Origin of the sequence: Nodosilinea sp. AN01ver1 (assembly GCF_050565655.1) — a bacterium.
Lineage (GTDB): Bacteria > Cyanobacteriota > Cyanobacteriia > Phormidesmidales > Phormidesmidaceae > Nodosilinea.
The window spans coordinates 1-54,032 of the sequence record NZ_JBNXVS010000040.1; the positions used below are offsets into that span (position 1 = coordinate 1).

General features: G+C 53.5%; 62 protein-coding genes and 1 tRNA gene (1 of these 63 running past the window's edge). 29 read left to right on the forward strand and 34 right to left on the reverse strand.

The window, feature by feature from the left end:
* Positions 1-146: 146 nt before the first annotated feature.
* Positions 147-374 carry a hypothetical protein gene (locus tag ACQ4N7_RS23125; RefSeq protein WP_430713803.1) on the reverse strand — a complete coding sequence of 76 codons (228 nt, stop codon included), beginning with the start codon at positions 372-374 and terminating at the stop codon, positions 147-149.
* A gap of 328 nt (positions 375-702) precedes the next feature.
* On the opposite strand from ACQ4N7_RS23125, the gene ACQ4N7_RS23130 reads away from it, so the two are divergent.
* The 3 genes from ACQ4N7_RS23130 (at position 703) to ACQ4N7_RS23140 (ending at position 4,695) form a co-directional block, all read left to right on the forward strand.
* Entirely contained in the window at positions 703-2,064 is a 1,362-nt protein-coding gene (locus tag ACQ4N7_RS23130; RefSeq protein ID WP_430713804.1) for a ribulose bisphosphate carboxylase small subunit, read from the forward strand.
* Positions 2,065-2,210: 146 nt separating this feature from the next.
* Positions 2,211-3,668, forward strand: a complete 1,458-nt coding sequence (locus tag ACQ4N7_RS23135; protein WP_430713805.1) for an ATPase domain-containing protein — start codon at positions 2,211-2,213, stop codon at positions 3,666-3,668.
* Positions 3,658-4,695 carry a diguanylate cyclase domain-containing protein gene (locus ACQ4N7_RS23140; RefSeq protein WP_430713806.1) on the forward strand — a complete coding sequence of 346 codons (1,038 nt, stop codon included), beginning with the start codon at positions 3,658-3,660 and terminating at the stop codon, positions 4,693-4,695. The genes ACQ4N7_RS23135 and ACQ4N7_RS23140 overlap by 11 nt, the downstream gene beginning before the upstream one ends.
* On the opposite strand, the gene uraH is transcribed toward ACQ4N7_RS23140, so the two are convergent.
* A complete protein-coding gene (uraH, locus tag ACQ4N7_RS23145) occupies positions 4,692-5,051 on the reverse strand; it encodes a hydroxyisourate hydrolase (RefSeq protein ID WP_430713807.1) in 360 nt (119 codons plus the stop codon). The genes ACQ4N7_RS23140 and uraH overlap by 4 nt on opposite strands.
* Before the next feature lie 183 nt (positions 5,052-5,234).
* Here uraH and metH point away from each other — a divergent pair, with 183 nt between their 5' ends.
* Both metH and ACQ4N7_RS23155 read left to right on the forward strand, forming a co-directional pair.
* On the forward strand, positions 5,235-8,936 hold the full coding sequence (gene metH, locus ACQ4N7_RS23150; protein WP_430713808.1) for a methionine synthase: 3,702 nt from the start codon (positions 5,235-5,237) through the stop codon (positions 8,934-8,936).
* A 115-nt stretch (positions 8,937-9,051) separates the two neighbouring features.
* Positions 9,052-9,495 carry a DUF29 domain-containing protein gene (locus ACQ4N7_RS23155; protein ID WP_430713809.1) on the forward strand — a complete coding sequence of 148 codons (444 nt, stop codon included), beginning with the start codon at positions 9,052-9,054 and terminating at the stop codon, positions 9,493-9,495.
* Between the two features lie 12 nt (positions 9,496-9,507).
* On the opposite strand, the gene ttcA is transcribed toward ACQ4N7_RS23155, so the two are convergent.
* Together ttcA and ACQ4N7_RS23165 are read right to left on the reverse strand one after the other, a co-directional pair.
* On the reverse strand, positions 9,508-10,425 hold the full coding sequence (gene ttcA / locus ACQ4N7_RS23160) for a tRNA 2-thiocytidine(32) synthetase TtcA (protein ID WP_430713810.1): 918 nt from the start codon (positions 10,423-10,425) through the stop codon (positions 9,508-9,510).
* A gap of 113 nt (positions 10,426-10,538) precedes the next feature.
* Positions 10,539-10,775 carry a hypothetical protein gene (locus ACQ4N7_RS23165; protein ID WP_430713811.1) on the reverse strand — a complete coding sequence of 79 codons (237 nt, stop codon included), beginning with the start codon at positions 10,773-10,775 and terminating at the stop codon, positions 10,539-10,541.
* Between the two features lie 276 nt (positions 10,776-11,051).
* Here ACQ4N7_RS23165 and ACQ4N7_RS23170 point away from each other — a divergent pair, with 276 nt between their 5' ends.
* The 4 genes from ACQ4N7_RS23170 (at position 11,052) to ACQ4N7_RS23185 (ending at position 12,893) form a co-directional block, all read left to right on the forward strand.
* Entirely contained in the window at positions 11,052-11,276 is a 225-nt protein-coding gene (locus tag ACQ4N7_RS23170) for a DUF433 domain-containing protein (RefSeq protein ID WP_430713812.1), read from the forward strand.
* Positions 11,273-11,614 carry a DUF5615 family PIN-like protein gene (locus ACQ4N7_RS23175; RefSeq protein WP_430713813.1) on the forward strand — a complete coding sequence of 114 codons (342 nt, stop codon included), beginning with the start codon at positions 11,273-11,275 and terminating at the stop codon, positions 11,612-11,614. The genes ACQ4N7_RS23170 and ACQ4N7_RS23175 overlap by 4 nt, the downstream gene beginning before the upstream one ends.
* A gap of 46 nt (positions 11,615-11,660) precedes the next feature.
* Entirely contained in the window at positions 11,661-11,846 is a 186-nt protein-coding gene (locus ACQ4N7_RS23180; protein ID WP_430713871.1) for a type II toxin-antitoxin system HicB family antitoxin, read from the forward strand.
* A gap of 213 nt (positions 11,847-12,059) precedes the next feature.
* Positions 12,060-12,893, forward strand: coding sequence for a DUF4241 domain-containing protein (locus ACQ4N7_RS23185; protein WP_430713814.1), 834 nt, complete (start codon positions 12,060-12,062; stop codon positions 12,891-12,893).
* Between the two features lie 81 nt (positions 12,894-12,974).
* On the opposite strand, the gene ACQ4N7_RS23190 is transcribed toward ACQ4N7_RS23185, so the two are convergent.
* Entirely contained in the window at positions 12,975-13,529 is a 555-nt protein-coding gene (locus ACQ4N7_RS23190) for an REP-associated tyrosine transposase (RefSeq protein ID WP_430713815.1), read from the reverse strand.
* A 559-nt stretch (positions 13,530-14,088) separates the two neighbouring features.
* Here ACQ4N7_RS23190 and ACQ4N7_RS23195 point away from each other — a divergent pair.
* Positions 14,089-16,695, forward strand: coding sequence for an endonuclease/exonuclease/phosphatase family protein (locus ACQ4N7_RS23195; protein ID WP_430713816.1), 2,607 nt, complete (start codon positions 14,089-14,091; stop codon positions 16,693-16,695).
* Between the two features lie 77 nt (positions 16,696-16,772).
* Here ACQ4N7_RS23195 and ACQ4N7_RS23200 read toward each other — a convergent pair whose 3' ends face one another.
* Positions 16,773-17,885, reverse strand: a complete 1,113-nt coding sequence (locus ACQ4N7_RS23200; RefSeq protein WP_430713817.1) for a metallophosphoesterase family protein — start codon at positions 17,883-17,885, stop codon at positions 16,773-16,775.
* Between the two features lie 112 nt (positions 17,886-17,997).
* Between ACQ4N7_RS23200 and trmB the strand changes: the two genes are divergently transcribed.
* From trmB to ACQ4N7_RS23215, 3 genes are all read left to right on the forward strand, one after another.
* Positions 17,998-18,633, forward strand: coding sequence for a tRNA (guanosine(46)-N7)-methyltransferase TrmB (gene trmB, locus ACQ4N7_RS23205; protein WP_430713818.1), 636 nt, complete (start codon positions 17,998-18,000; stop codon positions 18,631-18,633).
* Between the two features lie 54 nt (positions 18,634-18,687).
* A tRNA-Arg gene (locus tag ACQ4N7_RS23210) sits at positions 18,688-18,761 on the forward strand.
* Positions 18,762-19,038: 277 nt separating this feature from the next.
* Entirely contained in the window at positions 19,039-19,977 is a 939-nt protein-coding gene (locus ACQ4N7_RS23215; RefSeq protein WP_430713819.1) for a hypothetical protein, read from the forward strand.
* Positions 19,978-19,997: 20 nt separating this feature from the next.
* Here the strand turns inward: ACQ4N7_RS23215 and ACQ4N7_RS23220 are convergent, their stop codons facing one another.
* Genes ACQ4N7_RS23220 through ACQ4N7_RS23235 form a run of 4 tightly spaced genes read right to left on the reverse strand, consistent with a single transcriptional unit; the run spans position 19,998 to position 21,786 of the window.
* Complete coding sequence (locus ACQ4N7_RS23220) at positions 19,998-20,360, reverse strand: hypothetical protein (RefSeq protein WP_430713820.1); 363 nt, start codon at positions 20,358-20,360, stop codon at positions 19,998-20,000.
* Between the two features lie 55 nt (positions 20,361-20,415).
* Positions 20,416-20,736, reverse strand: a complete 321-nt coding sequence (locus ACQ4N7_RS23225; protein ID WP_430713821.1) for a hypothetical protein — start codon at positions 20,734-20,736, stop codon at positions 20,416-20,418.
* Positions 20,729-21,442, reverse strand: coding sequence for a hypothetical protein (locus ACQ4N7_RS23230; RefSeq protein ID WP_430713822.1), 714 nt, complete (start codon positions 21,440-21,442; stop codon positions 20,729-20,731). The genes ACQ4N7_RS23225 and ACQ4N7_RS23230 overlap by 8 nt, the downstream gene beginning before the upstream one ends.
* A complete protein-coding gene (locus ACQ4N7_RS23235) occupies positions 21,439-21,786 on the reverse strand; it encodes an HNH endonuclease (RefSeq protein WP_430713823.1) in 348 nt (115 codons plus the stop codon). The genes ACQ4N7_RS23230 and ACQ4N7_RS23235 overlap by 4 nt, the downstream gene beginning before the upstream one ends.
* 2,013 nt (positions 21,787-23,799) lie before the next feature.
* Between ACQ4N7_RS23235 and ACQ4N7_RS23240 the strand changes: the two genes are divergently transcribed.
* Positions 23,800-24,039 carry a helix-turn-helix domain-containing protein gene (locus ACQ4N7_RS23240; RefSeq protein WP_430713824.1) on the forward strand — a complete coding sequence of 80 codons (240 nt, stop codon included), beginning with the start codon at positions 23,800-23,802 and terminating at the stop codon, positions 24,037-24,039.
* Positions 24,040-24,043: 4 nt separating this feature from the next.
* Here the strand turns inward: ACQ4N7_RS23240 and ACQ4N7_RS23245 are convergent, their stop codons facing one another.
* From ACQ4N7_RS23245 to ACQ4N7_RS23295, 11 genes are all read right to left on the reverse strand, one after another.
* Positions 24,044-24,331, reverse strand: a complete 288-nt coding sequence (locus ACQ4N7_RS23245; RefSeq protein ID WP_430713825.1) for a hypothetical protein — start codon at positions 24,329-24,331, stop codon at positions 24,044-24,046.
* 43 nt (positions 24,332-24,374) lie between these two features.
* On the reverse strand, positions 24,375-25,844 hold the full coding sequence (locus ACQ4N7_RS23250; RefSeq protein WP_430713826.1) for a UvrD-helicase domain-containing protein: 1,470 nt from the start codon (positions 25,842-25,844) through the stop codon (positions 24,375-24,377).
* A gap of 32 nt (positions 25,845-25,876) precedes the next feature.
* On the reverse strand, positions 25,877-26,059 hold the full coding sequence (locus ACQ4N7_RS23255) for a hypothetical protein (protein ID WP_430713827.1): 183 nt from the start codon (positions 26,057-26,059) through the stop codon (positions 25,877-25,879).
* Complete coding sequence (locus ACQ4N7_RS23260; protein ID WP_430713828.1) at positions 26,056-26,292, reverse strand: hypothetical protein; 237 nt, start codon at positions 26,290-26,292, stop codon at positions 26,056-26,058. Before ACQ4N7_RS23260 ends, ACQ4N7_RS23255 begins: the two co-directional genes overlap by 4 nt.
* 57 nt (positions 26,293-26,349) lie before the next feature.
* Positions 26,350-27,246 carry an ATP-binding protein gene (locus ACQ4N7_RS23265; RefSeq protein WP_430713829.1) on the reverse strand — a complete coding sequence of 299 codons (897 nt, stop codon included), beginning with the start codon at positions 27,244-27,246 and terminating at the stop codon, positions 26,350-26,352.
* A gap of 36 nt (positions 27,247-27,282) precedes the next feature.
* Positions 27,283-27,558, reverse strand: coding sequence for a hypothetical protein (locus tag ACQ4N7_RS23270; RefSeq protein ID WP_430713830.1), 276 nt, complete (start codon positions 27,556-27,558; stop codon positions 27,283-27,285).
* 86 nt (positions 27,559-27,644) lie between these two features.
* Positions 27,645-28,574, reverse strand: coding sequence for a DUF932 domain-containing protein (locus tag ACQ4N7_RS23275; RefSeq protein ID WP_430713831.1), 930 nt, complete (start codon positions 28,572-28,574; stop codon positions 27,645-27,647).
* A 134-nt stretch (positions 28,575-28,708) separates the two neighbouring features.
* On the reverse strand, positions 28,709-29,182 hold the full coding sequence (locus tag ACQ4N7_RS23280; RefSeq protein WP_430713832.1) for a hypothetical protein: 474 nt from the start codon (positions 29,180-29,182) through the stop codon (positions 28,709-28,711).
* 348 nt (positions 29,183-29,530) lie between these two features.
* Positions 29,531-29,695, reverse strand: coding sequence for a hypothetical protein (locus ACQ4N7_RS23285; protein WP_430713833.1), 165 nt, complete (start codon positions 29,693-29,695; stop codon positions 29,531-29,533).
* 1,295 nt (positions 29,696-30,990) lie between these two features.
* Positions 30,991-31,380: an AbrB family transcriptional regulator gene (locus ACQ4N7_RS23290; RefSeq protein WP_430713834.1), complete on the reverse strand. Its 390-nt coding sequence runs from the start codon at positions 31,378-31,380 to the stop codon at positions 30,991-30,993.
* Positions 31,381-31,775: 395 nt separating this feature from the next.
* On the reverse strand, positions 31,776-32,531 hold the full coding sequence (locus tag ACQ4N7_RS23295; protein ID WP_430713835.1) for a DNA alkylation repair protein: 756 nt from the start codon (positions 32,529-32,531) through the stop codon (positions 31,776-31,778).
* A gap of 43 nt (positions 32,532-32,574) precedes the next feature.
* Here ACQ4N7_RS23295 and ACQ4N7_RS23300 point away from each other — a divergent pair, with 43 nt between their 5' ends.
* Positions 32,575-33,369 (forward strand): SDR family oxidoreductase, encoded by a 795-nt coding sequence (locus ACQ4N7_RS23300; protein WP_430713836.1) that lies wholly within the window; start codon positions 32,575-32,577, stop codon positions 33,367-33,369.
* Positions 33,370-34,124: 755 nt separating this feature from the next.
* Positions 34,125-35,597: a hypothetical protein gene (locus ACQ4N7_RS23305; protein ID WP_430713837.1), complete on the forward strand. Its 1,473-nt coding sequence runs from the start codon at positions 34,125-34,127 to the stop codon at positions 35,595-35,597.
* A gap of 101 nt (positions 35,598-35,698) precedes the next feature.
* Here ACQ4N7_RS23305 and ACQ4N7_RS23310 read toward each other — a convergent pair whose 3' ends face one another.
* The 5 genes from ACQ4N7_RS23310 to ACQ4N7_RS23330 all read right to left on the reverse strand — a co-directional run bounded on the left by ACQ4N7_RS23310 (position 35,699) and on the right by ACQ4N7_RS23330 (position 40,115).
* Entirely contained in the window at positions 35,699-36,781 is a 1,083-nt protein-coding gene (locus tag ACQ4N7_RS23310; protein WP_430713838.1) for a hypothetical protein, read from the reverse strand.
* A gap of 342 nt (positions 36,782-37,123) precedes the next feature.
* Positions 37,124-37,420: a hypothetical protein gene (locus tag ACQ4N7_RS23315; protein WP_430713839.1), complete on the reverse strand. Its 297-nt coding sequence runs from the start codon at positions 37,418-37,420 to the stop codon at positions 37,124-37,126.
* Positions 37,421-37,931: 511 nt separating this feature from the next.
* A complete protein-coding gene (locus ACQ4N7_RS23320) occupies positions 37,932-38,690 on the reverse strand; it encodes a DUF4760 domain-containing protein (RefSeq protein ID WP_430713840.1) in 759 nt (252 codons plus the stop codon).
* Positions 38,691-39,132: 442 nt separating this feature from the next.
* Entirely contained in the window at positions 39,133-39,504 is a 372-nt protein-coding gene (locus ACQ4N7_RS23325) for a hypothetical protein (protein ID WP_430713841.1), read from the reverse strand.
* A gap of 281 nt (positions 39,505-39,785) precedes the next feature.
* On the reverse strand, positions 39,786-40,115 hold the full coding sequence (locus ACQ4N7_RS23330) for a hypothetical protein (RefSeq protein WP_430713842.1): 330 nt from the start codon (positions 40,113-40,115) through the stop codon (positions 39,786-39,788).
* Positions 40,116-40,483: 368 nt separating this feature from the next.
* Here ACQ4N7_RS23330 and ACQ4N7_RS23335 point away from each other — a divergent pair, with 368 nt between their 5' ends.
* Positions 40,484-41,488 carry a type IV pilin-like G/H family protein gene (locus tag ACQ4N7_RS23335; protein ID WP_430713843.1) on the forward strand — a complete coding sequence of 335 codons (1,005 nt, stop codon included), beginning with the start codon at positions 40,484-40,486 and terminating at the stop codon, positions 41,486-41,488.
* Between the two features lie 65 nt (positions 41,489-41,553).
* Here ACQ4N7_RS23335 and ACQ4N7_RS23340 read toward each other — a convergent pair whose 3' ends face one another.
* The 6 genes from ACQ4N7_RS23340 to ACQ4N7_RS23365 all read right to left on the reverse strand — a co-directional run bounded on the left by ACQ4N7_RS23340 (position 41,554) and on the right by ACQ4N7_RS23365 (position 45,027).
* Entirely contained in the window at positions 41,554-42,096 is a 543-nt protein-coding gene (locus ACQ4N7_RS23340) for a hypothetical protein (RefSeq protein WP_430713844.1), read from the reverse strand.
* Between the two features lie 8 nt (positions 42,097-42,104).
* Entirely contained in the window at positions 42,105-42,512 is a 408-nt protein-coding gene (locus ACQ4N7_RS23345) for a hypothetical protein (RefSeq protein WP_430713845.1), read from the reverse strand.
* 408 nt (positions 42,513-42,920) lie between these two features.
* The gene (locus tag ACQ4N7_RS23350) at positions 42,921-43,235 is read right to left on the reverse strand and encodes a hypothetical protein (protein WP_430713846.1); all 315 of its coding nucleotides are present in this window, start codon (positions 43,233-43,235) and stop codon (positions 42,921-42,923) included.
* A gap of 55 nt (positions 43,236-43,290) precedes the next feature.
* Positions 43,291-43,614, reverse strand: a complete 324-nt coding sequence (locus ACQ4N7_RS23355) for a hypothetical protein (RefSeq protein ID WP_430713847.1) — start codon at positions 43,612-43,614, stop codon at positions 43,291-43,293.
* Positions 43,611-44,273 (reverse strand): hypothetical protein, encoded by a 663-nt coding sequence (locus ACQ4N7_RS23360; RefSeq protein ID WP_430713848.1) that lies wholly within the window; start codon positions 44,271-44,273, stop codon positions 43,611-43,613. The genes ACQ4N7_RS23355 and ACQ4N7_RS23360 overlap by 4 nt, the downstream gene beginning before the upstream one ends.
* Before the next feature lie 352 nt (positions 44,274-44,625).
* The gene (locus ACQ4N7_RS23365; RefSeq protein ID WP_430713849.1) at positions 44,626-45,027 is read right to left on the reverse strand and encodes a RidA family protein; all 402 of its coding nucleotides are present in this window, start codon (positions 45,025-45,027) and stop codon (positions 44,626-44,628) included.
* Positions 45,028-45,344: 317 nt separating this feature from the next.
* Here ACQ4N7_RS23365 and ACQ4N7_RS23370 point away from each other — a divergent pair, with 317 nt between their 5' ends.
* The 7 genes from ACQ4N7_RS23370 (at position 45,345) to ACQ4N7_RS23400 (ending at position 48,138) form a co-directional block, all read left to right on the forward strand.
* Positions 45,345-45,773 (forward strand): hypothetical protein, encoded by a 429-nt coding sequence (locus ACQ4N7_RS23370; protein WP_430713850.1) that lies wholly within the window; start codon positions 45,345-45,347, stop codon positions 45,771-45,773.
* Between the two features lie 4 nt (positions 45,774-45,777).
* Positions 45,778-46,272, forward strand: coding sequence for a hypothetical protein (locus ACQ4N7_RS23375; RefSeq protein WP_430713851.1), 495 nt, complete (start codon positions 45,778-45,780; stop codon positions 46,270-46,272).
* 95 nt (positions 46,273-46,367) lie between these two features.
* Positions 46,368-46,937 carry a hypothetical protein gene (locus ACQ4N7_RS23380; protein WP_430713852.1) on the forward strand — a complete coding sequence of 190 codons (570 nt, stop codon included), beginning with the start codon at positions 46,368-46,370 and terminating at the stop codon, positions 46,935-46,937.
* Positions 46,938-46,939: 2 nt separating this feature from the next.
* A complete protein-coding gene (locus ACQ4N7_RS23385; protein ID WP_430713853.1) occupies positions 46,940-47,191 on the forward strand; it encodes a DUF4258 domain-containing protein in 252 nt (83 codons plus the stop codon).
* A gap of 2 nt (positions 47,192-47,193) precedes the next feature.
* Positions 47,194-47,397 (forward strand): DUF2283 domain-containing protein, encoded by a 204-nt coding sequence (locus ACQ4N7_RS23390; protein WP_430713854.1) that lies wholly within the window; start codon positions 47,194-47,196, stop codon positions 47,395-47,397.
* A gap of 28 nt (positions 47,398-47,425) precedes the next feature.
* On the forward strand, positions 47,426-47,746 hold the full coding sequence (locus tag ACQ4N7_RS23395) for a hypothetical protein (protein ID WP_430713855.1): 321 nt from the start codon (positions 47,426-47,428) through the stop codon (positions 47,744-47,746).
* A 62-nt stretch (positions 47,747-47,808) separates the two neighbouring features.
* Positions 47,809-48,138 carry a hypothetical protein gene (locus ACQ4N7_RS23400; RefSeq protein ID WP_430713856.1) on the forward strand — a complete coding sequence of 110 codons (330 nt, stop codon included), beginning with the start codon at positions 47,809-47,811 and terminating at the stop codon, positions 48,136-48,138.
* A 23-nt stretch (positions 48,139-48,161) separates the two neighbouring features.
* On the opposite strand, the gene ACQ4N7_RS23405 is transcribed toward ACQ4N7_RS23400, so the two are convergent.
* On the reverse strand, positions 48,162-48,398 hold the full coding sequence (locus ACQ4N7_RS23405; protein ID WP_430713857.1) for a hypothetical protein: 237 nt from the start codon (positions 48,396-48,398) through the stop codon (positions 48,162-48,164).
* Between the two features lie 110 nt (positions 48,399-48,508).
* On the opposite strand from ACQ4N7_RS23405, the gene ACQ4N7_RS23410 reads away from it, so the two are divergent.
* On the forward strand, positions 48,509-48,838 hold the full coding sequence (locus tag ACQ4N7_RS23410) for a S24 family peptidase (protein ID WP_430713858.1): 330 nt from the start codon (positions 48,509-48,511) through the stop codon (positions 48,836-48,838).
* Positions 48,839-48,909: 71 nt separating this feature from the next.
* On the opposite strand, the gene ACQ4N7_RS23415 is transcribed toward ACQ4N7_RS23410, so the two are convergent.
* Positions 48,910-49,086 (reverse strand): DUF4278 domain-containing protein, encoded by a 177-nt coding sequence (locus tag ACQ4N7_RS23415; RefSeq protein ID WP_430713859.1) that lies wholly within the window; start codon positions 49,084-49,086, stop codon positions 48,910-48,912.
* Between the two features lie 332 nt (positions 49,087-49,418).
* Here ACQ4N7_RS23415 and ACQ4N7_RS23420 point away from each other — a divergent pair, with 332 nt between their 5' ends.
* The 4 genes from ACQ4N7_RS23420 to ACQ4N7_RS23435 all read left to right on the forward strand — a co-directional run.
* Entirely contained in the window at positions 49,419-50,678 is a 1,260-nt protein-coding gene (locus tag ACQ4N7_RS23420) for a Y-family DNA polymerase (protein ID WP_430713860.1), read from the forward strand.
* A 115-nt stretch (positions 50,679-50,793) separates the two neighbouring features.
* Positions 50,794-52,203, forward strand: a complete 1,410-nt coding sequence (locus ACQ4N7_RS23425; RefSeq protein ID WP_430713861.1) for a transglutaminase domain-containing protein — start codon at positions 50,794-50,796, stop codon at positions 52,201-52,203.
* A gap of 58 nt (positions 52,204-52,261) precedes the next feature.
* Positions 52,262-53,146 carry an SAM-dependent methyltransferase gene (locus ACQ4N7_RS23430; RefSeq protein WP_430713862.1) on the forward strand — a complete coding sequence of 295 codons (885 nt, stop codon included), beginning with the start codon at positions 52,262-52,264 and terminating at the stop codon, positions 53,144-53,146.
* A protein-coding gene (locus ACQ4N7_RS23435) for an HNH endonuclease domain-containing protein (RefSeq protein ID WP_430713863.1) crosses the window boundary here: on the forward strand, positions 53,143-54,032 show its 5' portion. 259 nt of this gene lie beyond the right edge of the window; the window shows 890 of its 1,149 coding nt (coding positions 1-890); the start codon lies at positions 53,143-53,145; its stop codon lies beyond the right edge, outside the window. Before ACQ4N7_RS23430 ends, ACQ4N7_RS23435 begins: the two co-directional genes overlap by 4 nt.

A 54,032-nucleotide genomic window follows, 5' to 3' on the forward strand; every position in this document is an offset into this window, starting at 1 on the left:
ACCGGGTCACCGCTTGCGCGATACCGCGCTTTAAGCTCGTCGGCTGAAAAATGAGGTTCGAGATGGAGGGGTCTAGGCATTCCCTAATCCTACACCATTTCAGGGGTAGCCAAGTCGGATTTAGTATTAGAAAGCGGTCGGCTGATTTACTGAGTTTGACTTTCATCGCCAAACCAGTCGGTTACGTCAACAAAGTCCTCATCGTTGTAGTCTTCGGGGGAAAAACTCGCTTCGATATCGGACTGTTCGTCGTCATCCACGTAGGGCATTAACATTTGAAAGAACTTGAACCACTCTTCGCGCATCACTTCCCGAACGCTCTCTTTGATTAGCGCTTTAAGGGCCTGGGCGTCGAGGGAGGTGGTTGGTTCCATGAGCCTTACTCTAAGTTAGCGTTGCGCTTGATGACATTGGGAGGCTGCCTTTCGTCTATTATCGCACCAGGACAGCGGACATTTGGTGCTGAGCCTCCTTCCACCTGAGGATTTTGGTCAAGGCCATGACGGGGGCTTGAGCGGGCGCTGAGGCTAGCTACGATGGATAACTATCACCCATAGCGATCGCTTATGTCTCCCTTCAGCCTTTTGAACCATTGACGAAGCCCCGCTGCGAGATAATGTAAAAGCTGATACTTTTTTGCTGGGGGTGGCAAATTGCTAGCCCCTGCTCTTGCCGTCGTTCCGCTATTGCATCGCCCTCCCCATGGCCTACTACCTCTCCCCCCGGTTTCTCGAAAAGATGGCGGTGCACATCACCAAAAACTACCTGAAGCTGCCGCAGGTCAAAATTCCGCTGATTTTGGGCGTCCACGGTCGCAAGGGTGAGGGCAAAACCTTTCAGTGCGAGCTGGTGTACGAGCGCATGGGCATCGAGGTGGTTCACATCTCCGGTGGCGAGCTGGAGAGCCCCGACGCGGGCGACCCGGCCCGGCTGATTCGCCTGCGCTACCGCGAGGCCGCCGAGCTGGTGCGGGTGCGGGGCAAAATGGCGGTGCTGATGATCAACGACATCGACGCCGGGGCGGGCCGCTTTGACGCGCTGACGCAGTACACCGTCAACACGCAGCTCGTCAACAACACCCTGATGAACATTGCCGACAACCCCACCAATGTTCAGCTGCCCGGCAGCTACGACGAAAATGAGATTCAGCGGGTGCCGATTATTCTCACCGGCAACGACCTCTCGACCCTCTACGCGCCGCTGATTCGCGATGGCCGCATGGAGAAGTTTTACTGGGAGCCGGACAGGAGCGATCGCATCGGCATTGTGGGCGGCATTTTTGAGCCCGATGGCCTTTCGCAGTCTGACATTAATACTCTGGTCGATACCTTTCCCAACCAGGCGATCGACTTTTTTGGGGCCGTGCGCGCCCAGATCTACAACGAGCAAATCCGCGACTTTATCTACTCCGTTGGGCTAGAGAACGTCTCCCGCAGCGTGGTCAACACCACCACGCCCCCCAGCTTCCGCAAGCCCGACTTTAGCCTGTCGCACTTGCTTGAGGTGGGCGATCGCCTGGTGCGCGAGCAGCGCCGCGTCAGCGACATGCGCCTCGCCAACGAGTACAACCGCGTTCTATCGGCTGGCGCATCCTCAGCGCCCTCCTCAGACAGCTTTTACCGCGCCTACAACCCCAACGACAACCCCGCCGCTGCTGAGGGCGCTACCAGTGGCGATGCCGCCAGAGCATCTGGTAACGGCAACGGCGGCTCGTGCCCCATGCCCGATTCCTCCCAGTCCACCTACTCCCCCACCCCACCCGTTTACGCTCCCACCCCTTCACCCTCCCACTCCTCCACCCTCCCCCCCGACCTGCGCCAGCAGATCAACGCCATCCTCTCCCAGGGCTATCGCCTGGGCATCGAGCATGTGGATAAGCGGCGGTTTCAGACCAACGCCTGGCAGAGCGGCCCCGCCATCTCCGGGCAGGATGCGGCTACCGCCAGCGCGGCGGTAGAACGCTGTCTGGGCGACTACGCCCAGGACTACGTGCGGCTGATCGGCATCGATCCCAAAACCAAGCAGCGGGTGATGGAGCAGATCATTCAGCGGCCTGGACGGTAGCCCCCTATTATTACAATCGCTATTATTTACAATCATCAATCGTTTGGCAGGAGCATTTGGTGGCACGATGAAGAGCTAGCGGCTCTCCTGGCTCGATAGGGCTAAAGAGCGGCCGCTACTGTGAGCTATAGGTAGACTCGACCAAAATGCATGAGAATGATCGCCTTTCGTCAGGTATTGAGGGACTCGATGAAGTCTTAGACGGAGGGCTACCATCGGGGCAGACGTATTTGGTTAGAGGTGGGCCGGGCTGCGGCAAAACAACCCTAGGGTGGCATTTTCTCACCACCGCCCTAGACGATGGCACTCCCCGACTGTTTATCAGCCTGGGCGAATCCTTTGAGCAGCTGCGGCGCAACGGCGCAGCCTCGGGCTTTCCGGTCGAGGCGGTGGAGGTCTTGGATCTAAGCCCCGATGCCGAATTTTTTGTCAACAACCAGGGCTACGACATTTTTGCGGCGGCTCAGGTCGAGCAGGCCCCGCTGACAGAGCGCATTGTTGAGCGGGTCAACGCGATCCAGCCCAAGCGCGTGTTTATCGATTCGATGACTCAGCTGCGCTACCTGTCGACCGATGCCTACCAGTTTCGCCAGCAGGCCGTGGGGTTTCTGCGCTTTTTAGTCGCCGCCGGGGCGACGGTGCTGTTTACCTCCGAAGGCAGTCAGGAGGCCCCTGATGAAGATCTGCAGTTCATCAGCGACGGCATTTTGACCCTGCAAATGCAGGACAATGGGCGGGTTCTGGAAGTGACCAAACTGCGGGGCAGCTCGTTTCGCAAGGGCCGCCACGCCATGCGCATCTGCGATCGCGGCCTGGTCGTGTTTCCGCAGCTGATGGCGAGTGAAAACCCTATTTCGGTGGTAGCCCCTCACCTCTGTCCGGCGGGCATTCCCGAGATCGATGAGCTACTCAACGGCGGCATCGAAAGCGGCACCGTGACAATTATTTCTGGCCCCAGCGGCGTGGGCAAAACCACCCTGGGCCTGCAGTTTATTAAAGAGGCGGCGGGTCGGGGCGATCGCTCAGTCGTCTACCTGTTTGAGGAGGCGGTCGATACCCTGCTCAACCGCTGCGAGGGCATCAACATTCCGGTGCGGGCCATGGTAGAACGGGGCACGTTGTCGGTGCTTAAGGTTGACCCCCTGCTGTACTCCCCCGATGAGTTTGCCAACCAGGTGCGGCTGGAGGTCGAAAAAGCCAACACCCAAATCATCATGATCGACAGCGTGCTGGGCTACAAGCTGTCCTTTCAGGAGGATGACCTGATTCGCAATATTCACAGTCTCTGCCAGTACCTCAAGGGCCGAGGCATTACCACCCTGCTGACCAACGAGGTTGAGTCGATCACGGGCGATTTTAAGGCGACAGAGCTGGGTGTATCCTACCTGGCCGACAACATCATTTTTCTGCGATATCTCGAAATTCGCGGCCAAATGCGGCGGGCGATCGGCGTTTTGAAGAAGCGGCTCAGCGACTTTGAAAAGACCTTACGGGAGTTTGAAATTTCGCGCTACGGCATCAAGGTGGGTCGCCCCCTGACGCAGCTACGGGGCATTTTAAGCGGAGTTCCTGAATTTATTAAGTCTCGCGACGATGAACCCTAATTTGTTTCCTCACCCGCCCGCTCAGCCTCCGGATCTCGACCAGCAGTGGCAGCACCGAATTTTGCTGGGCATCGATCATCAGCAAAATCGTCATCTATTGGCCCAGCTGCTAGGGCGTTTCTATAATCTGCAAGACTCCCCATCTGAGGGGTTGAACTGGGGGAATGCGTTTGATCTGTGTATTTTTGACAGTCTCTTTTTGGGCCGCTTAAACGAGCAAATTTTGGCCCAGCGGGAGGCGGCTAGCCCTGTTTTTTTGCCCTTTCTGCTGTTGCTCAAGCGGGCTCACCTGCCCCTGCTGACCACTGCTATCCGTCAGCAGGTCGACGATGTGATTACGATCCCTGTTGAGCAAACCGAGCTGCTGCTGCGGGTTGAGTCGCTGCTGCGGGCTCGGCAACAGGCGCTCAAGCTCAGCGCTCTGCTGGCCCAGGAGCAGCTGCTAGAGCAGCAGATTTTGGCCGACAACCAGATTTTGCAGGCGATGGTAACCCAGGACAGCCTGACCGGCATTTCTAACCGGCGCGCCTTTGACGACAAGCTGGCCTACGAGTGGAAGCTGGGCCGTCGCGAGCAAACCCCTCTGGCGGTGGTGCTCTGCGATGTTGACCACTTCAAGGCCTACAACGACACCTACGGCCATATTTTGGGCGATCAGTGTCTGCGGGCGATCGCAGGGGTCTTCGACACCGTTATTCGCCGACCGGCCGATATGGCGGCCCGCTACGGCGGCGAAGAGTTTGCCCTGATTCTGCCCAAGACCGATAGCGAGGGGGCGGTCCACATTCTCAACCGCATTCGCCACACTCTACAGGCCCGCGCCATTCCCCACCAGGGCTCACCCACCAATGCCTACGTCAGCTGTAGCTTTGGGCTAGCGGTAGCGGTGCCCTCTGACGATTGCGAAATTGAAGATCTGCTGCGGGCTGCCGACGCTGCCCTCTACCAGGCCAAAGCCGCAGGCCGCGATCGCGCCGTAGTGGCCCCTGCCCTAGAGCACCATTTCCTTCAGCCCGAGCGACCCTAGCTGCCCCGATAGGTGCTGTAAGACCAGGGTGACACCAGCAGCGGCACGTGAAAATTGCCGCTGGGGTCGGCCACCGTAAAGCGAATCGGAATTTGGTCTAAAAACGGCGGTTCAGAAATAACGGCCCCAGACTTGGCAAAGTAGGCCGCCACGTCAAAGGTGATCTCGTAGGTGCCCCTGTGCAGCTCTTCGCCCTCCAGCAGGGGTTCATCGGTGCGGCCATCGCTGTTAGTTTCAACGGTTTTGAGCGCCGTTTTGATATCGGCTTCGTTGTTAATGGCCCAGACTGTCAGCCGCAGTGAGGCGGCAGGTTTACCCAAGGCTGTATCAAGAACGTGGGTGGTAAGTCGGCCCATTGTGATGGTGAGTTATGCAAAAAAGCTACAGTCAAAGCATATAGTAAGTCGCCAACATGAGGGGCTATCGGGGGGCACATTCCGCACAAATTGCCCTAAAACGGCAGCTATCAACTTTTGGGCGACTTTGGGGGCAATGGCCGATAATAAATATTCTGTATAGCCGTATGTCTAGCGTCCCCCATGTCTAACGCCTTCCTCGATCGCCTCCACAGCCCCGATCGCCCCGTTATTGTGTTCGATGGCGCAATGGGCACCAACCTGCAGGTGCAAAACCTAACGGCGGCAGACTTTGGCGGCCCCGAGTACGAAGGCTGCAACGAATACCTGGTGCTCACCAACCCCAAGGCGGTCGAGACCGTGCATCGGGGCTTTCTCGAAGCCGGGGCCGACGTGATCGAAACCGACACCTTTGGCGGTACCTCGATTGTGCTGGCTGAGTACGATCTGGCCGATCGCGCCTACGAACTCAACAAAACCGCCGCCGCCCTGGCCCGCCGCGTCGCCGATGAATATTCCACGCTCGAAAAACCCCGCTTCGTGGCGGGTTCCATGGGGCCGGGCACCAAGCTGCCCACCCTCGGCCACATTGACTTTGACACGTTAAAAGATGCCTACGTGGAGCAGGCGCGGGGCCTGATCGACGGCGGCGTAGATCTGATGCTGGTGGAAACCTGCCAGGACGTGCTGCAAATCAAAGCCGCCCTCAACGGTATCGAAGAAGCCTTTGCCGCCACAGGCCAGCGCCTGCCGCTGATGGTCTCTGTCACTATGGAGCAGCAGGGCACGATGCTCGTGGGCACCGAAATGGCCGCCGCCCTGGCCATTCTCGAACCCTACCCGATCGACATTCTGGGCCTCAACTGCGCCACCGGCCCCGACCTGATGAAAGACCACGTGCGTCACCTGGCCGAGCAATCCCCCTTCGTCATCTCCTGCATCCCCAACGCCGGTCTGCCCGAAAACGTGGGCGGCCATGCCGTCTACCGCCTCACCCCCACCGAGCTGCGCATGTCGCTGATGCACTTCATTGAAGATCTCGGCGTGCAGGTGATCGGCGGCTGCTGCGGCACCCGGCCCGAGCATATTGCCCAGCTAGCCGAGCTGGCGCGGGATCTTCGGCCTAAGGAAAGACCCGTTAGGGGTGGATGGGTCGATGGGTCGATGGGTAACGGGGTAAATGCTTCTGCTACACCCTCCCACTCATCCACCCTCCCACTCATCCACCCTTCCCCCCGCCCCGCCCTCAACTACACCCCCTCTGCCGCCTCCATCTACAGCCCCCAGCCCTACGACCAGGACAACTCGTTCTTAATCGTGGGCGAACGCCTCAACGCCAGCGGCTCTAAAAAATGCCGCGAGATGCTGAACGCGGAGGATTGGGACGGGCTGGTGGCCCTGGCCAGAGAACAGGTCAAAGAGGGTGCCCACGTCCTCGACGTGAACGTAGACTATGTGGGCCGCGACGGCGAGCGCGACATGCACGAACTGGTGTCGCGGCTGGTCACCAACGTCACCCTGCCGCTGATGCTCGACTCCACCGAGTGGCAGAAGATGGAGGCGGGGCTGAAGGTGGCCGGGGGCAAGTGCATTCTCAACTCCACCAACTACGAAGACGGCGACGATCGCTTCTTCAAAGTCCTCGAACTAGCCAAGAAATACGGCGCAGGCATCGTCGTCGGCACCATTGACGAAGACGGCATGGCCCGTACCGCCGAGAAAAAGTTCCAGATTGCCCAGCGCGCCTACCGCGATGCGCTGGAGTACGGCATTCCGGCCCACGAAATTTTCTTTGACACCCTGGCTCTGCCAATCTCCACCGGCATTGAAGAAGACCGGGTCAATGGCAAGGAAACCATCGAGTCGATTCGCCTAATTCGCGAGCACCTGCCCGGCTGTCACATCATGCTGGGGGTGTCGAACGTCTCCTTTGGCCTCAGCCCGGTGGCCCGCGTGACGCTCAACTCGGTGTTTTTGCACGAGGCCATGCAGGCCGGGCTGGATGGGGCGATCGTCAGCGCCGCCAAGATTCTTCCTTTAGCTAAGATCGACCCCGACCACCAAAAGGTCTGCCGCGACCTGATCTACGACAATCGCGAGTTTGACGGCGACATTGTCTCCTACGACCCCCTGACCAAGCTCACCACCCTGTTCGAGGGCAAGAGTTTAAAGAAGAAAGAGGCGATCGCAAAAGATCTGCCCATCGACGAGCAACTGAAGCAGCACATCATCGACGGCGAGCGCATCGGCCTTGACGATGCGCTCGCCAAAGCCCTCGAAACCTACCCACCCCTGGAGATCATCAACACCTTTTTGCTCGACGGCATGAAGGTGGTGGGCGAACTGTTTGGCTCTGGGCAAATGCAGCTGCCCTTTGTGCTGCAGTCGGCCCAGACCATGAAAGCTGCCGTCGCCTACCTCGAACCCTACATGGAAAAAGCCGACAGCGACGGCTCCGGCAAGGGCACCTTCATCATCGCCACGGTCAAGGGCGACGTGCACGATATCGGCAAAAACCTGGTCGATATTATTCTGTCGAACAACGGCTACAAGGTCATCAACCTGGGCATCAAGCAGCCCGTGGAGGCGATCATTCAGGCCTACCGCGAGCACAACGCCGACTGCATCGCCATGAGCGGCCTGCTGGTGAAATCCACCGCCTTCATGAAAGACAACCTGGAAACCTTCAACGAAGAGGGCATTACCGTCCCCGTCATTCTGGGCGGCGCGGCCCTGACCCCCAAGTTCGTCCACGAAGACTGCCAGAACACCTACAAAGGCAAGGTCGTCTACGGCAAAGACGCCTTTTCTGACCTGCACTTTATGGATAAGCTGATGCCGGCCAAGGCCGAGGGCAAGTGGGATGATTTGCAGGGCTTTTTAGATGAGGAGATGAGGAGTGGGGGAGATGGGGAGAAAGAGGCTCCCACGGTTGAGATCGCGCCTGAAGTTCCTTCCTCATCCCCCCATCCCCTCATCCCCTCACCGTCCGAGGACACCACCCGTTCCGAGGCCGTAGACCCTGCGATTCCCCGCCCCACCCCACCCTTCTGGGGCACCCGCGTGCTCACGCCAGCGGATATTTCTTTGGAAGAAGTCTTCAGCTACCTCGATCTCCAGGCGCTGTTTGTCGGTCAGTGGCAGTTTCGCAAACCCCAGGAGCAGTCTCGCGAAGCGTACGACGCCTTTTTGCAAGAGACCGTCCACCCTATTCTCGATACATGGAAAGCGCGGATTCTGGCCGAAAGCCTGCTGCATCCGGCCATCGTCTACGGCTACTTCCCCTGCCTGGCCGAAGGGAATAGCTTGCACATCTACGATCCCGCTGTAATGGATGCACCCATCCACCCGTCCACCCATCCACCCATCCCCCCCAAACCCATCGCCACGTTCACATTCCCTCGGCAAAAATCCCTGCGGCGACTCTGCATTGCCGACTTCTTTTTGCCCAAAGACATGGCGAAACCGGGCCAGTTCGACGTCTTCCCGATGCAGGCGGTGACCGTAGGGGAAGTCGCTACAGAGTTTGCCCAAAGCCTCTTCAAGGCCGACCAGTACACCGACTACCTCTACTACTACGGCCTGTCGGTGCAAACCGCCGAGGCGATGGCCGAGTGGTGCCACGCCCGCATTCGCCGCGAGCTGGGCTACGGCGATTTGGAACCTGCTACGCTGCGAGAGGTGTTGCAGCAGCGCTACCAGGGGTCGCGCTATAGCTTTGGCTACCCCGCCTGCCCGAATATGGATGACCAGCCGGTGCAGCTGGAGCTGCTAAAAGCCGATCGCATTGGCATGACCATTGACGAGAGCGAGCAGCTGTACCCCGAGCAGTCGACGACGGCGATCGTGGCCTACCACCCAACCGCGAAATACTTTAGTGCGTGATGCGTCATTAAAGATCGCAATGTCGCTGTCCTGCTAATCTCTCATCCTCCGTTGTCCTCTCCTACAATGGCAGTATTGGACTAACAGCTACCCTATGTCGCCCCAAACTGCTGCTATGGCTAGTTCACTAGCCCAGCTCTATGAGCAAGACTACGCCCTTTGGCTCGACGTAAGCTGCCGACTGCTAAAAGCAGGGCGGTTGACGGAGCTAGACATTGCTAACCTACTCGAAGAATTAGAAGCTATGGGGCGCAGCGAAAAACAAGCGTTGACCAGCAACCTGATTGTGGTGCTAAGCCACTTGCTCAAGTACGCTTACCAGCCGGGGCAGCGCTCTAACGGCTGGCGTTTTGTGCTCAAAGAGCACCGCCGTCGATTGCAGGAGGCCTTTAAAGCCAGCCCTACGCTCAAGTCATACTTTGAGGAAGTCTTTGCTCACTGCTACCAGGAGGCGCGCGATCTGACCGCCACCGAAACTGGGGTCGGCCTGGAAAATTTTCCGCTAGAGAGCCCCTTTAGCCCAGAGCAGGCGCTCGATCGCGAGTTTTTGCCGAGATAGCGCTAAGGAAGGCTAGCGATCGCGCCCTCCTGTCCCCGCCAGCGGTGGCAGTCCACCTTCAAACAGCGCCATCGCTGGGTTAAACTCCACCTCCAGGTCAGTTCCCATCGCATCCTCATCGCTGGGTGCAATGCGAGCCGACTCTAGCCCGCTGAAGTCGAACAGGGCGGGGTCGGCCAGCTGCGACGGGGCGACGTTTTGCAGACTGCGAAACAGGGTTTCGGTGCGGCCCGGCCACTGCCTTTCCCAGGTTTGCAGCATGTCTTTAATCTGCGCCCGCTGCAGGTTGGCCTGCGACCCGCACAGCGTGCAGGGAATGATCGGAAACTCGCGGTAGCGGGCGTAGCGGGCGATGTCGGCCTCGGGGCAGTAGGCCAAAGGGCGAATGACGATGTGGCGGCGATCGTCGGTGAGCAGTTTGGGGGGCATCGCCTTGAGCCTGCCGCCGTGGAACATGTTGAGAAACAGCGTTTCGATCATGTCGTCGCGGTGGTGGCCGAGGGCAATTTTGGTGGCCCCTTCTTCGGCGGCGACCCGGTAGAGCACGCCCCGCCGAAGGCGCGAGCACAGGCCGCACATGGTTTTGCCCTCCGGGATCACCCGCTTGACGGTGCTGTAGGTGTCTTGCTCAACGATGCGGTAGGGAACGCCGATCGCCTCAAAGTATTCGGGCAGCACGTGAGCGGGGAATCCGGGCTGCTTTTGATCGAGGTTGACCGCCAGAAGGTCGAAGTGGATGGGGGCGTGGCGCTGCAGGTGGCGCAAAATATCGAGCAGCGTGTGGGAGTCTTTGCCGCCCGAGACGCAGACCATGACGCGATCGCCCTCGGTGATCATGCCGTAGTCGGCGATCGCCTGGCCCATGCGCGATCGCAAAAATCCCTGCAGTTTTTTGAAACTGTTGGAGGTGGGCTGCTTGGGGGCGGCCATAGCTCTTTCCTTCCGGCTGGCTGGGCATGTACCAGACCCTATCTTAAACTTAGACAGGTTGAAGATGGGCAAAGGTCTCAAGCCTCTGCCCATCCTAGGTTTACTCTGGTTGCCTACTCCACAGGCGTAATGCGGCGGGTCATCACGCTGATGTATTCGCCGCTGCGCCCGGTGGGGATGGGGTCTAGCCAGGCAATGCGTTCACAGTAGCGAAGCCGATCCATGCGGTTGATGGCTTCGACGACGGCGGCATAGTCGCCCAGCAGAATGTGGCAGAGCCGGTCGGGCTGGTAGGTGGGCAGCTTGAACTGTGTGGAGACATTGAAGTCTCCAGGGTTAGTGAGTGTCATACGGGTGTCTCCGTTTTCGGTTTAGGAAAACGGGGAATTTATCTAGCGGTCCCAATGAGGGTAAAACAAGACGCTAGCTCTTAGAATGGCTCCTAAGGGCATCTCACTTACCTGTGCTAAGAGGGATGTCACAGGGGATTTGAGAGGCTCCACCCTCTCTCTTCCCCGCCTAGAAGTCATTCCCCGTGCAAGCATCTTATGCTAAGTACGACAGGAGTTCAAGCGTATTGGGAAAAGCAAATTTGAGTACCGATTGATAGTAAAGAAAAGTACAAAATGTCAGACCTATTGAAACGAATTACAGTAAACCCTAAACAATGCGGTGGTCGCCCCTGCATTCGCGGCATGAGGATTCGCGTTTCTGATGTGTTGGACCTGTTTGCAGCAGGCTTGAGCGCTGAGGAAATTTTGGAAGACTTGCCCGACCTGGAAATGGACGATGTCAGAGCTTCCCTGGTTTATGCGGCTCGTAAACTAAACCATCCTGTTTTGGTGGCATGACTACAATTTGGGTTGATGCCCATCTATCACCTGCGATCGCGACCTGGATTAATAACAACTTCGACGTAATAGCGGTTGCTTTACGAGATTTGGGTTTAAGGGATGCTGAAGATCCTGAAATCTTTGAGGCCGCAAAAGCGCAAGGTGCTATTTTGATGACTAAAGACAGGGACTTTGTGGATCTGGTTGACCGCCTCGGCCCGCCACCCAAAGTAATTTGGTTAACCTGCGGCAACACTTCAAATGTTCAGCTTAGGAAGATTTTGAGTGCCACTTTGGCAACGGCGCTTGAGTTGTTGATTGGTAGGGAGCCTTTAGTTGAAATTAGTGGTAAATAGGTTGACCTCTGTGAAGTACTCTTTACCCAATCGTTTACGTTATGAAATGGTGATTGTCTGGTCAGAGGAAGACGACCGCTATCTGGTGCATTTGCCTGACTTTCCTGAGCAGACGTATCGCACCCATGGCAGCAGCTACGAAGAAGCGGCCAGAAATGGACAGGAGGTTTTGCAGCTTTTACTAGAGGAAGACGGATTGCCCTTGCCTATGCCCAAACCTGCTGCGGCTTGAAAGTAAGCAGTACGTTACTGTCATCCCCGCCTAGAAGTCATTCCTCGTTGCAGCATCAGAGGCTAAGTACGCTGGGAGTTTAACCATATTAGGGAAAGCCGTAGGGTGGGCACTGCCCACCACCCCATTTGTTCCGTAACGACCAACCACATCCCCCTCAAACTCAACCACTGTCTATTTTTTCTACACTCGCATCCTTAACCCACTGTAGCCATGCATACCAATTTTCAAAAGGCTTTCCAACATGGCTACACTTCTCAACTTGACATGTCTTATTATGATAGCCAGACTGTTACCATCTTTATAATTGAAATTGGTAGTTTAGTCTTGCCATCAGGAAAAATAGTTGTGCAAGATCCTGGGAATCCAACTTCAAAAAGATACTGTCTTCAAAAAACAATTGAGCCTGGAAATTATCCTGTATTCTTAAGCTTGGCTTGTTGCGAACCTGCAGAAGATTGCATAATCACCTGTGCAAAGATACAGATAAGTGAGGCTAGTCCTGCTAAGTGGCAAATGGCAGTTTCTGATGACGTTCAATACCCTTCTTCCACCTATGATGTAGATTCAGGAACCGCTTGCTTTATGGATTTTGAAACTGCTCTATTCATTAAGCAGGCAGCGTTTTCTCATGAGAGGACTGATATAGTACATCCTTTGAATGATTTTTGTCTGGAATGTGAGGATGATTATATTCAAGGAATTTTTTTAAGAGAAATGACTGAGAAGATGAATGAGAATGGGAAGACAATACTTGAAAGTATTCCTTGGAATTTAAAGAGATTTGCATGGGCTAATCTTTTTCTAAAAGAGTTAACAGCCTTCAACACAATTCCTGATCGCTATAGCATTAGGAAGCCTGACACAAATATTGTTGCTTTTGGTGCTGGTTGGGGAGAGGGGGAAGACTATTCCTCCTACTGGGGATTTGACAAAAATGGCAAAGTCTGCTGTCTAGTTACTGATTTCTTCGTATTCTTTGAGAAATATCTGGAACACGGCGAATTTCACGAGCGCCCAGATATTGTTTGTGACGATGACAACTAATATACCTTCAATTCCAAACTCTCTTTGCGCTTGCTCCTAGTAACTGTAGGGTGCGTCACGTAAGGCGATGATGCACCAAACTTACTCATTCCTAAATCCACCCCCTTCCAAAAGCAACTCATCCTTACCGCCCCAACCTGACGGATATATATTCTCTTCAACTGAACGATACAAGCTCGAAAATGGCCATTGCTGCGGTGTTTCACAAAGCCCATGCCGCACAGGGTTGTAATGAATGTAATCGCAATGAGCGGCAAAATCAGCTTCATCGCGAATCGTATGTTCCCAAAACCGTCTTTGCCAAATATTGCCTTCTTTGCGCTTTCTCCTAGACGTTGATATATCTATTGGCAGATCTAGTGCTTGCCCGTGATACTTGGTCACAAACCTCTTCACCAATCGCACTCGCGTTGAAAGATCTCCCTGCTCTTGGGGCAACGTCCAAAGAGTATGAAAGTGATCAGGCAAAAGCACAAAAGCTTGTATCTGGAAACGATGCTCTTGTCGAACATGCTGTAGAGCCTGACGTAGCGCATGTCGCCCGAGGGCTGTGCAAAGCCACGGATAGCGTTGATACGTCACTTGAGTAATGAAATAGGTTCCACCAGAGAAATGGGGTCGGCGGTAATTTGACATGGCCTTGATTGGCGTTGGGGTTATTTAGTAAGGTGCCCAAACCCGGAAAGGTGCGTCACGCTGCGCGGTGACGGCACCCTACTTCTAGAGAGCATAGAATCTTGTGGCGATCGCGCCGACTAACCCCTTGCATCACATCGCTACAGCCGCCTGGTCAAGATTTCCCTTCACGAAAAATTTATTCAATCGCTCCACCTGGGCAGTTCTGTAAAGGTCACAGAAAGCCAGAGGGATTTAAATCACTGTTAAACCTCTCTTTACTGACGCGGCAACGGTGCTCTGGTACTGTTTGTGTGAAAACACTGACATTCTTGGGGCGATCGCGATCGCCGCAGCTAACCAGCTGCGAAATGCAGAGCAAACCACAGAATCAACCTAAGCAAGACTGACCCTATTTCTACCATTCACCTAATCCACCAGGCTGATCTAAACCGGCTTTAGGCCATCCGCCTGCAAATGACTCCTTGTAATAGCGCTGCTGCGTGACCAGGCTCCACGCTCTGTGGGGCTCGGTTTGGCGCGGCCATACGCAAACCCTTACTCAATTGGTGACGTTCCAATGGCAACCTCGGTTTTTATTAGCGAATTTCATTACGACAATACGGGCACCGATGTCGGCGAATTTATCGAAATTGCTGGCCCTGCTGGTACCGATTTAAGCGGCTGGAGCCTGGTGCTCTACAACGGCAATGGCGGTACGGTCTACAACACCGTTGCCCTCAGCGGCGTCATTGCCGACCAAAGCAACGGCCACGGCACCGTCGTAGTTGATTTCCCCAGCAACGGCATTCAGAATGGGGCACCCGATGGTCTGGCGCTGGTCGATGGGTTGGGCAACGTGGTTGAATTTCTCAGCTACGAAGGCTCGTTTACGGCGGTAGGCGGTGCGGCGGATGGTCTCACCAGTGTTGACATCGGCGTAGCCGAAACCGGAGACACCGCTGTTGGCCAATCGTTGCAGCGCATTGATGGGGTCTGGACTGGTCCCCTGGCGGCTACCAAAGGCGCGATCAACAGCGGCGATGGCGGCGGTGGCGATGACGGCGGCGAGCTAGAACCGACGGCAATTTACACGATTCAAGGGGCTGGGCACAGCTCGGCTCTGGTCGGCCAAACCGTACTGACTACGGGCATTGTCACCGCCGTCGATAGCAATGGCTTTTACCTGCAAGACGCGGTGGGCGACGGCAACATCGCCACCTCCGACGCCATTTTTGTGTTCACCGGCAGTGCCCCTACCGTGGCGGTGGGCGACGGGCTAGAGGTGACGGGCACCGTGTCGGAGTTTACTCCCGGCGGCGTTTCTACCCGCAACCTTTCCACCACCCAAATTAGCGGCAACCCGACCATCACTACCCTGAGCAGCGGTAATGCTCTGCCTGAGGCGGTGATCTTGGGCGCAGGCGGTCGGGTGCCCCCCACCGAAAACATTGACGACGACGCCTTTGGCAGCTTTGACCCGGTTACCGACGGCATCGACTTCTTTGAGTCGCTGGAAGGGATGCGGGTGACGGCCCAGGATGTCTTGGTGGTGAACGGCACCAACGGCTTTGGCGAAATCTTTGGCGTGGTGGATAACGGCGCAGGGGCTACGGGTCTGAGTACTCGCGGCACCCTCAACATCAGCCCCGACGACTTCAACCCCGAGCGGGTGCAGATTCAGTTCGACAGCGGCGTGTTTGACTTTGCCTTTCCTGCGGTGAATGTGGGCGACAACCTGGGCGATGTCACGGGTGTCGTGAACTACGACTTCGGCAACTTCCAAATTGTGGCGACCGAAGACTTCACCAGCGGCATTCAGTCGGCGGGCCTGCAACCCGAGGTCAGCACGCTGACCAAAGGCAGCGACCAGCTTACGGTGGCCAGCTACAACGTGCTCAACCTCGACCCCAACGATGGCGATGGCGACACCGATATGGCCGATGGGCGCTTTGATGCGATCGCTCAGCAGATCGTCAACAACCTCAACGCCCCAGATATCATTGCCCTGCAAGAAATTCAGGATAACAACGGCTCGCTCAACGATGGGGTGACGGCGGCAGATGTGACCCTGCAAACTTTGGTGGATGCGATCGCCGCTGCCGGTGGCCCCACCTACGCCTTTATCGACAACACCTTCATCACCGACGACGCCAGCGGCGGCCAGCCCGGTGCCAACATTCGCACCGCCTACCTCTACGACCCCAGCCGGGTCAATTTGGTCGAAGGATCGGTGGCGACCATTGGCGGGCAGAGCAGCGGCGAGGCGTTTGCGGGGGCGCGGCTGCCCCTGGTGGCCAGCTTCGAGTTCAACGGCGAGACCGTCACCCTGATCAACAATCACTTTTCGTCCAAGGGCGGCAGCGCCCCCATCCTGGGCACTGAGCAGCCCTTTGAAGATTTGCAAGAAGACCCCAGCGTCAACGGCTCCCTCGACGAGCGCCAGGCTCAGTCTGAGGCGGTGCAGGGCTACGTCAGCGGTCTGCTGGGCAGCGACCCCGCTGCGAATGTGGTGGTGCTGGGCGACCTCAACGAGTTTGAGTTTGTGTCGCCGCTCACCGGGCTAGAGAGTGCTGGGCTGACCAACCTGACCAACACCCTGCCCGAAAATGAGCGCTACTCGTTCATCTTCCAGGGCAATTCTCAATCGCTGGACCACATTTTAGTCAGCGAGAGCCTGTCGGCGGGGGCCGACTTCGACGCTGTACATGTCAATGCTGAGTTTGCCGAATCCCCCCAGAGCGCCAGCGACCACGACCCGCTGCTGGCCCGCTTCACAATCGAGGCCCCCAGCGTTATCACGGGAACCCCTGGGCGCGATGTGCTGGTGGGCAGCGATCGCAGCGACACCATTCTGGCCAGCGGCGGCCCCGACCTGGTTACCACGGGCGGCGGGCGCGATCGCATTGTCTACACCAGCACCGCTCAAACCGGGGCTACCATCACCGACTTCGCGGTGGGGGCCGACCAGATGGTGTTTACCGACCTGCTGGCCAGCGTTGGCTACGGCGGCACCGACCCCATCGCCGACGGCGTAGTGCAAATCCGCAACCTGGGCAACAGCGGTCGGGCTCAGCTCTCGCTGGAGCTAGAGGGCGGAGCCGGGCGCAGCCAGTTCACCAACTTCATCACCTTTCAGGGGGTAGATGCGGCGGCCCTGAACAACGCCGAAAACTTCGTGTTCTAGATAAAGCAAGCTTGGAAATCGGGTTTCTCGCCCGGCCTCTAAACCTCCGGGTTCTTTAAGAACCCGGAGGTTTTGGTTTACCTGATGGGCCACACCAGCGTGGCCGTGTTGTCGATCGCCTGGGGGTTGCCCTCACCATCCACCGCGTTAAAGTGGGCCAATCGCGTTTGCACATCGAGGGGCAGGTGCGAGAAATCGATCTGGGTGTCGCCCGCCGCAATGCTAGGCCAAAAATGCTTTAGCTTTGGGGCGATCGCCGCCGCTTCTGCTTCCGCTAGCCCCACAGGCGGGCTGGTGAGGAACTTGGCCATAAAGCCCTCAGCGCGATCGCTCATCCACTGGTGCGACATGGTTTGCAGGTCGTCCCAGGGGTCAACGGCGGTAAGACGGCGCGATCGCACCTCCATGCGCAGCTCGCGATCGCCGTGCTCAATCTCCACAATCCGGTAGGGGTGGGGGTAGCTCACCAGTGACCCGGTCAGCACCTCGCACAGGTCGCCGCGCCGGGCCACATCCTGCACGTGCAGATGGCCGGTAAACATCAGCCGCACCGCCGCCGCCTCCAGCCGCTGAATGATCGCTTCGGCATTGCTGACCATATAGCGCTGGCCCAGGGGGCTGTTCGACTGCCCCGGCAGGTGCTCCAGCACGTTGTGGTGCAGCATCACCAGAATCAGATCGTCCCGATACCGGGTCAGCGTCTCCTCCAGCCAGTCCAGCTGGGCCTCATCCACATAGCCCACCCGCACCTGCTCGCCCGATGGCTCAAAGGCGTTAGAGTTGAGCGCCACCAGCCGCACGCCGGGGAGAATTTCGTGCTGGTAGTGCAGCGTTTTGCCGTCGCTGTAGCCAAAGTCCTGGTACAGGCGGGGGAAGTCGTGTAGACCAATGGTGCGATCGCTGGCGTCACGGGCAATTACATCGTGGTTGCCCGGCACGACGTAGGCTGGAAACGGCAGCCGCTTGAGGCGATCGATGAGCCACTGGTGGTTCACCCATTCGCCATGCTGGGTGAGGTCGCCGGGCAGCAGCAAAAAGTCGAGATCCAGCGATTCTAAATGATCAAAGATTTGCTCAATGCCCGGAATGCTGACTTCTACTAAATGAAAGCGGTTGGGGCCGTTGTAGATGGTTTCAGGTCGAGCGATGTGAGGGTCGCTGATGATAGCGAAGCGAAAACGCTGTCCCATGGAAGTAAAACGTTGATTTTTATGCATGTCCTAACAGCCTAGCCTTTAGACGCCCAATTGGCCCAGGCAAAGTGGCATGATAGAAAGCCGTAATTGCAGCGAGGTTTAGGCTGTGGCAGTTGTCCGGGTGCGTCAGCACGTCAACCCCCTAAGTGGAAAATACCAGGCTCCCGTTGAGGTGCCCAGCTGGAGCGCAGCCTTTGCCAACCCCCAGCAGCCCCTGCACATCGATATCGGCTGCGGCAAGGGCGTATTTTTGTTGTCCATGGCCCGGCTGGTGCCCGAGTGGAATTTTTTGGGCCTCGAAATTCGCAAGCCCGTGGTCGAATCGGCTCAAAAGCGTCAGCAGGAGGCCGAACTCACCAATTTGCATTTTATGTACTGCAACGTCAACATCTCCCTGCGATCGCTGCTCGAAAGCTGGGGCGACCAGAACCCGTTGCAGCAGGTGTCTATCCAGTTCCCTGACCCGTGGTTCAAAAAGCGCCACCAAAAGCGACGGGTGCTGCAACCCGAGCTGGTTGGCACCCTGGCGGAGTTTTTGCCCGCTGGCGGGCGACTGGTGGTGCAGTCGGATGTGGAGGAGGTGGCGGTGGATATGTGCGATCGCCTGGCCGAAAACCCCAATTTCCAGCGTCAGGATCAAGACTGGTTACCCCAAAGCCCCTTTCCTGCCCAGACCGATCGCGAGCGCGTCACCCTAGAGCAGGGCTTACCCGTCTATCGCGCCATCTTTACCCGTTCTTGAAGCCTCACCCCTGGTGCAGGGTGTAAAATGGCCCAGTATCCGTAGTCAACCCCTGGGGCTGTAGCTCAGCAGGATAGAGCGGCCGCCTCCTAAGCGGCAGGTCGTGGGTTCGAATCCCGCCAGCCCCGTACCTAAAAGTCCCATCAATACGGGACTTTCGACATTTCCGATATGACAGAATATCCCTGGATATGTCAGAATCTTCCCTAGAAAGTAGGGAAGATTTAGGGAAGCTATAGGGAAGTGGCACGAGGCAAACTCACTCTAGAGGCGATTAACGAGCGTCTGAAGTCTGCAAGTACTGGTGTAACGGTCAGGCAAAAGGGAAATCGCCTATATCTACGGGCCACGCTGCCCCCTAAGCCATCCTCCAGCAAGGATCGCCCGCACCAGCAGGACGTATCCTTGCAAATTTACGCTAACCCAGCTGGGTTGGAGAGAGCTGAAGCTGAAGCGAGGAAGCTAGGTGCCCTAATTGCTTGTAAAGAATTTGACTGGTGTACCTATCGCCCTGATGTAGTCCAAACAGCGGAGACATTGACCACTGGTCAGTGGGTAGAGCGCTTTAAGGCTGAGTACATGAGAACTCATAGCTTGAAGGAAACAACCTGGCATTTTCACTGGTGGTGCGTCTATAAGCGGTTACCTTTAGATGAACCCCTCAAGGAAAGTACCTTGCTTTCTGTGGTTCACAAAACCGAGAAAGAGACACGAAACCGAAAGCAAACCTGTGAGAAGCTCCAAAAACTAGCCAATTTTGCTGGGATGGCTGTGGATCTCAATCGTTATTCCGGCAGCTATTCATCATCCAAAGTACAACCAAGAGATTTGCCAACTGATGAAGTGATTTCTGAATGGCAGGGGAAAGTCCCTAATCTAGGCTGGCGATGGGTTTACGGAATGCTTGCTACATATGGCCTGCGCCCTCATGAAGCTTTCTTTTGTAAATTCCTGGATGACTCTTTAGACCGTGTCATCCAAGTTACTGAAGGCAAAACTAAAGGAAGAAAAGTTTATCCTCTCTATCCAGAATGGGTAGAGAATTGGGAGCTATGGAAAGTGAACCGCCCTGATATTACTGGCAAAACTTATAAGGAATACGGGAATAGGACGACTAGGCAATTTCAGCGCTATAAAATTCCTTTCCCTGCCTATGACTTACGCCATGCTTATGCAATTCGAGCATCTATTGTATTTAACTTTCCTGTACCTATAGCTGCTGCATTTATGGGTCATTCTCCTACAGTTCACTGGAATCGGTACAATCGATGGATCTCTGAAAAGCAACATGCCGATGTCTTTCAATCTCGAATTCAGGATAAGGATCGGCCTATAGCTCCATAGTATTTTGCTTTTGTTACATCTTACTTTTTCCATCGTTTCTCCGGTTTCTCTGCCAAACGCTGAAGGCACTTGTCAATATGAAACTGATATCGCGGCAGACGAGCACTAGGCTTACGCCTATCCCTGACTTCATGGCCTACTCTCAAAAGCCCTGACCGTACAGCATCTCTTAGTTGCTCGGCATTATCCAAATCAAGTAACTGATAGGCCGGATCGGTATCATACCACTGCCGATTTCCTTGAGTTTGTGCCCCTTGCTGAAAGCCCAGCATTTCAGCCAACACTTCCCGAACAGCATCTTTTAGTTCACTTTCAGGGATTAGTCTCTCCCCAGAAATAGCATCATATTTCTGGTTTTTTTCGTTGTTATCAGAGTAAACCATCACTTGATATCTCTTGATTAAGAGGTAAATTTTTGGCGATGATGAGCAGCAAAATTCACTGCTGACTTGAGGGATAACCCGCAGGAAAAGAAATGAGAAAGAGCATTTTTTTCGTTAGAAAAATCAACTCTTGAAACCCTGCCTCGTCGGGAATGTTAAAGAACAAGCATTCCACACTGAGATCCAGCAGGGGCGGATGGTAGAGAGCGTAGACCCCATCCTCATCCCGCTGGTACAGCTCCAGGCAGACATGGCCTAGAGAAATGCGATCGCAAATAAGGTAGCCCTGCTCAGCCATCCAATCTAGCCAATTCCCCTCCCCTCTCTGGGCCAGGTCGAGCCTCTCCTCGGTCTGAACATTGATGGCCTTAATCATGGCTCCGAGAGGGCTGCTTCACCCCCAGAAACGCCAAAATCTCGCTAGTAGGTTCACGCTGCTGGATCATCTCGTGTACCCGGTAGACCTTCCCTACTGGCACGTAGCGCTTCCGGCAGGTGTCCTTGTCAAACCAGCCGTAGTAGTAGGAAACGCTGGGGGTTTTCCGCTTCTTGTTGCCCTGGCGTTCCTCCAACCAGCCAGAAGCATGGCCCTTGGGACTGTACCGCCGCTGCTGCGATCGCCTGAGATTAGGCAGCTTCTCCAGGCACTCAATGGGAAAAGGTAACTCGACCGCCCTGCCGCCGCCCTGGCCCCGCAGTTTGACCCAGACTCGGGTACGGCTAAGCTTGTGGACAGTGCCCTTCCTCCCAATCCACACCTTTGACTGATTGGGTTGCACAGCCAAAACTTTTACCTCATCGCCAATGCTGAAGGTTTGTTCTGGGGATAATGGGCGCTGGCCATAGTCGGGCGATTGCTCGGTAACGATCAGGATTTGGGGGGAATTCCCTAGTGCATAAAATCCTGGGCTGAGCTGTTCTGGGGATGATGCTGTCTCGCGCCACTGGCAGACTGGGCATGAACCTGAAAGCCCTTTCGCTGACCGCTGCTGGCTACAGATAGCGCAGGCCGCAGGATTGCTCACCAGGTAGGGCAGCACTTCGGGCAGTAGGGTGAGTTGATGGCCAATAAGCGGGTTCATAGCGTTACCTCCAGGATGTTAGGGATGTTGAGTTGTCCAAACCATTCGCGCAGTAAGGCCCGCTGCCGCGCGCGAAACTGACGGTCATAGCGCAGGTGACAGACCGTACAGAGAGCCTTTAAGTTGTCCCCAGAACAGTTAGTCGGGATTTGATCCAGATGGGCGACAGTCAGCAGGTACTGCCGGGGTTTGGCTTTCCCAATCCGCGATCGCAGCTGCTCCAAAGATTCATCGGGGCGCTGGCACTGGCGGCCGCATTCCTGACAGCACCAGTTAGCCTGTTCCTTCACTCCCAACGCGATCGCCCCCCAGTTAGCGGGGTAGCGGGCTTTAATCATCGGCATGGCCTTTCTCCTGTGGCCCATCGGGGCCGATAGCGAGATTCCAGTCGGGGTTGTCGTCGATGGTCTTGCGGATCCCGTTTCGACAGATTGGGTTTGCCCAGAGCTGCTGGTAGCGCCTGAGACGTTCTGCTGGGGTCACTTCCTCTGGAGGGGGGGGTGGGGGTGGGCCAGTGCAAGTTGTGGGGCTTCTCTGAGGCGCAGCAAGCCAGGTCTGATACTCGGCGTACAGTTGTGCGCCATGCTTCTCAATCCAGCCCCTTGCAGCGCTTCTTGGTGAGGCTGGTTTAGTGGGGAGTCGCGGAACCTTTTGGGTCAGCACCCAATCAAAAAATGGGTCGTCGGCCTCGGCGGAATTGTCAGTCCCGTCCGGGATCTCTGGTTCCACAGGTGAATCTGTTAGAACACTAGGCTGAGCACAGGGATCCTGCGGTGGTGGTTCGGCCTGGTCAGCTTCGCTCTTGCCTGTGGAAAACTCGCCGCTTTCTCTCTCTCTTTCTTGATCGGATCTGAGAAAGATCTGAGAAAGATCTGTAGGGTCTGGAAACCCTTGCCCAGAGCCAGTTTCGAGAGACAAGTGTGATCCGTGTGACACACCCTGTGTCAGGCGTGACACACCCTGTGACTCTGGTGACACAGGTGAGTCAATTTGACTCACCCCCCGAATGCGGATGTCGATGGTGCCTGAAATGTTCTCTTCGAGCTTTCCAATCAGGATCAGTTCAGCCTTAGCTCGGTAGAACGTGCGGCGATTAAGTTTCCACTCGCGACAGAACTTAGACACATTTTCAATGCGATACCACCATCCCTCCCGGCGTAGGGCCAGGATTAGGTGGTAGAGGTATCCCGCTGGCGTGTAGAAGTGGTTTCGCCAGTTTTCTAGGACTTCTTCAGGGGTCAAGCGCAGATGAGGCTGTCCCCTACCTTCCGCAGGTCGCTGAGAGTCTGTCATGATAGGAACTACGAATTTGTGAGAAGCCCCAGCACTGGATGGACAGGCTGGGGCTTTTTTTGGGCGATCTAGTCGTCCAGACAAAGCCCGCAGACTTGGCAGTGGCTAGCTGCAAAGCCTATGGGACTTAAGCATTTGGGGCAGGCAGGGACGACTTCGTCTTCAGTCCACCAGCGATCGCCTGTCGTCGTGAGTTGGTAGAGCCATTGGTTAGCTAGGGAATCTTGGCGAATGCCTTGAACCAATCCACTTATGGCCTGGGTAGGGAGGTAAAGGGCGTCCTTGAAGTCATATCGGTGGTTTTGAAACGACATGGGAACACGAACTTGAAATAGATGCACTCGAAGAAGATGCAGTTGCATCTGATGACATTTGCGAAATTTGCTCCTGAACCAGTCGCTCAAACCGGGTCAAGCAGGGGCAAGCTTCGCAGTGGTGACGAGTTCCAGGGCGCTGACAACCACACTCAGGCGACCATTCCTTGAGCACCTGGGTAGCAGCAGCCTCGTAGCGCAAAGCAGTTTGTTTGAGTAGCTTTGAGAGCGTCAAGCCGACTCCTGTTTGGGTTGGAGATAGGCTTGCAATCTCAAGGCTTTCCTCTGGGCAGTCTTGGCTAGGAGGTAGTCCTCCCGTCTTAAATCGAACCCCCTCAACACTTCCTCCCGGTCTACGCTCAGAGCCTCAGCTATGGCTTTAAGGCTGGCCTCAGACATGCGCCGGGTTGCACTCCAAGCGGAGAAACAGTTGGGCTGGATATTTGTCAGGGTAGAAAGCTGAGCCGGGCGGAGGTAGCGAATATCCTCAGCTGTCAGCACTAGGTCACGGGGCAACTCCATAGTGGGTTCTTAGAACGCAGCGAATTATATAAATCTATAATAAATTATCTAATTCGACAATAAATTATCCGATCCGATGGTTCGGCTGGCCGATGATGCAGCTGATTTTTCTTTTCACAAAGTAAAATTATCTACTGTTCTGTGGATGAAACTGGCCGATGGCATGCAATCATTTGACCTAGGCAAGAGTGTGTGATCGTGAAAATTTCTGACGCTTTTAGGGAAACTGTGTCTAAGTTTCGTCTGAGGGGTTCAGAGTTGGCCCAGCAGAGTGGTTTGACCACCGCACAAATCAGTAACTTCCGTAATGGTCAGCAAAATATTCGGATTGATTCCCTAGAAAAGCTGCTTGAGGCCATGCCCCGAGAAGCCCGCTTGTACATGCTGTCGCTCATTGCCGAGAATGGTGAGGGGGTAGAGCATTTGTCCCCAAAGCCCGATCAGGCAGACTCTACAGAAGATTCGTGATCGTTTAGAACTGAGTCACCGTTACCTCAGTACAGACCAACTGGAACTGACAACCTACTGCATCAGCCAGCAGCATAGCTGTGTCTAGCCGACAGCTACCTGTCTCAAAAGCTCTTAGAATTTGGGTTCGGCGATTGACATAACTGGCTTTTTTAGCGTCTACGCCCTGCTGCTGCTCAATCTCCACATAGGCTTTGATAATTTCTTTTGACCAGTTTTCCTCCCCCCAGGTCTGGATCGCTCTGGCTTTGATGGCATTCAGTACCGCCGCAGAGGAATTGGGTTCAGCCATAGGGTTGGTTGCTTTAGCTTGGGACGCAGCTAATCTTAGCCAACTAATCATCCTCATCACCGTAGGCAAAGGTCAAGCATTCTGTAGCACGGGTCAACCATACGTACTTCAGGTTCATCTCCTGCTCCTTCTCCCAGGGCTTCTTAGCATTAGGGTGGGGCAGTAGGTGGGGATGTAGCAGTACGACTCGTCTTGCTTCCAGTCCCTTGGCCTTGTGGATACTGGAGAGCCATACCTTTGCTCGCTGGTCACTGAACAGGTCGTTGATCGCCCGCACTAGCTCAGCCATGTTCCGAGGCACAGTAGCGGCCTTAATGGCCAGGATGGTTTCTACCCGGTCTTTGAAGTTGGCCATCACCATTTCAACCTCGTCCCTGTCCTGCCCCTGGCGGAGCTGGCGCTGTTCGTCGAGGTACTTGCGGAGGTATGTTTCTAATCGGCTGAACTGAAAGCCGGGAGCTTCTTCAATCTGGTGCAGGATAGTGATTAAGTTCTTGCCGATGTCCGTTCCTCGGATCCGGGCCGGAATACCGGCGCGAATCAGCTCAAAGCACACCGTCACCAGGGGCGCATTGGTTCGGCAGAGGATCAGGTCGCCGTCGCCCACGTTCTTAACGATGTCTGTGTCGTCAATCTCTCTCACAACCCCCAGGGGCGCACCAGGGCGAGGCTCGATACCGGGATAGACGGCATTGGCCAACTCAATGTGAGAGGTGGGGCAGCGGTAGCAGATCGACAGGGGTAATACTGTGGCTTGGGTGCGATCCGTTATGTTGGCAATGCTCTGAGTGTCGGCCCCAGTAAATCCATAGATAGCCTGCCGCCGATCTCCAACGAACAGCATTCGCCCACCCTTAGCGCGAGCCTTCAGCACTAGCTCTAGCTGGGCCTGGTTCAAGTCTTGAGCCTCGTCCACAAACACCCAATCGGCTTTCCTCGGCTCCAGCCCTAGGGCGTGAGGCAACCAAACCATGTCGTTGTAGTCGATCACCTGGCGAACCAGGTTGGTGCCGTCTTGCAGGATGGGGGCGATCGCTTTCCAGGTAAAGTCCCAATCTTTGCGGTCGAGGTCGAAGCGGTCAGCGAGGGCTTTCAGGGCAGGTTCATCCTCGGGGTTGGTCAGCGTTAACTGGGTGAGGCGCAGCAGGCCCCGGATGCGATCGCTGGTGTTCCGTAGCGCTTCCATTTCAGTCACATTCTGGTCGATGACATACTGGCGAATCAGTTTGTTGTACTTTTTGTCGTCCAGCTCTGGACGGCCCAGGCGGCTGAGGGCCGATAGGCCAAGGGAATGAATGGTCTGGGCTCTCATCCCCTGCAAGCGGGTCTTCAGCTCGTTAGCGATATGTTTGTTGAAGGCGCAGAACAGAGCATTGCGCGAGGTCAAGCGCTTTGAGGCTTCTACACAGGTGGTGGTTTTGCCGCTGCCGGGGACGGCATCGACTACGGCATCACCCGCGCCGCTGGTAACGAAGTCAAAAATATCGGTCTGGTACTGTGAGGGCTGAAACATGATGTTGACTGTAGCGCAGGGTGGGCAACGAATTAAGCGGCAATCTGGTCTGTCCAGTGGACTGTCGCGTGAGGCTGTTGGACAGTGATGCGGGCGGCGGCGATCGCTGCCTTTGGGTGGCCCAACAGAGCCAGGATGTCTTCAATGTCCTCTGAGGTGATCGGGGTTTGGCGGAGGTGGTCGCTTTCCTCGATCTGAAGGGTGATGTAGGTCATGGGGTGTTCTGGGGATAGGGTTTGCAGATAGGGCAGAGGTGTTGCTGTGGGCCAAAGGTGGATTCAAATCTTCGAGCGATCGCCTGGGCTTGGTCGGCGGGGCAGGTAATAACGTCAACCCCGAAGGCTTCTGCGGCCCACTGCTCGAATAAATCCCAAGCTTCGTTTCGGATGCTGCCCGTGTCTCCACAGGCAGGACAGATCGGCCCCCCTTCGTTGGGTGGTGTAGTCATGGTTTGTTCTGGGGTAAGAGTTAATGAGGTGCCCTAGCGAGGGCCAGGGCGTTAGGGTTAGGCAGGCTTGGCAGCGCCGACAGCTTCAATCAGGGCGATCAGGCGATCGCAGTCTTCAGAGCTAAGCTGTGCCGGGGAGGTGCGGTCAAACTCGTGGTCCATCAATGTCCTCACCTCTTCTGCACTCATGCCCACAGCCTCACGGGCTGCTCTAATCCGCTGCCCTTTCTCCAAGGCTGTTTCGGGTGCGGGGGCTCCATCAGTTAGCCAATCGAGCATGATTACCGCTAATTCTTGGCCTGGGTTTAAGTGAGTGGTGTTGCTCAACTGAGGGCAACGGCTCTTTGAGATTGTCAGCAGGTGGTTGAGGTCAATTTCTCCAGCCAGGTCAAATTCGTACTCGATGCCGCTAGCCTGAATTGGAGAGGTGCCAACTTTTTTAGGGGCAACACAGGTCTTACCCGCTTTATTGACGTACTCTTCCAGTACCCATTCAGTCTTGGTTCGCATCGTAGCGATGATATGGGCAGGGCTGGCCAGCATCGCATCGATCAGGGCACGCTCCAGGGGACGAACATTCTTCCAACCATCAAAGCTTTTGCCCGCTAGTTCTAGCTCTGCAAACCAAGCATGACTTAGGCTATCGATCACAATCACTTCATAGGCAGCTTGCCCTGCGGCTTTAATGGCTTCCATGTATTTGCCGGGGTGAAAGTCTTCCAGGTTGCACACGTCGAAATCAAAGCGGTCGGCGTACTTGCTAGCGCTGCCACGTTCAGTGTCAATCAAGGCAACTGTCTTGCCCAGATGGCGGGCGATCTCTAGAGCGCTGTAGGTTTTGCCTGAACCACTAGGGCCGCAAAGGGCTAAGCGTAGACGGGCTTGGTTTTTGGTTGCTTTTTGAAACATGGTGAAGTCCTTGAGTGTTCTGGGGTTGCCTGTGTGGTCGGTCACGGGTGGGCAGATAGGCTCTGCCCAGGCCAGGGATGTTTAATACTCGTCGCAACTACAGGGGTTAGGGTCGTCATAGTTTCCCGTCAGATAGGCTTGGCTGGGGAGGCTCCACAGCACTTTTGAGCCATCAGGGGTTACTCGCTCATGGATGGCGGCTAGTTCTGTCAGGACTGCCTTCGTGCCCCACCGCTTGACCATTGCTTCGAGGTCGAGAGCATCTAAGCCCCATTCCTCGGCCCTTTGGTCTTCGGCTGTCTCGCGCTGGGCCTGGTCTTCTAAATAGGCAGCTTCAAACGGTTCGCGTACAATCATGGATAGATTCCTATTTGTTCTGGGGATTCACCCCCTGCTCAACCTTGGTCGGAGAGGCAGGGGGGCAAACGTTTTCTAATCAGGCGTTAGCACAGGTAGCAGCTCACAACCTGACGCTCAAACCGCTGCATCTGCTTAGCCCGGTTGCCGCTGAGAATGGATTGAAATTGCTGGGCTACAGTGCCGCGCTTAACGGCGTGGTGGTTGTAATACTCGGTCACGCTATGCAGCAGACCATAGGCGGTGTTGTAGGCTGACAGCTCGCTTGAGCCCTTGCCCATACCGTTGAAAAGCTTCAGGCAGGTTTGGACGATCTTGGGCTGTTCCTCAACCGGCTGGCCAGGTTCACCAAAGGCAGCAATCAACTGCATGGTTGCCTCGGCTTTGTCTATGCCTACGCCTGCAAGTTGGGTGGTTGTTTGTTGTTCTAGCTCAACCGTTGCGATCGCAGACTGCAAAATTGTCTCGATGCGTTCGCTGTTGAACTCTCCAACATGGGCAATTACTTTTAAGCGGTCTTTCACCGATTTGCCGTACCGATCCCGTGTTTTGGCTTTTCCTTCTATCAGGTCTGTTACGTCTTGAGCGCTCCGAACCGGGCGGCGCATTCCATTGGTGCAAACTAGGCGGTTGAGATAAAGCCAAACCTGTAACCCATGTCCGTTGGCATGGGAGTCTTCAAGCATTAGATAGGCTTCTGTTAAGTCGTTGGTTGATTGTGCTGGGGCAATCTCTTGAGGCAGTCTGGCGGCTGCATAGATAACTTTGCCCTGATCTAAGCTGCCTATATGGGTCATAGGCAAGTTGGCATCATCACAGAAGCGGTTAAAAGTTTCTACAATCTCGGCATTCTGCCAAGGTTTACGCTTGGTGTAGATATCAAAAAATACGTTGTTGTCACTACGGTAAGCGGCAGACACAGGAGCTTTATGTTCCTTCTCAGGCCCATAGAAAACTGATGACAGCTTTACTTCCCAGTCAAGACAGGCTGCTTTAAGTTGGTCTTCAACGGTCATTCCGGGTTGAATTACGATCGCAGTACCACGGTGCCAAGTAGTCATGGTTTTTCCTTTTGTTCTGGGGTAAATAAGCCCGTGTGGTCGGTCACGGGGGCGGCTTTTTGGGACAATCCACCACAGGTCACGAAAACTTAGGCAGCGTAGGCTGCGGGTGCTTCGGCGGCTTTCGGAAATGGGATTACTTTTTGAGCCTGGATGTATTCGTTTAAAGAACCAAAGCCCAGGTGGTTGAGAACTGCATAGCCGTGTTTGCAGCAGCCCCGGTTAAAAAACTCAAGCTGGTTGTTTAAGTCGTCGCAAGTGCAGAACACTCCATCAACTCGCTTCTCAACCACATAGGCCGTGTCTTTTTGCAAGTTGCGGACGGTGTAGTGATTAGCAATGTCTAAGCGCTCAGTGACTTTTAAGCCCTTGCTTTGGGCCTTGCGCCAGTCGGCAAAGTGCTGCTTAAAAGCGGCCTTACTAATGAAGGTGGGGCGCTTGCCCTTAACCCAAACCCAGATCACGCGGTTGAAATCTCTGATCTCGACCGGAGCGGACGATTTAAGCCCCAGAATGCGACGGGCAGCAGCGGCGGAATAGACAATGTTAAAGGCGTTGACCACGAAACCAACCCTGAACGCTTACTAGCTAATTTTAGCTTATTAACTAGCTAAAATTAGCTAGTTAAGCAAAAATAATGCAAGCGTACTAGTTAAATAAGCTGGGCTGTACTATGGCGGGGGCAAAGTGGAACCAACCACCACCTAGAGATTGCAACCCCCAGCCGCTAGGGGCAGAGGTGCCAGCAGGCAGGAACACCAAACAGGGCAAGCCGCAACCAATGGCAAAGGCTAGCGATGCCCAAGTGCCCGAACCCGTGCCGCAAAAGCAGCGGGAGGAGCGATTGGAGGGCTGCAAGCCAGCAGGGCAGGGGCCAGCAGGGAAAGCCACCCACAGGCCACCAACAGCAGCTACAGCTCGAACACAAGCCACAGAGCGAGCGGCAAAGGCACCCCGGCCACGGCCAAAAGCAGCAGCTTGGAAAACTTGAGCTGCTGGAAAACGCTGGCGAGCAGCGTGGTCAATGCCACGGGCACACCCCACCACTGCCCCAGCCCCAGGCGAAACACGGTCACAAAGCCAGCTAAGGGCCGCTAGAGAGGCAGCAGACGGCGCACGGGAACCAGAGAACCCGACACAGGAAAACCCAGCAACAATGGCAGCAACAGACATAGAAAACCTGAAAACCTATCCTATATTTTAGCTAAAAATAGCTAGTACGCTAGCTATTTTTAGCTTATAATAAGAACAGGCAAGGGGGCGAAGCCAGCGCGAAGGCCACCACGCAAGGGAAACCGCTAGGCGGGGAACTGGAAACCCGGCAGGGAAGGGTAGACCCAAAGTAGGCGCAGACGGCCAGCCAGCCACCACCCAGGCGGAAACCGACCGGAGTAAATGCGAGAGCTACCCAGGGGCGCAAGGGCAGCAGCAGCAGAGCAACGGCAGCAGACGCAAGCCTGAGAGGAACGGCAACCCACCCACCCCAAAGGCCACAGGGTGGGGCCACCCTAGGGCAGAGACACAGACTCTATAAGGCACTCTGCCCAGCCGCTACCGACCGGAACCACTGCGAGGGGCAACCCTGCCGGGAGGATGGTTAGGGGAGAGCAAACAGCGAGAAACCCCCACCGGGGCCGTGCGGGGCCAGCCACGCGGACACCTGGACTCTCGGTAGCGTGGCCCCGTTGTCAAGGGCGGAACGAAGTGGAGAGCGCAGCGGCCCTTGATCAATGGGGCTACCGTGATAGCCTTTCTTGGCGGTGGCCTGGACTGCACGGCCTGACTTACCTGTATGGAACGTCTTGCCTTTCAAGGGCGCGGCTGACGGCTCTGAGGAAGCGGCGCGGTTCCCCTGGACCAGCGGTGGCCAGCAAGTATGATTGCAACGAGAATCGCTGGGGCCGCGGCTGGGCCAGTGCGAGCGCCTGTTGTACAGGACTGTCTTACGAGATAAAGCTACCTCTACCGCCATGCTGGCGATCGCCTGAGAAATTGCTCAAAATAACCCCCTGGTTGTAGTGAGCCAGGGGGTTAACCATCAGGGTGCATCTTTCTTGAGAATGCCCATACCCCTCACCTGTTGCCCATAGCTAGGTCATTCAGCGTAGTCATCTAGATGCGTAGTTAAGGCAGGCTTTCTATGCCAGTGGTACTGGCTGGCAGAATGCGATCGCAATGGTCAATTCGGGCTTCGCCTATCGCTCAATCACCAGCCAAAATAAAACCCCTGGCGTTAGGCCAGGGGTCAATTAAGGTGCATCTATTCATACCTAAATTGAGTGTGCCCATGTGAGATGAAGATAGACGTTTACTCAGCTAAAATGCTGAAACTTCACCTCTCACCCAACAGGCGATCGCATCACTGGCCCGATTAGGCTGCGTCCTCATTACCGTCCTCGTCTAGCTTGACCAAGTGAATGTGCTTATAGCCAAGCTTAATTTTGAATTCATCGCCAGTCTTGAGGCCCATCTCTTGGGTATAAGCCGCACCAATCACAATCTGGCCATTCTTATGGACTGTGAGAGTATAAGACGCTTCCCGGCCTCGACTATCCGCATTCTTCTCAGGCTCAAGCTGAATGCCCTTGGCCGACAGCAACGCATCATAAAATTCGGCCAAGGCTACACGGGTCTGCCCTTCTTTGCTGACGGTGTAGTAACCGCATTCCTTAGCGAGTTCACGCTTTGTTAGGCCATCATTCTCTTTGACCTTGGCCAGAAGAGCCTTGCCAGTAAGAGCTTCCTTATTTTTTACTGCCATAATTTGGAACGTCCACAGAAAATAGGGTAAAGCGCTAAACGAATCACAGAAAGTTGTCCTGGGTCGTTTAGAACTTCTTTCCTACTTTAGCTAAAAACTCAAAAAAAGAGATAGAAAATCTTGCTCAAATGCTTACTTCATAGAATTATGTCTCACTCATTCAAACTTACCGTTCCATGAAGAGCGCCTCTGATAAGATTTACGCAGTTCGGTCTACCAACCCAACCACTCAGCGAGTCGTTATAGGGCAAGCATGGTTTACTCTGGAAGTTGCGACTGCAATCGTTGAAACGGCCAACGGCACAGAAGATACCTGGTTCTATGAACTAGTGGTTCGTGATGAGACAGGGCAATATAAACCGAGGTTAAGCTAGCCCAGCGTTAGCTTGACTCCTTTAGCCTGATGATAGTTTTCCCTTGGCTTTCAACCACTTCAATGCTTCTCGCTTGCTAAGGGCGGCTAAGGCTGTTCTGGAGACAAAGGATTGAACTGCTTCAGGAGCAGTTTTAGAGTATTCCCGTAATGCCCACCCAATAGCTTTTTGGATAAAGAACTCTTGGGATTCCTGGTTCTCCTCTACCAGAGCAAACAGTAGCCTCTCATCGGTATCTGTTTTATAGCCAAGCTGAAACAGTAACGTAGTTCGGCGTAGCCAAAAGTCTTCCTGATGACGCCACTGGTTAATCACAGCCTCTCGACTAGAGGGATGCTGCTTCAAGAGGCTTCCAACGTTGTGACTAGCGATGGAGTCCACCATATCCCACCAGGACTTGGTCGTAATCAGGTACTCCAGCAATGGTAGATAGTCGGGAGTCAAGCGCTTTTGAAACTTACCCAGAAAGGCGAGGGCCACATACTGATACTCTCGCTCAGGCATAAGCCAGAGTTCTCGAACTATGCTCTCTAACTGGGATAGGTCAGGCAAACCATGCTCAGTGACAAACTGTTTAAAGAGAGCTTTTTGAACAGGAGATTTGATACCCAGGAACTCGAACTGATTCCTCATATACTGCTTCATTGGCGTGGCTTGAGCGGGGTCTGCCTGTTGCGCGTAGAAGGTTTCGAGAGTTTGAAGATAGGGGAACATGGCCAACTGATTAGCACTGGGTACAGAATATGCGATCGCCCTCCCTGTAATTTCCCGATCCACCTTCTAAGCTGATCAAGTGCTCAATCTAATTGACGTTAATCCCATGAAACATATAGATCGGAAGCCCGTTGCTCTAGTCACGGGAGGGGCACAGGGCATCGGCCTTGGCATTACTGAGCATCTGCTAACCCAGAACTGGCGGGTTGCCATAGCCGATATCAATCAAGCTGGTGGCGACGCTGCCCAGGAGAGATTGGCTAAATTCCGGGATGCACTAATCTTTGTTCGCTGCGATGTTGCCCAGGAAAGCGACGTAGAGCGCTACGTGCAGACCACCATTGACCAGTTCGGGCAGATCAACGGCCTGGTCAATAATGCTGGTATTGCCCATCCCTACAGCGGCCCCGTCGAGGAACTATCCCTCGCTGACTGGAACCGCTGGATTGGCACCAACCTAACGGGATGCTTCCTGATGGCCAAGCACGCGGTGCCTCATCTGCGCTCTAGCAGGGGCGCGATTCGCGAAGCGATCCCTACGGGAATCGTCAACATCTCCTCTGTCCGAGCCTTTCAGTCTGAGCCACACTCAGAAGCCTATGGAGCCTCTAAAGAGGGTATGGTGGGCCTTACCCATGCCCTGGCCATAAGCTTAGGCCCATCCATCCGCGTCAACTGCATTAGCCCCGGCTGGATTGACACAAGCGCCTATAAACATCCTCCCCGAGAGGCTAACTCAAACCCCATTGACCACCAACAGCATCCTGTAGGGCGGCTCGGCACTGTTCAGGACATTGCAGAGATGGCCTACTTCCTGCTCTCTGAACAGTCTGGTTTTATTACTGGGCAAAACTTTCTTGTGGATGGCGGCATGAGTCGCCGGTTGATGTACGAAAGGTAGGAGCAACGCAAAAAAGGGGCATAAGCCCCCATGAAACTACTACTTGAGACGAACTGGAGAAGCCAACAACACCTGGTACTCTGCCCTGAGTGGCTGCCCTAAAGCCAGATGGTCTGCTATCTCAAACGCCATGAGACAAGCATGTAACGGGCCAAACAGAGCAACATTGTCGTTGTAAGCCACTTGCTGAACAAAGTCGTAGTAAGACTGGTACATGCTGGAGAAACCCCACGCAACAACGGGGCTAGGAGCGGGGGAGGGCAAGGCCGAAGCAGCCCCAAGAAAAAACGCGAAGCTCATTATTCCATCGGGCTGCTGTAGTGTATTTCAGCCTTGCGCCCCCCGCTACACTAGAGCCCCCTGCGTGCGGTCTTCGATAAGACAGGCTTAAACATGCCCAGAGAAGCCATGACCTCAAATCTTTAGGGTATGATGAGCAGCCCAACCCCATCAGCTAAACAGGCCCCGTAGCGAGAAACGGAATCGTTAAAGCTGGCTTTAACGCGATCGCCATCATCTTCTGTAGCTACTGCCGCAACAATCCTCTTGCTTTAAGCATTTCAGCACTCGTGAAATTAGAGAATAGATTCGCAAATCTTAAACTTCCCTCTCTGGATTTAGTCTCAAATATTAGGACTCTTTGTATGACGGTGCTATATTATTTTCATCTTTTAGTCTCTAGTATCCTCAATATCGATAGTAGGGCCGATCTTCCAAAATCTCTGTCCATCGATCCACTGCTTTAGCATCTACCAATGAAAAATATTCACGCTCTCGCCTCTGTAATCTTAGAGGATATATCTCTTACATCTCAGTTTAGTGTGGATAGTCAACACTCTATTCTTGAGCCCAAAACCGCTTCCACTGAAGAAAGAGAATCTTTGGAAAGTCAACTTTTTGTCACTCCTTTATCTGAAGTGTTGGTGCCTCTGTTGCAGAATAGTGAGCTTGAAGCGCAGACATTGGCAAGGTCCTTTAATGGGCCACTTGTACTTGCCCCGGCAAATCTAGCTACAGGAATAGTAGTTGATCCTCAAGGGAATATTATTGTTCAAACTGGATTCAACACTACAAAATTCAATTCTAGAGGGCAAGTTATCCAGCAAGTTTCTTCCCAGGCAGGATTGTTTTCAGCCGAAAGACGGTTTGCAATAGACTATCAAACAGGAACGACTGTCTCTTTAACCAGAAATGGAGTGTTGACTTTAGTAAACCCAAGTACACTTCAGGAACAGGTGATTGTTGACCTGAAGAATATTTCGATAGATACGACAAGGGTATATGACTTTGCTACTGGAATAGTCGCTAACCGTTTCGGTTCGATCATTCCTTTTCAAACAAATTTTGGCGATATTGCTATCCGAAGTGAGCGTGGAACTGTAGACATCTATATAACAGGAATCTCTATTGCTTTCCCCTTCATAATGCGAATGAGATTTTCTCAGGGTGGAGGGTTTAATGCAGAAGTGATCGCTATGTCCTTGGCATCTGGTGCTCCAACCGACAACAATCCACCTAGTATTGCCGTTAACCAACAAGGACTGGTATTAACGACATTGCCAACGGGCAATACATCAGGAACATTTAATGTACCAGTTTTCTTCTCAACCGATTTTTCTCAAGGTCGTGGAACCATACCTCCTACACAATTAGGTAATGGATTATTCCTTTCTAGCCAAGGTATGACCACAGATGCATTAGGGAATTTTTACGTTGCGTCAAATGCTATTGGTTTGACGGGCCAAGGATTTTCTGGAGCAGGAGCAATTTTAGTATTAGATCCTCTGTTAAATGAATTTCAAATTTTCCAAGGATCACCTAACTTTCCACTGAATGGCTTAGAAGACATCGCAACTAACGCTTCTGGCACAACAATTTATGCAACTCAAGATCTGTCACCTTTTACAGCAGGTAATGAAAGAGTCATTGCCCTCTCATCTTCTAATCCTAGTGCTTTAGGAACAGAACTAATTGGAAATAACTCTGAGACTGATTCTCTCATCGGCATGAGCCTTGATGAACCCTTGATTGAAAGTGTTCTGAACCATCAAAAAAATGATTTGACACCAATTCCTATAATTTATCAGTCACTTCAAGAAAACTTTTATTCGCAATCTACTAATGACGGTAGTTTGCCTTCTGATTCTAATCAAGAGCCTTTGTTTTTTTATGAAAATTTATCACAAGCAACGATTTCAACTGAAGCTCCTCAGGCAAATTATCTTTGACTGAGCTTAACCTGCTGTACCTACTGGGCTCCCGCAAGCAGCACAGTACTCAACTGCCTCAATTAATCCGCCTGCTTCTGATTCTATATTCATTTCAAGAATCACCTTCTTATCAATCTTTTCAGAACAGTCTCATCAAAGAAATAGGCAAGATGAGATTCCCCACTAAATTGCTTTGCTAACGAAACTCGAAACGGGATTTTAGAAGATGAGATGTTCGCATAATCCTTATCACTTGGAATAGGTGCTCTAGAACACAGCCAATCCTGATCAGAGTAGTAGTCGTCCCACCTTTCGATGTCTGGATTATTGCAGCATTGATATATCTCGTCAGTAAGCCAAGTAGACATAGCAGAAATACTTTCTAGTGCTCCTCCCCAAGTAATGAAGCGAATTTTAGCTTCTTTTCTTGGGTGGTAGTCTGCCATAAAGTCAGTCGCGATCAAGGTTCCCAAGCTATGGGAAAGAATTGTTATTTTGCTATAGGCTTCTTCTCGGACAACATCATTAACGGTTGTTTTTAGGCGATATCTTACTTTTTCCCTTAGTCCACCCATCTCTTTGTCAATATCGTCTTGGGCATACCTCACAACAAAATCTGCCATATCCACGCCGAGGTTCAGGGTGATCGGCAGGAAACTCAGGACTGCACTCAACCCCAACCATACAGACCATCCACCTAAATTCTTTCCGAAAAGTCCTAAAGCTTCTGCAGCTTGATCTGGGATCTGAAATCCAAAAACATTTGGATCTGTTCCTACAGCGGTTAGCGCCATAACTATAATGCTATAGTACCAGGCTGCTAAAAGAAATAAAATTACTCCTATTTGGGTAAAAAATATTCGTGAAATTTTTGCCACTTTCCAGCCATTTACAAACCAGAAATATATTAGGTAAAGACCTCTGAGAAACTGAGTCTTTATATCCTTATTGCTTAATCCGTTTATTAAGTCTGCCCAGTACACTTCATATACATCGATAATTCTTGGTTTTTCAGATCCAATATCCAAAACAAATCGGCGTCCACTTTGCCCAGATATTTTAACTTCTTCAGGCTCTAAAATGATTTCTTCGTCCTCAATGCGAGTTGTTAAACCCACAGCCAAGAATCGCTCAAGATAATAGTTTCTTTCTGGGCAAACGAAACCAGGGATAAAAATAACAGCTTCTTTTTCTTCTAACATTAGGTATATCCATTTTGTTTTCTCCTATTATGGCTCAAAGTCAATGTACAGGCTTTCATGTTAAAGGCTTTTAATAATTCAACCTCTTATCGTTCGCCAGTGGTTGTGATTCGAATCTCTTTCAAATACCCACTCGATTTGTGATTATGCTCCTCGATTTGCTGAGATCTCACTTCCTCTTAGATGCGGAAAAGCCTTAATCATATATTTCTTCACCTATAGCTTTCCCCCCTGGCATCATAAGAATTTCTGAAAACACTGGTTTAGAAACATCCTCATGAAAATTACATCCTCTATTTCTGAGTCAAACGCAAAAAAAGGGAGCCAAAGCCCCCCAGAAAACTAACCCCGCAGCCGCACCCGTGACCCGCGAGAAGCTGGCCCCAAAGACACCTGGCCACTAGGAACGGTGCAAGGAATGGAGGCTGCAAATGACCCAGGACCAGAAGACACAGAGCGAACCAGGATGGAGTAGCCCACAACCGCCGCCCACTTGGCCGCGAACTCAGACGGCAACTCAGCGAACCACACCTCAGCCACGAAGCCAGTAAACGACCTGTCGGACTCCCGCCAGTAGCACTCGACCGCACCAAACTCAGCCGCCAAAGCCTGAACGAACGCGTAAGAAACTGGAAGCATGACAAAGTAACAACGCAACGCGCTTCCTGAACGCCTGCGGTTCCCCCTCTAGTGGCGGTCAAACTAGGCGCAAGGGCAAGGCAGGCCCAAGAAAAAAAGCGAAGCACCACTAGAACGGCCTGGTGCAGCTTGGGAACCCCTTGTGCCGGGTTAGAGGCGTAAAATAGCGTCCCCTGCGTTGGTCGCTTATCGAGTATTTTGACTACATCAATAGTGATATTGAGTCAAGAGTGAGTCGTCCTCAGCACTTTTAATTACGGGCCTGTCCTATCAAACAGATCCATCAGAAGTACTTTACTAAGACTAAGGTGGCCCAACAGATACAGTGGCTTCTGAGAGAGTAGAGTGTTTGCCAAACAAGACCTATAAGCCTCTGCTAGAACCTTACACCAACGTTAACCAGTATAGATTCTAGTGCCTTGAGAAGTACTGCAAATGTAACACTCCTCCTATGTCGTGAGTAAGATGCAGGATAGGGATTATTCGTCCTGCTAACAGCTATCTTGAATATTTAATGTGAGGACTTATCTATTTCCGCTAAGACTTTATATTCTTCATCATCTAGGATACTGTCTCTTATACAAATGGAAGGAATTCGGGGTGGATATTCCTCTTTTTCCCAAGTCTGCGCCATATAAACAAAGTTGCAGAACACAAATGGACTTCCTGTGCAGCGCTGCCTATATTCAATATATTTTCTTAGTAGCTCGTAATACTGAATAACTATTCGGTAAAATAGATCCTTTAAATAATGTTCATCAGCTACTTTAAATCTAATGTCTTGACCCATTTGCTCAAAAAAGCCCATGATCTTGTTGACGACAAATTCTGCATGCTTGTCTTCAAGTATTCGCGCTACTATTCTGGATTGAGCTTTAGAAAGCTTATTTAGGGATGCTAAGTCTCCATGTTTTAACTCTAAGACTTTATTAATTGGCTGACATGCAAATTCTTTCTCATTATCCAATGCGTCATCGCAAATTATCTCAAATTCTTCTCGAACCAACTTCCGAATCTCTTTGATTGAATCAACTAAATCATTTCCATACCAAGCCTCGGCGTAACCTGATGCCTTTGCTAATAAGCGCTCATGATACTGGCCATGAATACCATTAGCTGTCCACAAAAGCGCACCTGCAGCAGCAATAGTGGCAGCAGTACTTATCAAATTATCTCGCTGCCCATCACTTAAGCCTGGGTATTCTAACGCTATCAAAATTGATAAGATAATGAATCCTGATAGCAAGAAGCTAGGTATATTTTTATCCAAATGAAGCTTTCTACTGGCATACCTACAGAACTTCGCTACTCTATTTTTTGGGGTAGGTCTTTCGGGCGGGAAAGAATGTTTGTGCTTTAATGAACTGTGTTTCATTTTTCATTCAAATCCATGGCCGCTGAATAATCGCGCCACGAATTAGCCTCGCTAGAGACACGCAGGGTTTGCAGATCTTAAACGGGAGCTGTACTAGCCAGTTTGCTCAGTTTAAATTTTATTCGTCATAAACATCTTGGGATTGAAATGTAGACAAAAATTAATTCAACTTGCACAATTTATGTCTGATATGTTACGCAAGCTCAGTCTTCAATATGTAGTGAGGCATTACCGTCCTCTAGCCTCAAGGTTTCTATGGCTGTCCACACATCTCACCACTCCGATTGCATGACAGACAATAGCGTCCTCTGCGTTGGTCGCCTGTCGAGGGTTTTGCCTACACCGAATCGTCCACCCAACCACAATGCCCACAGTCCCAATGGATCTGCCCATCAGGAGATCGCGCTACTGGCATGTCACAGTTAGGGCACCGCCCGGTGAATTGGGGGTGGGTGTCCAGCAGTTCCAGACGCTGCTCCAACGTCAGCCGCTGCACGGGGTCCAAAATCAGTTCACCGTTGTAGTAACTGGCTCCCTCTGGTTGCCACTGCTCCCCGTACCAGGCCATTGCCTCATCGTCGGGAATCTTCAGGTCTAGCTCAAAATCAGGGCAGTCTTCCCCCTCAACCCCCGTTAGATGCTCAGCACAAACCAGGTGAGGGCTATGGGCACAGTACTTACAGAGACTGCAGCATTCCAGCTTGGCCATCAGTATCCGCACTTCTCAGCGCCAAAGGACCTAGTGATCGTACCGTCTGGTTCCAGCGTCGCGCACCAAACACCACCAGCCCGCCAGAGTTGGTAACGGTAGCTGCCCTCAGCAGCCAGGAAGGTTCCAACCATGATGAGGACGGCTCCAACAGCGATCGCCCCCAATACCCGCCTGGGCCGAACTGTAGTTGGTGTAATCGGTTGGTCATTCTTCATGCTGCACCCCAGAACATTGCTCCTAGAGTGCCCACGCTTACCCTTGGTTCTTGATCGAACTCGTCAACTCACCTGCCGCTTGTTGTTGGCGTAGGCATTGTAGTCTTCGTGGGAAAGCACCATTAGGGGAGTGATGCGGCCTCTCTCTTCCCGGCAAAGCATCCGGTAGCGAAGGCCCACGGGAATGCGGATCACCTCTCGGTCAAAGACCATTCGTTTGCCATGCAGTTTGGTGAAATGTCGCCCCTTCTCCAGCTCGACCACGATGTGCCGCGACTTGATCACCACATGCTCTGGTAGCCCTCTGAGGTTAACTACATCGTGCTCAAAGCTAGCCACCCACTCATCCTTCTTCTGCCGTTGTTCTGCGGCCTTCTGGGCTTTCCTCGCCACTTCCTGGGCCTCCTGCCGACAGCGGACGCACTCTTTACCGTGGCTTCTATGCCCACAGGGAAAGATCTTCTTATGCTTTCGTTTTGACAAAACCCTAATGCCCCCAGGCTTCGATGTGACAATTAACACTCAGTATTGCCTCTACCTAAGCTTCTGTCGTGAGGTTTCCTGTACCTAACAAGGTCGGTTTCTTGTTCGGTTGAACAAGCTTTGGTCTAGATCGTTAGATGTTTCCGGACGTTTTCGGCAACAGTTGGAAGAGAAAGCAACTCAATGCTATTCCCCAAATCCCAAAGGGCATTCTTTAGGGAACGGTTTGAGCTAAGCCAAACATCAAGTTCTCTCTAAACACTACGAAAAGGTTATACATGGTTGCTGCGAATCCAATGGAGCTAGCTAAACAGGGCGATGCGGATGCGATCGCAGCCCTCATGAATAAAGCATTGAAGTCTAGAGGCATTACAGTAAGTGGAAAAGCAACCAAAGGCTGCCTGACAATTGTTGCAGAATCCAAAGAGGCTCCAGATCAAACTTTTTTAACTGACTATCTTAGTAAAGGTGTCAAATCGATAAATCCTGTATCTCTTGAGCGAATGGTAGTCCAAGGGAAAGAGATTGGGCAGTCAAAAATTGTCTGGCGGGAAAACGTCAACCTTAAAATCTCAGAGCCCGAGAAAAAAGGAAAGATCGCCGAGGCAAAGAATAAGCTTGGTGTCTTTAGAAGTGTGTTAGATATTGCTAATACTGCCCTTTTAGGTGGAATTCTTCTCACGCTGATTGGTAGTCAGCTTAGATCTACCCCCACTCAAACTCCGTTCTGGGAATATACCATTGAGGGAGTCAGCGATGAATCTTTCACGGAAACCATGCTAGAAATGGGTGCGAAAGGATGGGATCTGGCTTCTGCTCGCAGAGCAGTGAATGGAGAAGGCTCTTATAGTGAAGGACTATATGAAGTTATCTTTAAGCGTCCAATTTCCGAATCTGAAGCTAAAAGCAATCTAAAGAACATAGAAATCATTGGCAGGGAGAATGGAATTGAGTCATTCCTGTCATTGACTAACAATGAACAGGAATTGAATTATATACAAAATGACGTTCTATCTCGTGATTTTAATGGCACCGAAGCATTCTTGCAAGATGACTCGGACAACTATGCTGTTGAAATAGCACAGTCATTACCAGAGCTATTCGTTGTTAATGCAACTGCGAAGAGTAATAATCTTAGAAGCTTTGTCAGTGCAGTAGCGGTCGTTGATAACTCTACCGAGACAATCATTTGCAAGGCCGACGAGCCTGGAAAAACTCTGCCTGATCCTCCTCAGGTTGTAGATGGTTCCTTGGAGTGTGCTGTTGGCTCATTTGAGCCCTAATCAATCTATAAATTGTCTTTTTTGAGAGATAGGGCTTGAACCACAAGTAAATCTGTCCGCCGTAGCTAGGCCGCTTCCTGTGCCGAATGGTTAGGCATAGCGATCGCATCCACTGACCAAGCCACTACCACCCGGCTATAGTCCCCAGGCGATCGCTCCCCCACCAACTCAAAATGCTGCGACCGCTCAATAACCATTCCCTCTACTGGAGCGATCCAGTCTTCTCGCTCGACTAACTCCCACTGGGGCTCTCCATACTCATTAGCAATCAACTCCCCGCTAGCAGCGGCATGAACCACCATCAAAGGGCCGCTACCATCGTGCCAGGGCTCACGGCTGGGCACAGAGCCATCTATTGTAGCGATCGCCAGGTGGAAGCCTTCTAGGGCTGTCTCGGCTTGCTCCACAGGTTGATAGGTCTGCACCCGCGCGATCGCCCACTGCTGGCCATAGGCTTCAAAGTGCTGTCCTACTATCGGGGCATCTTCAGCAAAAGCCAGGGCATAATCCTCTATGCTGCCCTCTGGCACATAGCCCTCTGGAGCATCCCACCCACTAGGGACATAGCCAGGGGGATAGCTCATCACGGTCTTGATTAAGTGCTTCATGGCTCACCTCATCCTCTGAACGTACAAACCCAGCGAGAACCCCGCTGGCTGGCTCTCCTGACCCGCACTATTGTCACTAGGCTACCGCCCTGGTTCGTATACTGCTCGGCCAAAAGGTTACATTTGCGGCGGGCCTGCTGCTCGTTGTCGGCCCACACATAGTCCTCCCAATCCTCTACCTGCTGATCTGGGTTGGGAGTGTAGGACATAACCGGGATTTGCAGCTGCTGCCCATTGCTGGATAGAACCCAGTACGTCACCCCAGCGATCGCTACCACTGTCACTACACAGCCCACACTGGCGACGCAGGCGGCTACTGCTGGCACCGCTGCTGGATTAGCCCTGACCTCAACCGCTGGCCCTAACACCAGGGCACCAGAAACTGTGAGTGCTGCTGCACCCCTCCAATGATTCATAATGCTGCTCCTACGAGAATCCCCGGTCTGGACCGAGGTGAAAACGCTGTCTTATGCGCCTTGAGCTATGGCGGTTGCTTCCCTCTCACTCTCAGGCTTGAGCCGTAGGAAACCCTTCTCAGCCAAATGCTTAATGCGCGAAATCAATGGTCTGCGATCGCTCAGGCCCAGGGACGCAAGCAACTCTACAGAAGAAACCTGGCCTCCCTCAGCTAGCTTCGCCCTCAATAGGTCGTAAGTCTTAAGCTGGGCTGTGGTAGCCGTTGCCCGATTAGCGCCGTCTAGAAATTCAATGATCATGACTAATTGGAACCAGGCGGTAGGCAGGAGTCCCCAGAGACAGGCCGAATCGCCCCCTTCATGATCCAATGCCTGATCCTGGATAGAAGGGGTGCAGGCGATCGCAGGTTAGTCAGGATCTTCTCCCTCACGTCGGGCGGTATCTGCTCTAAGTAAGCTCCGAATACCCTGTTGAGTTTCTGCTTGATATCGTTCATCGCCCTCTAGCCTTTGATTCAGTTCGTCATGCCAAGAGTCTGGATAATCCCCGTTGTAGTAGCCCCCTGTGGGGTCGCCATCCTCATCGGGGCTGGAGTCGAAGGCTTCTCCCCCTTCTCGCATCGCCCTTGCCTGGTCTAAACCACGCCGCGCCCAGTCTTCCTCGGTCATCTCGTCCTCGCCCTCTGGGCCACGCCAGGACTGCCCACTAAAAGGCCATGCCATTAGTACTATTGCACCTCATCTTACTTGATCCAAACCTGGCTTTCTGTGTGTTGCCCTACTCAGTCCTGTAGCCCGTAGCCTGGGGACCGGAATACTCGATCACAATCCAGCTGTTGCTGCCCTCAAGCTGGTAGTAGTCCCCAGTCTCTGTGCGATAGGTAGGAAAGCCAAAGTTGTTCACCATATCGGTGTAGGACTGGGGCCAAGCCAGCGCTTGCAGGTAGACCAACTGCTGTTGTGTGATGCCGCCTTCCACGCCGTAAGGCTGCTGGCCAGGGGCAAACTCATTGGTGGTGGTTAGGGGCACTGTGGTAGGGGCATCTGCGATCGCGCATCCTGTAACTAATCCGCCCAGAGCTAGAGAAATGGCTGCTTTCATGGCTGCCCCTCCCCGCTGTTCTCCTGCATCCGCTTTTTCTTCAGCAGGTTGTATGTACCCAACTCCGCCTGAGTCTCTACCTTGAACCGCCTCACGCCGCGCAGGGCTCCCTTGGCGCGGAACATATCGAGTTCAGCCTGGCTAAAGTCATCCTCGACATCGCCCAACTGCCCCACAAAAGCCTCTAGGTCGGCCATCTCGGCGGCAAGCTGACTCTGAAGACTGCTGCCCTGGGTCTGGAGTAGCGCGAGAGCATTGCCCACCTCATCGGGCATGAACTCCCCGTCAATCACCCCCACCGAACCCCACTCGTGGGCAAAGCGGTGCTTGGCATCCTCCACCCAGGCTTTAGAGTCCATGCAATCGCGCTTTACCTTCTGAGCAAAGTCGTCAAACAGTTCTGCGGCCAAGTCGGTATACAGATGCCCCGACTTCAGCAACGGCGCTGGGGCTACTCGCTCCAACCACACATACCAGCGAGTTCTGATCGTGACTTCCTTCACGCTGATATCGGGATAGCGCTCTGCAATCTGTTTGGAACTGTAGAGGTTGTTACCTGTGCGCCCTGGTGTGCAATCGCCCTGTGCGGAGGTGTGCGGCTGCACAGTATCCGTTACGTCCTCAATGTGCAGCGCTGCGTACTCTGATGCGTTTTCCATCCGTGCGTCCTCTCCAAAGAAATCAGTAAAACCCTCGAAACAGAAGCGTTTTTACCTGTGCAACTAACTGCACCAGCGCTGTGCTTAGGGTGTTTGTTCCCCGTGCGGCTAACTGTGCAAAAACTGTGCGCCAGGTGTGCGCTTTCACTGTTCGATAGCACGGTTGTACTTATTGTCAAAGGGGTGCGATCCCCAACTCTTGAGCAGATGAGCGATACAGGATTTACGGACTAAACTGCTCCCCAGAACAGGACTTGGCTCAATCAGTAGTTGAAAAAATGGTTTACAAAAAAAGCCCCCAGAGTAATGTTCTGGGGGCTAATACGGAGAAGACGATCAGGAGAAGTGAGTTCTAATCCACTGGAGCGTAGAACGTTCCCTCCACCTCAAAGATGTCATCCTGGTTCAGCCGATCCACCTCAACAATCGTGCGGGGTGGGTAGGGACCTTCGCCCCAAAGCTCAGCCTGAATCTTGTTGGCAATGGGGCGGTAGCGGTACATGTCCGTCACATAAACCACAATGCGAACGGCATCTTGCAGGCTGGCCCCCTCAGACTCAGCAATTAGCTGCATGTTGAGAAAGGCTTGCCTCACCCGGCCTTCTTCATCGGGCACCAGCGTATTGGTGGCCGGGTCAATGCCGCGCATCCCGGCGACAAAGACAAAATCCCCAGCCCGAGTGCCCAGATTCCAGGTGCCCGTCGGGGTAATGGCTCCCTCTGGCGAGAGCGTTCTAACGCCATTGGGAGACACTGGAAATTCCTCTTGAGCTTTGCCTCCTGTTGCGAATGAAGCCCAAAGGCTCAGGCTTGCAGTCAACGCCAAAATAGAACGATTCATTCAGGTATCCTCGATCACACCACCGAGAACTATAAGGACTGCAACAGCCCGACCTCGTAGCTGGAGCTACTAACTGGTGATTGGCTTACAAAAAAGCCCCAGAGTGATGCTCCCAGAGCTAATGTTGGCGTGTTTCATGACAGTTCAATTGTACTGCGGCAGAAGTGTTCTGGAGTTCACAGGCCAATACATTCGTCCTAGAGTGACCAGACTGGCATTGAGGTGTCACGATGGGCAACTGGCTGGACTATTTCAGAAACAAACAGGCGGGTGAAGTACAGGGCAACCTGCTTGGGCCTCCAGAGACATCTGACATTGTTATCGACCACACCAGCCCCAGTCAGAAGCTGGCTTACACCCGGCTGCAAGACCTGGTTAAAGCTCGTGGGGGTGATCAAAGAACCCATGCTGTCGTCAACGCCGACTGCATCCAATACTTGCTGGGGGTTGCTCCTAATGACCTGTACGACGCTCTGGGGGTGCCTCGCAGTAAGCGAGAACGACTGCCGACCGAAGCCCAAGAAGTCTTGATGGTGGGCAATCTAGCTGCCTTCTACGCCATTCTAGAAGATGAGTCCCAGGGTCACGACTCTATAATCGAGTCAAGCCAGAAGGGATTTACCAGGGCCAGAAAAATCTTTCCTTGGAACCGGGAGTAGGACAATGCTGACTATCCATGAACTTAGGCGAGAAGCCTACTCGGACTGGGAAACGACCTATCATGTCCTCGCTCTCTACAATCCTGCTCCAGAGTCCATCAGCTTACCCAAGACTGAGGCGGCACGACTCCCCTACACTAACCAAGCTTTTAAGAACGAAGTACGCCAGCGCTTTGGCGACCTCAGACGACGCTCCACCTGGGAACAGGCGGCGATCTGGATGTGTGCCCAGGGAATGGCTCAGAGCTATCTAGAGCCCTACCAAATCCTCGGCTTTATGGTTTCGCCTACCTACATGCGCTCTGCCGTCCGAGAGCACTACGGCCAGCAGATCATTGAGGCCATGCTGCAATTTCCCGAGGTGATCGCCATCCTCAAAGATGGTCTGGAGCAGGTGTACCGCCATGCTGAGCACAGGGAAGAACGGGCACTCGTTGAGCAGTTCATCAAAGATGGCAACCAGTTCCCTAAACAAATGTTGCAGGCTGTAGCAGCCTAAATTCAAGGCTTTCTGCTGATCTATAGGACTGTTCTGGAGTTCACAAAACCTGCTGTCGTGGCTATGGTGGCGGGACAGTCCAGTGGATAGCCACCATGCCTGAGATTGAAAGCATTCTAGTCGATGAACTGCCCATCAAAAGCCTACCTGATCGCTTCGGGGTGGCCCGCTCCCAGGTCTACAACCGCATCAAAGCCCTGGGCATTAAGACGATTAAGCGCAACCAGAAAGCCTACGTGAATGCCGATCAACTGGCCCTGCTCGATCAACTGCACAAGCTAATTCAGCAGGACTACTCCCTTGAATCGGCGGTCACACTCATCCTGGGCGAACGCTCTCAGCAACAAGGCATAGTTCACGTTCCCCAAGAGACTGTAGAACAGTCCCACGGGACAGCAGGACAGCTAGAGATGATGCAGATGTTGGTAGCGGCAATCGCCCACCAGCAAACGGTAGCTGCGCCACCGGCACCATCCAACCCTTTATCTCGATTTGAGCAACTCCAGGCGATCGCTGACAATGACTGGCGGCCCAGCACCAAAGAACTCGCGGCCATCCTGGGCCTCAACACTCTCTCCCACTCTAGCTTTGAACGCTATGGCTTCCGCTTCACCAAGGCTGGAAAGAACGGGGCACAGTCGGCCTGGAGGGTGGAGAAGCTGTAGCTATGGAATATCGGCTGACACTTCACGCCCGCGAAGAAATGAGCGATCGCAACATTCCGATCCAGATGGTTGAGATGGTATTGACAAACCCAGACCAGCAGTTTGAGGAAGATGGACTCATGCTTTACCAAAGCAAATTTGCTGGGGCAGCAGGAAAAACTTACCTCCTCCGGGTCTTTGTCAACACCTCAGTTGTCCCGGCTAGAGTTGTTACCGTTTATAGAACCAGCAAACTCAACAAGTACTGGAGATAGCCATGCAAGCCAAATATGACTCTGAAGTAGACGTTCTGAGGATCCGTTGGTCAGAGGCTCCCATCGACGAAAGCGATGAAGATAAGCCAGGGTTCATCCTTGACTACGACAAAGACGGCAACATCGTTGGGCTTGAAATTCTGAATGCCTCGAAACGTATCGAGAACATAGCCCAGCTTGCGATTCAGGTCAGCCAGGTTCCTTAGTAATCACGACAAAGGAGCAGATTGCCCTATGTCTTCAAAACCCCAAGAGCTATCCCGTGGTGACCTGGTAAAGTTGAGAGACCCCTACCAGGGCCGCTATGGCTATGGAGTGGTGGTAGAAATCGTCAGCCGCACCTGCCAAAAGCTGCCGCGCAACGTCAGCCTTCACCTCTACGACGATGAGGGGCAGCTCTACATCGAGCCTCTTTACGTGGCTAAGGGGCTGATGGTGCCCAGCTACGTTGACTTTCATGTGTCCGAGTTGGTCTGGTATCGCAGGGCTGCTGACCAGGGCTACCACACTATTCCTAACCCGCCTGATTGGTCGGCAGAACAGTACTTGGCTTAGGAGTAACCAGGCTGCAACCGATAGCATGGAGCCAAGACAGATTTGGAGGGAGAGGAGAGGCCATGCTGTTAGCCTGGGTGCGTCTATTCCATACCCTAGTTTTCGTGGTGATGTTCGGGTCCATCCTGTTTCTGCTGTACTGCGGCCTCACCAACCAGCTCACGATCTGGACAGCAATCGCCTTTGGACTGATCAGCATCGAGGTGGTGATTTACGCTGGCAACGGTTTTCGCTGCCCTCTCAGAACCTGGGCTGAAGACCTCACTCCCCCAGGGCAAACCATTCAAGACATTTACCTACCGCCCTGGCTCTCGGCCCGTGTCGTGGCTATCTCTACCCCACTGCTGGGACTAGCCTGCCTACTCCTGCTGGTACGGTTGTTAACCAGGTGACAGTACCAGAACAGGATCGCTAGCTACTCTGTCTTAATTAAGCGATGCTTAGCAATAATCTGACGCATTTCTTCCCGCACTAATCTATGGAGCTTCGAGTCAGCCTCAAGGGGTTCTGTAAAGTCTGGAGCTACCAAGAAACCATTACCATCCTTGTCGAAGGCCAATCGCATATTCTTTACGTCTACAAAGGGTTCCAATTCTTTCAAGAGATGATGGAAAGTATTAAAAACTTGTCCCACGTTCTGCGTTGAAGCCATAAATCACGTTTTGCTGAAACAATAGACCTTTTCACGTAAGCACAGGACAGTCCTACGAGACAACCTCACTCCAAGGCGAATAGCATGGACAAATCTCTCTCTGTTCCCCTATGGCCTTCCCCGTCCCCGGCGATGCTATTGAGCAAAGCCTAGACCTCAACCAACACCTGATCCACAACCCCGCTGCCACCTTCTTCATGCGGGTCGAGGGGGACATGGCGGCTGACCATGAGGTCCAGCCAGGGGATCTGCTGGTGGTCGATCGCGCTCAGACCGCCCAGGATGGCTCTCTGGTGGTGGCAGCGATCGCTGGTGCTCTCCAAGTTCTCAGGCTCCAGCAGCAGCGAGATAAGCTAGTGCCTGCTTCAGGATGGCAACCAGAAGAAGCGCTAGATATGGAGGTTTGGGGCGTGGTCACTACTCTTATCCGCAAGGTCTAATATGACAAAAAACCCACTGTTGCCAGCGGGGGAGGAGGGTCGTTGTTGTTCTAGAGGAGGAAATCTGTGGTCTATCGGGCGTAGCGCACGCCGCGATAGGTCAGTTCTGCGGGCTGCTGACGCTGAGCAACGGTAAACTGCTTGCGAGCGTAGGGACGACCCATGAAGGTTGCCGTTTCACCCGTAGGGGTGCCATCAATGTCGGGGGCAGAGGTTTCGTAGGATTGACCACGATAGGTGAGTTGCATAGCTGGGGGCTCCTGAGTGACGAAGGCTTGTCTCAACAAATTAATAATCGCCCGAACGCTCAAATTGTTGGGTGACGGCTGTATAGCTTGACTGGTGATAGTTTTGGGGCTAAGGCGTGAGGCAACAGGGCAATTTCGTTGATAGAGATCACCTCCCCCTGCGATCGCAGAGGCTCAGATGGCGATTGACCAAGCTTTAACGCCAATGACAATAGGACAGTCTCGCAGGACAGGAGGACACCAACCACCGCAGAGGATAGTATAGGAATACTATTGCATCTGTCCCCGCTGCCTCTAATGCTGTAAACCCCTGTTCTTCTTAAGGTCTAGCCATGTTTGCCCTGGTAGACTGCAACTCGTTCTTTGCCTCCTGCGAGAAGGTCTTTCGCCCTGACCTGGCAGGCAAGCTCGTGGTGGTGCTCTCAAATAATGATGGCTGTGTCGTCGCGCGATCGCCCGAAGCCAAGCCGCTGGTAGCGATGCAGGCAACCCTATTCTCCATCCAGGATCTGGTGAAGCAGGGCAAAATCCACGCCTTCTCATCCAACCCCGTGCTCTACAGAGACATGTCGCGCCGGGTGATCCAGACCCTCCAGCACTTCAGCCCCGAGGTTGAGCAATACTCCATTGACGAAGCTTTCCTGGGCCTGCACGGGTTCGTCAAAGCCGATCTGGGCGACTACGGCCAACAGATTCGCACTACCGTCAAGCAGTGGACAGGCATACCTGTATCTGTCGGCATTGCCAAAACCAAGACCCTGGCTAAACTGGCAGCCCATGAGGCCAAGCGCTACCCAGACCTCCAGGGTGTGCTCAACATTGAAACTCTGGACGACCCAGACGCTGTGCTGGCCAGCATCGACGTAGGCGAGGTCTGGGGCATTGGCAAAAACCTCAAGGCCAAGCTCAACAGCATGGGCATCAAAACGGTGCTCCAGCTCAAGAATGCCCATCAGCGAGTCATCCAGAAGAAGTTTGGGGTTCTGGGCCTGAGAACCGTTCTAGAGCTGCGCGGCACTCCCTGTTTCCCAATGGAGCCGGTGGCTGCTCCCAAGACTATGCGGATTGTCTCTCGTTCCTTTGGCCACCTGGTTACAGAACTCTCAGATATCAAAGAGGCGGTGGCCACCTACACCACTCGCTGCGCCGAAAAGCTGAGGGCCGATGGCCTGGTAGCGGGTCACTTCACAGTCTCCATAAGAACCAGCTACTACCGAGAAGAAAATCAGTATTCAGCCGCCCGCTCTGTAGCCCTCGACCAGCCCACCAACGATACTGCTGTGCTCATCCATGAGGCCATGAGGCTCGCAGAAGCCGCTTTTACGCCGGGATATGAGTACCTGAAAGCCAAAGTCATTGCTACTGAGCTAAGCCCGGCAGGGGAGGTGCAGGGCAGCTTGTTTGCGGCCCCGGTGGATACAGAGAAGCGCGATCGCCTGATGGCAGCGATGGACAACCTCAACCGCAAGCTCAGCCCTGATGCTGTGAAGTTTGGCGCAATGGGCCTAAAGCCCACCTGGTCGATGCGGTCAGAATATTTCTCCCAGCGCTACACGACCCATTGGGGGGAGATTCCGACTGTGAAGGTTTAGCAAAAGGTAAGCTGTTAATTAACAAGACTGGCTTATGAGACTGTCCTATAAGACAGCCACAAAATCGGGAAACTTAATAGTGGAACTAACCCTCCAGCCGTTTCTCTAATCTCCCATGCGGTTTTTATTCCTGAAGCTGCCTGCTCTCATTACCAGAACACTATTCTACGTGGCCGTCTTCCTCTCCCCAGTGCTGGGTGTCTGGCTGGCCTCGTCGCTAGTGGCCTACATCAACGGCCCCAAGCTGCTGACAGTCTTCTCAGGCATTCTCCTATTCCCCCTGGTGCCCATCCTGTGGGACATGCGAGGCCGCAAGCGACAAAAAGAATTAGGCATCCTCACCTGGGGAGATCGCATTGTCTTGAGGACACTGGTGCTCAACCTGGCCTTCCTCTTCCTGCTGCTAGCCCTACGGCCCCAGACCTCATTCCTGGCCCTCTCCACCCGTGGCGACTGGTTTCTCGACGGCATGTATAGCCCACAGGCAGAACTAGCCCGCAAGGGATTGTTCACGGCTGCAAGAAGCTTAGAGGGGCTGTATCTGAGATTCCACGACAACCCTTTTGACCAGTATGCCGATACAACTCAGGTAAAGCCTCAACCAGCACCCCAGCTCAGACCTACTGGACAAGCTGGGCAGGCTGGGCAGGCTAAAGGGTGGCCCTGGACTGAGGTAGGGCTACACCCCGCAGTGGTCAACATGCCTACCAGCGCCGAAACCAGCATTGAGTCCGTAGCCCAGTACATCGCCAGCCAAGAGAAAGATCCCATGCTGCGGGTCAAGGCGCTCCATGACTATGTGGCGGATCGCATTGCCTACGATGCCCCTAACTACTTTGCGGGCAACTACCCACCCCAGGATGCTGAGATAGTATTCCAGCGCCGGGTAGCAGTGTGCGCGGGTTATGCCAAGCTGCTCGAAGCCTTGGGGCAGGCTATTGGTGAAGAGATTGTCTATGTAACAGGTGACTCCCGCAACTCCACCAGCGATCTAGAGGGCCAAAGCCACGCCTGGAATGCGGCGAAAATTAATGGGCAGTGGTACTTGATCGATTCCACCTGGGACAGTGGTTATGTGGATCGCTCCACGGGCTTCACCAAGTCTTATAAGACTGATTACCTCTTTCCTCCTCCAGAGGTGATGGGTATTAGCCACTTACCCGAAGATGAGAACTTCCAACTGCGATCGCAGCCTATCAGCCGAGGCGAGTTCTTGCGCCAGCCGATGATGAGAGCCCAGTTCTTTGCCGAAGGGATGAAACTGGTTGCTCCGATGCGATCGCAGACAGACACCAATCAAACGGCGGTAATTCAACTTCAAAATCCTAACCAACGCTGGATCCTCTCTAGCTATGCTCTGAAGGGTTCTAATCAAGCGGAGCATTGTACTGATAGCGCATCCCAAGGCCCCCAGATAACCTGTCCTCTGCCTGGCCCTGGAGCTTATGAGGTCAGCTTGTTCAGTGGTGATGAGCAGTATGGGGAGTTTGGCTATGTGGGCCAGGTTGAGTTTAATAGGCGGTAGCTCTAAGAATCCAGAGCAGTCCTACGAGACAATAGGACAACCCGTAAAACAGCTGCCTGTGCCCTCGCCATCTACGGATCCTATTTCTTACACCGCCCAGATTGTGGCGGCTAAGCGGGCTATTGAGCAGTCCCTTCCTGTTCCACTATTCAATGACCCCTATGCCGCAACTCTAGCTGGGGATGAGGTTGAGAATCTTCTGTCTAAATGGCAGAAGGTAGCCGAAAGGCAGGGGCGATCGCTAGAGGATGTTATCGCCAAGCGCACCCGCTACATTGCCATTCGTACCCGGTTCTTTGATGGCCTGCTGCTGGCCACGCTGTCCCAGTTGTCTGAACCTCAAGTCGTCATTCTGGGCTCAGGACTCGACACTAGAGCCTATCGACTGCCCTGGCCAGTTGCTACCAACCTCTATGAAGTCGATTTGCCGGAAGTCTTAGACTACAAGGCTAATGCCCTATGGAACATTAAGCCAAACTGCCGCCACCACATGATTGCGGGTGACTTAGAAAATTTTCAGACCGGGTGGATTGCTCGACTACTAGAGGCAGGTTTGAAGCAAGAGAACCCTACTATCTGGATCCTTGAAGGCGTTGTTATGTATCTGCCAGAACCCTCGGCCCACTCACTACTGAGGACGGTTGCAGCGTTGAGTTGCCCTGGTAGTGTTCTGGGCATGGATATGGTAAGAAGCGGTTCTATAAGGGCTGCCGAAAGTGCTAAGAACTCTGATCGGGGGCGAGTAGTACGCCACTGGCAATTTGGTTGCGACGAACCCCAGCAGCTGCTGAGGGGCTATGGCTGGAGTGCTGAGGTGAGCCAGCCCCAAGACGTTGAAATCGCTCACGGTAGATATCCAGAGTCCATGCCTGTTACAGCAGAGGTGGGTGGTCACCAGCAAGAGAGAGGGGTTTGGCTGGTGAAGGCTAGGAAAAACAAATGACCCTCATCGCCTCAGATAAAGTCATCAGCACCATCCTCAAGCACGATACAAAAGTAACGAGCTACAAGATCGCGTTGCTGCGGGCTATTAACGATGTGGTGCTGACTTACCCCGACCTGAGAACCTACCACAGCGATGTCGCAGTCCCCCTCAAGCTGCTAGCCGAGTTCTGGATCGCTTACTACTGGCCCTTCGTAGATCCTGATGACCCCATCCAGCAGGGGCAGAGGGCACAGCGCCAGGGGCAGACCACCAACGATATGGCCTTCAGGCCAGCGCTAACCGAACTCAGGCGACAGTGGGAGTTGGTGATTGGAGGGCTGAAGAACCCCGCCGATGGTTTCTTTCTGATCAATGAGCTGCGCTCACCTCGCAAGCACCAGCGATATCCCCAGGTGTTGATCGACGCTTACCAGCAGGCGATCGCCGCTGTCGCCAAAACCATCGAGATGCCCATCCGCTATGCTGGCCCTGGCGAGTGGAGCATTTTTGATAAACCCCAAGCCTACAACCAGGTGGCCAGCCGGACAGTGGCTGTGCCGGGGACAAAGGTACGCGATCGCTGCCTGGTGATTCCCCTCAACCTCTGGTCCACATTCCGCCAGATGTCGCTTTGGGTCGAAGCGCTCTGTATCCATGAATGGTGTCTATTCAGTGGCAGAGTAAGCGACCGCGACAGGGGTTACATATATGCTCTGCTGACCTCTCGTCCTGACAACCGCCGCCCACTGACCTGGGAACGCAACCAGATCGATATTCTGATCATGGAGGGCACTGCCTTTACCTGCCCCTGGACGGAGAAGCGTATTGCCCAGGGCACTGCCTACGACCTCGACCACATCTTGCCCATCGCCGTCTATCCCACCAATGAGTTGTGGAACCTGGT

What these genes read in the sequence shown, in the direction of transcription:
- ACQ4N7_RS23125 (WP_430713803.1), bottom strand. Translation starts at nt 374, where the DNA reads ATGGAACCAACCACCTCCCTCGACGCCCAGGCCCTTAAAGCGCTAATC.
- ACQ4N7_RS23130 (WP_430713804.1), top strand. Translation starts at nt 703, where the DNA reads ATGGCCTACTACCTCTCCCCCCGGTTTCTCGAAAAGATGGCGGTGCAC.
- ACQ4N7_RS23135 (WP_430713805.1), top strand. Translation starts at nt 2,211, where the DNA reads ATGCATGAGAATGATCGCCTTTCGTCAGGTATTGAGGGACTCGATGAA.
- ACQ4N7_RS23140 (WP_430713806.1), top strand. Translation starts at nt 3,658, where the DNA reads ATGAACCCTAATTTGTTTCCTCACCCGCCCGCTCAGCCTCCGGATCTC.
- uraH (WP_430713807.1), bottom strand. Translation starts at nt 5,051, where the DNA reads ATGGGCCGACTTACCACCCACGTTCTTGATACAGCCTTGGGTAAACCT.
- metH (WP_430713808.1), top strand. Translation starts at nt 5,235, where the DNA reads ATGTCTAACGCCTTCCTCGATCGCCTCCACAGCCCCGATCGCCCCGTT.
- ACQ4N7_RS23155 (WP_430713809.1), top strand. Translation starts at nt 9,052, where the DNA reads ATGGCTAGTTCACTAGCCCAGCTCTATGAGCAAGACTACGCCCTTTGG.
- ttcA (WP_430713810.1), bottom strand. Translation starts at nt 10,425, where the DNA reads ATGGCCGCCCCCAAGCAGCCCACCTCCAACAGTTTCAAAAAACTGCAG.
- ACQ4N7_RS23165 (WP_430713811.1), bottom strand. Translation starts at nt 10,775, where the DNA reads ATGACACTCACTAACCCTGGAGACTTCAATGTCTCCACACAGTTCAAG.
- ACQ4N7_RS23170 (WP_430713812.1), top strand. Translation starts at nt 11,052, where the DNA reads ATGTCAGACCTATTGAAACGAATTACAGTAAACCCTAAACAATGCGGT.
- ACQ4N7_RS23175 (WP_430713813.1), top strand. Translation starts at nt 11,273, where the DNA reads ATGACTACAATTTGGGTTGATGCCCATCTATCACCTGCGATCGCGACC.
- ACQ4N7_RS23180 (WP_430713871.1), top strand. Translation starts at nt 11,661, where the DNA reads ATGGTGATTGTCTGGTCAGAGGAAGACGACCGCTATCTGGTGCATTTG.
- ACQ4N7_RS23185 (WP_430713814.1), top strand. Translation starts at nt 12,060, where the DNA reads ATGCATACCAATTTTCAAAAGGCTTTCCAACATGGCTACACTTCTCAA.
- ACQ4N7_RS23190 (WP_430713815.1), bottom strand. Translation starts at nt 13,529, where the DNA reads ATGTCAAATTACCGCCGACCCCATTTCTCTGGTGGAACCTATTTCATT.
- ACQ4N7_RS23195 (WP_430713816.1), top strand. Translation starts at nt 14,089, where the DNA reads ATGGCAACCTCGGTTTTTATTAGCGAATTTCATTACGACAATACGGGC.
- ACQ4N7_RS23200 (WP_430713817.1), bottom strand. Translation starts at nt 17,885, where the DNA reads ATGGGACAGCGTTTTCGCTTCGCTATCATCAGCGACCCTCACATCGCT.
- ACQ4N7_RS23220 (WP_430713820.1), bottom strand. Translation starts at nt 20,360, where the DNA reads ATGGTTTACTCTGATAACAACGAAAAAAACCAGAAATATGATGCTATT.
- ACQ4N7_RS23225 (WP_430713821.1), bottom strand. Translation starts at nt 20,736, where the DNA reads ATGATTAAGGCCATCAATGTTCAGACCGAGGAGAGGCTCGACCTGGCC.
- ACQ4N7_RS23230 (WP_430713822.1), bottom strand. Translation starts at nt 21,442, where the DNA reads ATGAACCCGCTTATTGGCCATCAACTCACCCTACTGCCCGAAGTGCTG.
- ACQ4N7_RS23235 (WP_430713823.1), bottom strand. Translation starts at nt 21,786, where the DNA reads ATGCCGATGATTAAAGCCCGCTACCCCGCTAACTGGGGGGCGATCGCG.
- ACQ4N7_RS23245 (WP_430713825.1), bottom strand. Translation starts at nt 24,331, where the DNA reads ATGGCTGAACCCAATTCCTCTGCGGCGGTACTGAATGCCATCAAAGCC.
- ACQ4N7_RS23250 (WP_430713826.1), bottom strand. Translation starts at nt 25,844, where the DNA reads ATGTTTCAGCCCTCACAGTACCAGACCGATATTTTTGACTTCGTTACC.
- ACQ4N7_RS23255 (WP_430713827.1), bottom strand. Translation starts at nt 26,059, where the DNA reads ATGACCTACATCACCCTTCAGATCGAGGAAAGCGACCACCTCCGCCAA.
- ACQ4N7_RS23260 (WP_430713828.1), bottom strand. Translation starts at nt 26,292, where the DNA reads ATGACTACACCACCCAACGAAGGGGGGCCGATCTGTCCTGCCTGTGGA.
- ACQ4N7_RS23270 (WP_430713830.1), bottom strand. Translation starts at nt 27,558, where the DNA reads ATGATTGTACGCGAACCGTTTGAAGCTGCCTATTTAGAAGACCAGGCC.
- ACQ4N7_RS23275 (WP_430713831.1), bottom strand. Translation starts at nt 28,574, where the DNA reads ATGACCGTTGAAGACCAACTTAAAGCAGCCTGTCTTGACTGGGAAGTA.
- ACQ4N7_RS23290 (WP_430713834.1), bottom strand. Translation starts at nt 31,380, where the DNA reads ATGGCAGTAAAAAATAAGGAAGCTCTTACTGGCAAGGCTCTTCTGGCC.
- ACQ4N7_RS23300 (WP_430713836.1), top strand. Translation starts at nt 32,575, where the DNA reads ATGAAACATATAGATCGGAAGCCCGTTGCTCTAGTCACGGGAGGGGCA.
- ACQ4N7_RS23305 (WP_430713837.1), top strand. Translation starts at nt 34,125, where the DNA reads ATGAAAAATATTCACGCTCTCGCCTCTGTAATCTTAGAGGATATATCT.
- ACQ4N7_RS23310 (WP_430713838.1), bottom strand. Translation starts at nt 36,781, where the DNA reads ATGTTAGAAGAAAAAGAAGCTGTTATTTTTATCCCTGGTTTCGTTTGC.
- ACQ4N7_RS23315 (WP_430713839.1), bottom strand. Translation starts at nt 37,420, where the DNA reads ATGCTTCCAGTTTCTTACGCGTTCGTTCAGGCTTTGGCGGCTGAGTTT.
- ACQ4N7_RS23325 (WP_430713841.1), bottom strand. Translation starts at nt 39,504, where the DNA reads ATGGCCAAGCTGGAATGCTGCAGTCTCTGTAAGTACTGTGCCCATAGC.
- ACQ4N7_RS23335 (WP_430713843.1), top strand. Translation starts at nt 40,484, where the DNA reads ATGGTTGCTGCGAATCCAATGGAGCTAGCTAAACAGGGCGATGCGGAT.
- ACQ4N7_RS23340 (WP_430713844.1), bottom strand. Translation starts at nt 42,096, where the DNA reads ATGAAGCACTTAATCAAGACCGTGATGAGCTATCCCCCTGGCTATGTC.
- ACQ4N7_RS23345 (WP_430713845.1), bottom strand. Translation starts at nt 42,512, where the DNA reads ATGAATCATTGGAGGGGTGCAGCAGCACTCACAGTTTCTGGTGCCCTG.
- ACQ4N7_RS23350 (WP_430713846.1), bottom strand. Translation starts at nt 43,235, where the DNA reads ATGGCATGGCCTTTTAGTGGGCAGTCCTGGCGTGGCCCAGAGGGCGAG.
- ACQ4N7_RS23355 (WP_430713847.1), bottom strand. Translation starts at nt 43,614, where the DNA reads ATGAAAGCAGCCATTTCTCTAGCTCTGGGCGGATTAGTTACAGGATGC.
- ACQ4N7_RS23360 (WP_430713848.1), bottom strand. Translation starts at nt 44,273, where the DNA reads ATGGAAAACGCATCAGAGTACGCAGCGCTGCACATTGAGGACGTAACG.
- ACQ4N7_RS23370 (WP_430713850.1), top strand. Translation starts at nt 45,345, where the DNA reads ATGGGCAACTGGCTGGACTATTTCAGAAACAAACAGGCGGGTGAAGTA.
- ACQ4N7_RS23375 (WP_430713851.1), top strand. Translation starts at nt 45,778, where the DNA reads ATGCTGACTATCCATGAACTTAGGCGAGAAGCCTACTCGGACTGGGAA.
- ACQ4N7_RS23380 (WP_430713852.1), top strand. Translation starts at nt 46,368, where the DNA reads ATGCCTGAGATTGAAAGCATTCTAGTCGATGAACTGCCCATCAAAAGC.
- ACQ4N7_RS23385 (WP_430713853.1), top strand. Translation starts at nt 46,940, where the DNA reads ATGGAATATCGGCTGACACTTCACGCCCGCGAAGAAATGAGCGATCGC.
- ACQ4N7_RS23390 (WP_430713854.1), top strand. Translation starts at nt 47,194, where the DNA reads ATGCAAGCCAAATATGACTCTGAAGTAGACGTTCTGAGGATCCGTTGG.
- ACQ4N7_RS23395 (WP_430713855.1), top strand. Translation starts at nt 47,426, where the DNA reads ATGTCTTCAAAACCCCAAGAGCTATCCCGTGGTGACCTGGTAAAGTTG.
- ACQ4N7_RS23400 (WP_430713856.1), top strand. Translation starts at nt 47,809, where the DNA reads ATGCTGTTAGCCTGGGTGCGTCTATTCCATACCCTAGTTTTCGTGGTG.
- ACQ4N7_RS23405 (WP_430713857.1), bottom strand. Translation starts at nt 48,398, where the DNA reads ATGGCTTCAACGCAGAACGTGGGACAAGTTTTTAATACTTTCCATCAT.
- ACQ4N7_RS23410 (WP_430713858.1), top strand. Translation starts at nt 48,509, where the DNA reads ATGGCCTTCCCCGTCCCCGGCGATGCTATTGAGCAAAGCCTAGACCTC.
- ACQ4N7_RS23415 (WP_430713859.1), bottom strand. Translation starts at nt 49,086, where the DNA reads ATGCAACTCACCTATCGTGGTCAATCCTACGAAACCTCTGCCCCCGAC.
- ACQ4N7_RS23420 (WP_430713860.1), top strand. Translation starts at nt 49,419, where the DNA reads ATGTTTGCCCTGGTAGACTGCAACTCGTTCTTTGCCTCCTGCGAGAAG.
- ACQ4N7_RS23425 (WP_430713861.1), top strand. Translation starts at nt 50,794, where the DNA reads ATGCGGTTTTTATTCCTGAAGCTGCCTGCTCTCATTACCAGAACACTA.